This window comes from Pseudoalteromonas sp. T1lg122 (assembly GCF_002964825.1).
GTDB lineage: Bacteria > Pseudomonadota > Gammaproteobacteria > Enterobacterales > Alteromonadaceae > Pseudoalteromonas > Pseudoalteromonas gelatinilytica.
In genome coordinates, this window is the sequence record NZ_PQCG01000031.1 from 238,475 (window position 1) to 296,145 (window position 57,671).

Annotated in this window: 50 protein-coding genes and 2 pseudogenes (2 of these 52 running past the window's edge); 25 read left to right on the top strand and 27 right to left on the bottom strand. The window is 42.2% G+C overall.

The window, feature by feature from the left end:
* Positions 1–2,651: the 3' portion of a response regulator gene (locus C2M33_RS11915; RefSeq protein ID WP_105174521.1), read on the top strand. 778 nt of this gene lie to the left of the window's left edge; the window shows 2,651 of its 3,429 coding nt (coding positions 779–3,429); the start codon falls outside the window, past its left edge; its stop codon occupies positions 2,649–2,651.
* Positions 2,620–3,543 carry a diguanylate cyclase gene (locus tag C2M33_RS11920; RefSeq protein WP_063702044.1) on the top strand — a complete coding sequence of 308 codons (924 nt, stop codon included), beginning with the start codon at positions 2,620–2,622 and terminating at the stop codon, positions 3,541–3,543. Before C2M33_RS11915 ends, C2M33_RS11920 begins: the two co-directional genes overlap by 32 nt.
* A gap of 33 nt (positions 3,544–3,576) precedes the next feature.
* Here the strand turns inward: C2M33_RS11920 and C2M33_RS11925 are convergent, their stop codons facing one another.
* Both C2M33_RS11925 and C2M33_RS11930 read right to left on the bottom strand, forming a co-directional pair.
* The gene (locus C2M33_RS11925) at positions 3,577–3,957 is read right to left on the bottom strand and encodes a DUF3192 domain-containing protein (RefSeq protein WP_105174522.1); all 381 of its coding nucleotides are present in this window, start codon (positions 3,955–3,957) and stop codon (positions 3,577–3,579) included.
* A 163-nt stretch (positions 3,958–4,120) separates the two neighbouring features.
* A complete protein-coding gene (locus C2M33_RS11930; protein WP_105174523.1) occupies positions 4,121–5,065 on the bottom strand; it encodes a D-2-hydroxyacid dehydrogenase in 945 nt (314 codons plus the stop codon).
* A gap of 94 nt (positions 5,066–5,159) precedes the next feature.
* Here C2M33_RS11930 and zntR point away from each other — a divergent pair, with 94 nt between their 5' ends.
* From zntR to C2M33_RS11950, 4 genes are all read left to right on the top strand, one after another.
* Positions 5,160–5,573: a Zn(2+)-responsive transcriptional regulator gene (gene zntR / locus C2M33_RS11935; protein ID WP_082874003.1), complete on the top strand. Its 414-nt coding sequence runs from the start codon at positions 5,160–5,162 to the stop codon at positions 5,571–5,573.
* A complete protein-coding gene (locus C2M33_RS11940; protein ID WP_063702050.1) occupies positions 5,557–6,837 on the top strand; it encodes an SO_0444 family Cu/Zn efflux transporter in 1,281 nt (426 codons plus the stop codon). Before zntR ends, C2M33_RS11940 begins: the two co-directional genes overlap by 17 nt.
* Before the next feature lie 154 nt (positions 6,838–6,991).
* A complete protein-coding gene (locus C2M33_RS11945; RefSeq protein ID WP_063702052.1) occupies positions 6,992–8,122 on the top strand; it encodes a 1-acyl-sn-glycerol-3-phosphate acyltransferase in 1,131 nt (376 codons plus the stop codon).
* Between the two features lie 99 nt (positions 8,123–8,221).
* A complete protein-coding gene (locus C2M33_RS11950; RefSeq protein WP_063702055.1) occupies positions 8,222–8,467 on the top strand; it encodes a DUF1289 domain-containing protein in 246 nt (81 codons plus the stop codon).
* Here the strand turns inward: C2M33_RS11950 and C2M33_RS11955 are convergent.
* Positions 8,464–9,168, bottom strand: coding sequence for a transporter substrate-binding domain-containing protein (locus tag C2M33_RS11955; RefSeq protein ID WP_158685584.1), 705 nt, complete (start codon positions 9,166–9,168; stop codon positions 8,464–8,466). The two genes, C2M33_RS11950 and C2M33_RS11955, sit on opposite strands and share 4 nt — an antisense overlap.
* A gap of 149 nt (positions 9,169–9,317) precedes the next feature.
* On the opposite strand from C2M33_RS11955, the gene C2M33_RS11960 reads away from it, so the two are divergent.
* The 3 genes from C2M33_RS11960 to C2M33_RS11970 are packed head-to-tail and all read left to right on the top strand — an operon-like array spanning position 9,318 to position 14,467.
* Positions 9,318–9,518, top strand: coding sequence for a DUF3283 family protein (locus tag C2M33_RS11960; RefSeq protein WP_054562754.1), 201 nt, complete (start codon positions 9,318–9,320; stop codon positions 9,516–9,518).
* 2 nt (positions 9,519–9,520) lie between these two features.
* A complete protein-coding gene (locus C2M33_RS11965) occupies positions 9,521–9,946 on the top strand; it encodes a GNAT family N-acetyltransferase (RefSeq protein ID WP_105174524.1) in 426 nt (141 codons plus the stop codon).
* A 15-nt stretch (positions 9,947–9,961) separates the two neighbouring features.
* Positions 9,962–14,467, top strand: coding sequence for an EAL domain-containing protein (locus C2M33_RS11970; protein WP_105174525.1), 4,506 nt, complete (start codon positions 9,962–9,964; stop codon positions 14,465–14,467).
* A gap of 22 nt (positions 14,468–14,489) precedes the next feature.
* Here C2M33_RS11970 and C2M33_RS11975 read toward each other — a convergent pair whose 3' ends face one another.
* Both C2M33_RS11975 and C2M33_RS11980 read right to left on the bottom strand, forming a co-directional pair.
* A complete protein-coding gene (locus C2M33_RS11975) occupies positions 14,490–15,437 on the bottom strand; it encodes an ion transporter (RefSeq protein WP_063702064.1) in 948 nt (315 codons plus the stop codon).
* 15 nt (positions 15,438–15,452) lie between these two features.
* Positions 15,453–18,122 (bottom strand): bifunctional acetate--CoA ligase family protein/GNAT family N-acetyltransferase, encoded by a 2,670-nt coding sequence (locus C2M33_RS11980; RefSeq protein ID WP_058586644.1) that lies wholly within the window; start codon positions 18,120–18,122, stop codon positions 15,453–15,455.
* 169 nt (positions 18,123–18,291) lie between these two features.
* Here C2M33_RS11980 and C2M33_RS11985 point away from each other — a divergent pair, with 169 nt between their 5' ends.
* The gene (locus C2M33_RS11985) at positions 18,292–19,008 is read left to right on the top strand and encodes an SIMPL domain-containing protein (RefSeq protein ID WP_063702066.1); all 717 of its coding nucleotides are present in this window, start codon (positions 18,292–18,294) and stop codon (positions 19,006–19,008) included.
* Here the strand turns inward: C2M33_RS11985 and C2M33_RS11990 are convergent.
* The 9 genes and pseudogenes from C2M33_RS11990 to C2M33_RS12030 all read right to left on the bottom strand — a co-directional run bounded on the left by C2M33_RS11990 (position 18,997) and on the right by C2M33_RS12030 (position 27,255).
* Positions 18,997–20,253 (bottom strand): lipopolysaccharide biosynthesis protein, encoded by a 1,257-nt coding sequence (locus C2M33_RS11990; protein ID WP_105174526.1) that lies wholly within the window; start codon positions 20,251–20,253, stop codon positions 18,997–18,999. The two genes, C2M33_RS11985 and C2M33_RS11990, sit on opposite strands and share 12 nt — an antisense overlap.
* Before the next feature lie 4 nt (positions 20,254–20,257).
* Positions 20,258–20,941, bottom strand: coding sequence for a hypothetical protein (locus C2M33_RS11995; protein WP_105174527.1), 684 nt, complete (start codon positions 20,939–20,941; stop codon positions 20,258–20,260).
* A 99-nt stretch (positions 20,942–21,040) separates the two neighbouring features.
* Positions 21,041–22,876 (bottom strand): DUF885 domain-containing protein, encoded by a 1,836-nt coding sequence (locus C2M33_RS12000; protein WP_105174528.1) that lies wholly within the window; start codon positions 22,874–22,876, stop codon positions 21,041–21,043.
* 34 nt (positions 22,877–22,910) lie between these two features.
* A pseudogene (hemW, locus tag C2M33_RS12005) lies at positions 22,911–24,043 on the bottom strand (radical SAM family heme chaperone HemW).
* Positions 24,040–24,639 carry an XTP/dITP diphosphatase gene (locus C2M33_RS12010; protein ID WP_105174529.1) on the bottom strand — a complete coding sequence of 200 codons (600 nt, stop codon included), beginning with the start codon at positions 24,637–24,639 and terminating at the stop codon, positions 24,040–24,042. Before C2M33_RS12010 ends, hemW begins: the two are co-directional and overlap by 4 nt.
* A 7-nt stretch (positions 24,640–24,646) precedes the next feature.
* Entirely contained in the window at positions 24,647–25,087 is a 441-nt protein-coding gene (locus tag C2M33_RS12015; RefSeq protein WP_105174530.1) for a DUF4426 domain-containing protein, read from the bottom strand.
* 58 nt (positions 25,088–25,145) lie between these two features.
* Entirely contained in the window at positions 25,146–25,679 is a 534-nt protein-coding gene (locus C2M33_RS12020) for a YggT family protein (protein WP_063702082.1), read from the bottom strand.
* 23 nt (positions 25,680–25,702) lie between these two features.
* Positions 25,703–26,524: a pyrroline-5-carboxylate reductase gene (proC, locus tag C2M33_RS12025; RefSeq protein ID WP_063702084.1), complete on the bottom strand. Its 822-nt coding sequence runs from the start codon at positions 26,522–26,524 to the stop codon at positions 25,703–25,705.
* 17 nt (positions 26,525–26,541) lie between these two features.
* Complete coding sequence (locus tag C2M33_RS12030) at positions 26,542–27,255, bottom strand: YggS family pyridoxal phosphate-dependent enzyme (RefSeq protein ID WP_063702086.1); 714 nt, start codon at positions 27,253–27,255, stop codon at positions 26,542–26,544.
* 2 nt (positions 27,256–27,257) lie between these two features.
* On the opposite strand from C2M33_RS12030, the gene C2M33_RS12035 reads away from it, so the two are divergent.
* From C2M33_RS12035 to C2M33_RS12045, 3 genes are read left to right on the top strand one after another with little or no spacing between them, the layout of a single operon-like run.
* Positions 27,258–28,298 carry a type IV pilus twitching motility protein PilT gene (locus tag C2M33_RS12035; RefSeq protein ID WP_063702088.1) on the top strand — a complete coding sequence of 347 codons (1,041 nt, stop codon included), beginning with the start codon at positions 27,258–27,260 and terminating at the stop codon, positions 28,296–28,298.
* A gap of 14 nt (positions 28,299–28,312) precedes the next feature.
* Positions 28,313–29,446: a PilT/PilU family type 4a pilus ATPase gene (locus C2M33_RS12040; RefSeq protein ID WP_063702090.1), complete on the top strand. Its 1,134-nt coding sequence runs from the start codon at positions 28,313–28,315 to the stop codon at positions 29,444–29,446.
* Positions 29,447–30,319 (top strand): hypothetical protein, encoded by an 873-nt coding sequence (locus C2M33_RS12045; protein WP_233999183.1) that lies wholly within the window; start codon positions 29,447–29,449, stop codon positions 30,317–30,319. It begins immediately after the preceding gene.
* Here the strand turns inward: C2M33_RS12045 and ruvX are convergent.
* The 6 genes from ruvX to C2M33_RS12075 form a co-directional block, all read right to left on the bottom strand.
* Entirely contained in the window at positions 30,316–30,765 is a 450-nt protein-coding gene (ruvX, locus tag C2M33_RS12050) for a Holliday junction resolvase RuvX (RefSeq protein WP_063702093.1), read from the bottom strand. The genes C2M33_RS12045 and ruvX overlap by 4 nt on opposite strands.
* A gap of 20 nt (positions 30,766–30,785) precedes the next feature.
* Entirely contained in the window at positions 30,786–31,343 is a 558-nt protein-coding gene (locus C2M33_RS12055; RefSeq protein WP_063702096.1) for a YqgE/AlgH family protein, read from the bottom strand.
* A gap of 24 nt (positions 31,344–31,367) precedes the next feature.
* Positions 31,368–32,321, bottom strand: coding sequence for a glutathione synthase (gene gshB / locus C2M33_RS12060; RefSeq protein ID WP_063702098.1), 954 nt, complete (start codon positions 32,319–32,321; stop codon positions 31,368–31,370).
* Between the two features lie 68 nt (positions 32,322–32,389).
* The gene (gene rsmE, locus C2M33_RS12065; protein WP_105174531.1) at positions 32,390–33,124 is read right to left on the bottom strand and encodes a 16S rRNA (uracil(1498)-N(3))-methyltransferase; all 735 of its coding nucleotides are present in this window, start codon (positions 33,122–33,124) and stop codon (positions 32,390–32,392) included.
* A gap of 69 nt (positions 33,125–33,193) precedes the next feature.
* Positions 33,194–33,655 (bottom strand): hypothetical protein, encoded by a 462-nt coding sequence (locus C2M33_RS12070; protein WP_105174532.1) that lies wholly within the window; start codon positions 33,653–33,655, stop codon positions 33,194–33,196.
* Between the two features lie 28 nt (positions 33,656–33,683).
* Positions 33,684–34,577, bottom strand: coding sequence for a DUF350 domain-containing protein (locus tag C2M33_RS12075; protein WP_063702105.1), 894 nt, complete (start codon positions 34,575–34,577; stop codon positions 33,684–33,686).
* A gap of 72 nt (positions 34,578–34,649) precedes the next feature.
* On the opposite strand from C2M33_RS12075, the gene glnE reads away from it, so the two are divergent.
* Entirely contained in the window at positions 34,650–37,436 is a 2,787-nt protein-coding gene (glnE, locus tag C2M33_RS12080) for a bifunctional [glutamate--ammonia ligase]-adenylyl-L-tyrosine phosphorylase/[glutamate--ammonia-ligase] adenylyltransferase (RefSeq protein WP_105174533.1), read from the top strand.
* Between the two features lie 7 nt (positions 37,437–37,443).
* Here the strand turns inward: glnE and C2M33_RS12085 are convergent, their stop codons facing one another.
* The 3 genes from C2M33_RS12085 to tolC all read right to left on the bottom strand — a co-directional run bounded on the left by C2M33_RS12085 (position 37,444) and on the right by tolC (position 40,453).
* The gene (locus tag C2M33_RS12085; protein WP_063702111.1) at positions 37,444–38,019 is read right to left on the bottom strand and encodes a TcpQ domain-containing protein; all 576 of its coding nucleotides are present in this window, start codon (positions 38,017–38,019) and stop codon (positions 37,444–37,446) included.
* Positions 38,020–38,078: 59 nt separating this feature from the next.
* The gene (gene lpxL, locus C2M33_RS12090; RefSeq protein ID WP_063702113.1) at positions 38,079–39,005 is read right to left on the bottom strand and encodes an LpxL/LpxP family Kdo(2)-lipid IV(A) lauroyl/palmitoleoyl acyltransferase; all 927 of its coding nucleotides are present in this window, start codon (positions 39,003–39,005) and stop codon (positions 38,079–38,081) included.
* A 107-nt stretch (positions 39,006–39,112) separates the two neighbouring features.
* Positions 39,113–40,453 carry an outer membrane channel protein TolC gene (tolC, locus tag C2M33_RS12095; RefSeq protein WP_063702115.1) on the bottom strand — a complete coding sequence of 447 codons (1,341 nt, stop codon included), beginning with the start codon at positions 40,451–40,453 and terminating at the stop codon, positions 39,113–39,115.
* 150 nt (positions 40,454–40,603) lie between these two features.
* Here tolC and C2M33_RS12100 point away from each other — a divergent pair, with 150 nt between their 5' ends.
* The 10 genes from C2M33_RS12100 (at position 40,604) to C2M33_RS12145 (ending at position 51,043) form a co-directional block, all read left to right on the top strand.
* Complete coding sequence (locus C2M33_RS12100) at positions 40,604–41,236, top strand: NUDIX domain-containing protein (protein ID WP_063702117.1); 633 nt, start codon at positions 40,604–40,606, stop codon at positions 41,234–41,236.
* Between the two features lie 9 nt (positions 41,237–41,245).
* Positions 41,246–41,704, top strand: coding sequence for a DUF1249 domain-containing protein (locus tag C2M33_RS12105; protein WP_063702119.1), 459 nt, complete (start codon positions 41,246–41,248; stop codon positions 41,702–41,704).
* Positions 41,691–42,473, top strand: a complete 783-nt coding sequence (locus tag C2M33_RS12110) for a metallophosphoesterase (RefSeq protein ID WP_105174534.1) — start codon at positions 41,691–41,693, stop codon at positions 42,471–42,473. The genes C2M33_RS12105 and C2M33_RS12110 overlap by 14 nt, the downstream gene beginning before the upstream one ends.
* Positions 42,458–43,018 carry a YqiA/YcfP family alpha/beta fold hydrolase gene (locus C2M33_RS12115; protein WP_105174535.1) on the top strand — a complete coding sequence of 187 codons (561 nt, stop codon included), beginning with the start codon at positions 42,458–42,460 and terminating at the stop codon, positions 43,016–43,018. Before C2M33_RS12110 ends, C2M33_RS12115 begins: the two co-directional genes overlap by 16 nt.
* A gap of 33 nt (positions 43,019–43,051) precedes the next feature.
* Positions 43,052–44,941 carry a DNA topoisomerase IV subunit B gene (gene parE, locus C2M33_RS12120; protein WP_063702126.1) on the top strand — a complete coding sequence of 630 codons (1,890 nt, stop codon included), beginning with the start codon at positions 43,052–43,054 and terminating at the stop codon, positions 44,939–44,941.
* 52 nt (positions 44,942–44,993) lie between these two features.
* Positions 44,994–46,094, top strand: a complete 1,101-nt coding sequence (locus C2M33_RS12125; RefSeq protein WP_105174536.1) for a PQQ-dependent sugar dehydrogenase — start codon at positions 44,994–44,996, stop codon at positions 46,092–46,094.
* Positions 46,095–46,104: 10 nt separating this feature from the next.
* Positions 46,105–48,402: a DNA topoisomerase IV subunit A gene (gene parC / locus C2M33_RS12130; protein ID WP_063702130.1), complete on the top strand. Its 2,298-nt coding sequence runs from the start codon at positions 46,105–46,107 to the stop codon at positions 48,400–48,402.
* 166 nt (positions 48,403–48,568) lie between these two features.
* Complete coding sequence (locus tag C2M33_RS12135) at positions 48,569–49,255, top strand: 1-acylglycerol-3-phosphate O-acyltransferase (RefSeq protein ID WP_105174537.1); 687 nt, start codon at positions 48,569–48,571, stop codon at positions 49,253–49,255.
* Entirely contained in the window at positions 49,255–49,590 is a 336-nt protein-coding gene (rraB, locus tag C2M33_RS12140) for a ribonuclease E inhibitor RraB (RefSeq protein ID WP_054552644.1), read from the top strand. The genes C2M33_RS12135 and rraB overlap by 1 nt, the downstream gene beginning before the upstream one ends.
* Before the next feature lie 235 nt (positions 49,591–49,825).
* Positions 49,826–51,043 carry an HD-GYP domain-containing protein gene (locus C2M33_RS12145; RefSeq protein WP_105174538.1) on the top strand — a complete coding sequence of 406 codons (1,218 nt, stop codon included), beginning with the start codon at positions 49,826–49,828 and terminating at the stop codon, positions 51,041–51,043.
* Here C2M33_RS12145 and C2M33_RS12150 read toward each other — a convergent pair.
* Positions 51,003–51,326: a hypothetical protein gene (locus C2M33_RS12150; RefSeq protein WP_105174539.1), complete on the bottom strand. Its 324-nt coding sequence runs from the start codon at positions 51,324–51,326 to the stop codon at positions 51,003–51,005. The genes C2M33_RS12145 and C2M33_RS12150 overlap by 41 nt on opposite strands.
* A gap of 336 nt (positions 51,327–51,662) precedes the next feature.
* Here C2M33_RS12150 and C2M33_RS12155 point away from each other — a divergent pair, with 336 nt between their 5' ends.
* Complete coding sequence (locus C2M33_RS12155) at positions 51,663–52,940, top strand: outer membrane protein transport protein (protein WP_105174540.1); 1,278 nt, start codon at positions 51,663–51,665, stop codon at positions 52,938–52,940.
* Positions 52,941–53,106: 166 nt separating this feature from the next.
* Here the strand turns inward: C2M33_RS12155 and C2M33_RS12160 are convergent, their stop codons facing one another.
* The 3 genes and pseudogenes from C2M33_RS12160 to pepA all read right to left on the bottom strand — a co-directional run.
* The gene (locus tag C2M33_RS12160) at positions 53,107–55,962 is read right to left on the bottom strand and encodes a valine--tRNA ligase (protein ID WP_063702138.1); all 2,856 of its coding nucleotides are present in this window, start codon (positions 55,960–55,962) and stop codon (positions 53,107–53,109) included.
* A gap of 23 nt (positions 55,963–55,985) precedes the next feature.
* Positions 55,986–56,431 (bottom strand): annotated as a pseudogene (locus C2M33_RS12165) (DNA polymerase III subunit chi).
* Between the two features lie 126 nt (positions 56,432–56,557).
* Positions 56,558–57,671, bottom strand: partial view of a leucyl aminopeptidase gene (pepA, locus tag C2M33_RS12170; RefSeq protein ID WP_063702143.1) — the 3' portion only. 401 nt of this gene lie beyond the right edge of the window; the window shows 1,114 of its 1,515 coding nt (coding positions 402–1,515); its start codon lies beyond the right edge, outside the window; the stop codon is at positions 56,558–56,560.

Below are 57,671 nucleotides of genomic sequence, written 5' to 3' on the forward strand. Positions count from 1 at the left end.
GCGAACATTGGCCTAATGTCGCTGTAGATATGCGCAAAAATAACCACAGTCATTTAGTGCAAGAAGCAACAAACTTACCTATTTACACTCGTTTCTATGAATCAAAGCAAGCCCTGAGTGAACCTGTAGGCTACGACATTTTTTTAGAATTCGCATTTTTGAGTGTGTTTTTAGTGATGATGTTCAGCGCTGTTTTTTGGTTGAGTCAGCGTATTTTTGTAAAACCAATGACGCACTTAATGAATTATCTTGAGCAGCATGATGAAGGCAAACAAGCGTTAGTTCATTATCGTATTCCAGTTGATTGGCAGCCTTGGTTCAGCCGTGTGAAAAAGGTGTTTAGCCGTAATGAAGAGCTCGTCCAATCTTTACAAGAGGCAAATAAAGCGCTTGATTCGCAAGTACAGGTAAAGTCAAAACAATTACGCCGTAGTATCGATGCGAAAGAGCGTCACTTAGCGTTATTAAATACCATGCTCAATAACGTACCGGATCTCATTTATTTTAAGAATATTGATGGCTCGTTTTTAGGCTGTAATAAGGCGTATGAGCGCTATATTGGTTTACCACAAGAAAAGCTAGTAGGGCAGCAGTTATGTGATATTAGTGATGATAACGGCGAGTTAAATGAGCTTGAAAAACAAGTCCTTAAAGATCGCCAAGCTTATCAAAAAAGATTGACCACCGAAGATAACAGTTATCTGTTTAGTATCGTGCCATTTTACAACGAGCATCAGCAATTTCTTGGCACCATGGCGATTGGTCGTGATATTACCGAGCAGCATAATGCGCTCAATGCATTACAAAGTTCTGAAGCGAAATTACGCAGTGCCATGGAATATGCCGCTAATGGGGTGCTGTTGGTATCGCTTGATGATCAGGTGCTGCAAGCAAACAAAGCAGCACGTAAAATCTTTGCAATTGAAAACGCCAATGATCTTAAATTAATAGACTTATTTGCTGAACAGTCTTATCAGACGTTAAAAAATACCCTGACAGAGCTATTGCATGAGAAGAAAAAAGTTTATCACTTTAGTCTTGAACAACAAGAGCAGCAGCGCTGGCTACAAATTAGTGTGTCATTAGTTTGGAATGCTGAGCAAACACCTGATTACTATGTTGTTCATGTACAGGATGTGACGGATTTAGTAAAAGCAAAAGATGATGCTGAGCGGGCAACATTAGCTAAAAGCCGCTTTATTGCTAACCTCAGTCATGAAATACGCACACCACTTAATGCTGTATTAGGCTTAATTGATGTTATCGCTTTACAAGGTTTAACACAGCCGCAGCGCAACCATGCCGAACAGGCAAAATCAGCGGCCAATAGCTTACTTACTTTACTGAATCGTATGCTCGATTTTGCCCGCGCCGAAAGCTCGCAAGTGCAAATTAATAAAGCCCCTTTTAGTGTGCCTGACTTAATCGACTACTGTGAGGGGATTACCGCTCCTTTATGTGCAAATAAAGATATCGAATTTAAAGTTGAATGCGATAAAAGCATTAGCGATAACTTGATGGGTGATCAGATTTGCTTGCAGCAGGTATTAGCTAATTTACTGACAAACGCAGCCAAATTCACCGAGCAAGGCACAGTAATATTAAACTTAATGTTGGTAGAAGAGTCAGCTGAGCAGCAACTCATTTGTTTTACTGTTAAAGACACGGGCATTGGTATTAGCAAGGCAGATCAAAGCCGCTTATTTGATGCATTTACTCAAGGTGATGAATCATTAACGCGCTCTCATCAGGGGGTGGGTCTAGGCTTAGCGATTGTTAAGTACGAAGTTGCGTTAATGGGAGGCGAAATTAAACTTGAAAGCGAAAAAGGCAAAGGCAGTGAATTTTGCTTTTGCTTACAGCTTGATAAAGCCGCAGAGCCTGTGAAAAAAGAGCTGGTTTCACTGCCTTCAAGTACTGACTTATCAGGGCTTTTAGTACTCGCTGTGGATGATAACCCGCTTAATTTAAGCATTATTAAAAGTATTCTAGAGCAAATTGATGTCACCGTTGTGTGTGCAAAAAATGGTGAAAAAGGCATTGAGCTGGCAAATAGCTTAAGGCCCGATCTCATTTTTATGGATATTCAGATGCCAGAGATGGATGGTTGCCAGGCAACGCGTATTATTCGTCAGTCATTCACCAAAGAGCAAATGCCGATTTACGCACTCACTGCACACAGTGAAAGTGAGGATATTGAGCATTCAATCGCGGCGGGGATGAATAAACACCTAACTAAACCGATTGTTGCTAGTAAGTTGTTTTTAGCAATGAGTGAACTTGATAACACAAAAGAAGTCTTTTTTGATCAAGCTTTTATACTGTCTCAGTTTGCAAACAATACTAAGTTAGTATTAACTATGTTATCAAAGTTTGCGACTATGGCAGTAGAGCAGTTATTACAAATCTCTACATTAAAAACTACCGATGAGTTGGTCCGTGTGGTTCATAATGTAAAAGGGTCAGCCGGAAATCTCGGTTTTAAGCGATTGTCAGCGTGCGCTCAGCAATGTGAAGCTAGGCTTAAGGTAGATGGCGAACTGCCCGAACAATTAAATGATGAGTTGCAATGGCAAATAAAACAGGTCATCGCATTTATCATCGAACAAGGATCTACTGATGTTGAAAAGAGCCAAGGTACTGATTGTTGATGACGATCCGTTAAACCGCTTGGTATTAGAGAAAACATTGCAGCAAGACTATGATGTTTTTTGTGTTGAGAGTGGCGAAAAAGCTCTGACGTTTTTAAAAACGCAGACTGTTGATTTGTTGATCTTGGATATTGTGATGCCAGGCATTGACGGCTACGAAGTGCTTACTAAGTTAAAAGAAAGCGCGGCCACCAGTATGCTGCCCGTAATATTTATTTCTGCCAATACCAGTCACGATGATGAAGCTAAAGGCCTTGAATTAGGCGCGATGGATTACATCACTAAACCATTTAGTGCAGCTATCGTGCGTGCCAGAGTGCGTAACCAGCTGCTGATCAAACAAAAAAATGACTTACTCGAAATGCTCGCCTCAATTGATGGCCTAACCGAGATCCCAAATCGACGTTATCTGGATGAAAATTTAGCACGAGAGTGGCGTCGTTGCCGTCGGGATCAAACCCCGTTATCGGTGTTACTGATGGATGTTGATCACTTTAAACGTTACAACGATTGCTATGGTCACCGAGCTGGTGATGATTGCTTAAAACAAATTGCTCATGCCTTAGTTGGGGCGTGTGAACGAGGCAGTGACTTTGTTGCGCGTTATGGTGGTGAAGAGTTTGCGGCAGTGTTACCCAATACTTCAGTGAAAGAGGCTATCTCGTTTGCAAATAAATTGCGCAATGCCGTGAATGAGTTAAACATTCCACACAAAGCGTCGCTAAATGCTGACCATGTCACAATTAGTATTGGTATTGCGACCACTGAAAATGGTCAGGTTTATGCTGAGCAAACCTTACTAGAGGAGGCTGATTTAGGTCTTTATCAGGCTAAGGATGCAGGGCGAGATCAGATAGTGTCGAGAATGATCGCAGTAAATGAACATGAGTAGGCGATTGCCTACTCACCCATTTTAAATTTCTTATTAGCCATTGCTAAGTGATTTATAAATCGTATCACCCACGCCAATTAACTTATCATTTTTAAATACAAGTGGCGTACACTCGTCTTTAGTCATCTTGCCATCAGAGTGAATGCTATGCGTTGCATAGAATAATACTTGATACACATCATCACCTTGCTTTAATAACTCGGTAAAGTTAGGTGTATTTAGTTTGTTTAATACCGTTTGGTAGCTTGTCTCTAATGCAAGATTAGAAATCACTTCACGATTATTTTTATGTTGTTGCTGCCAGCTAGATGAGCTTCCCGCCCAATGTGTATCGGCTTCGCCGTCAGAAACAGCAATGACACAACCAGTTAAAAATGGTGCAGTTAGCGCGGCAATTAGAAGTGCTTTTTTCATGTTCTTTTATCCCGAAGAAATTGTTTTTTAGTTATTCACTTAATAGCAAACTGCTTGCCAAACTTTTAAATCATAACTAAATCAATTGTTTATGTTGTTTTTAGTCAAAAGGCTAAGTTATAAATTACTAACTACTTAGCTCTATTGACTAATAAATTGCGATTTAGACCAACCTGTTACGCATTTCGCCTTGATTAAATGCTTGGATATTTAACGCAATTTCGTTAACTAAGCGCACGATAGATTCTTGGCTGGCCCATGCAATGTGTGGGGTAAGTAATAAGTTTGCACCTTTGTATTGTGCCAGCGGGTTTTCTTGCTCTGCGGGTTCTTTACTGAGTACATCAACACCGGCTCCGGCAATGACATTATTAGCTAATGCATCAGCTAAATCGGCCTCATTGATGACCCCACCACGAGCAGTATTAATGATAATAGCTGACGGTTTCATCATGCTTAATTCTGCCGCAGCGATTTGGTTGCGTGTTTCATCAGTAAGCGGGCAGTGAACACTAATAATATCAGCAGTGGTCAGGGCATCATTGAAACTAACACGACCTTCACGAGGCGTTTGGCCTTTTCGTTCACTGATGATGACATTGGCACCAAAGGCACGCGCTACATCGGCAACGGCTTTACCCAGCGAGCCATAACCAACAATAGCCAGTGTTTTGCCGGCAATTTCATTAAAGCTGTAATCTAAACGGCAAAACATGGGGCTTTGTTGCCATAAGCCTTGCTGGCAATCATTAATGAATCTGTGAGTATTACCCAGTAAATTAGTGATGAGGGTAAAGGTATGCTGCACTACACTCGGTGTTGAATAACCTGCGACATTGGTCACTGCGATGCCATGCTCTTTTGCTGCACCTAAATCAATGTTGTTAGTCCCTGTCGCTGCAACACATATTAATTTTAAATTAGGTAATTTGCTCATGGCGTGTTGATCAATCACCACTTTATTACTAACAACGACATCGGCATCTTGGCAGCGCTCAACAACCTGTTCTTGGGCGGTTAAGTCGTAACAGGTTAATTTACCTAATTGCGCTAGGGCATCTAACGACGTGTTGGCTAATGTTGCTGCATCAAGGACAGTAATATTCATGTGCTTTCCTTTTTTAATTTATTGCTTGACCTTGGGGTGTACTCCAAGGTTTATAGTGAGCATAATAATTAAACGCTTCACAATGGAGACGGTGATGAAAATAGGTGAGTTTGCACGCCAGTTGGGTGTCTCAACAGATACGCTAAGGTACTACGAAAAGCATGGTTTGTTAACGCCAAGTTCGCGCTCAGACGTGGGATATCGTTTTTATTCTGAGAATGACTATAAACAAATGGCGTTTATTCTCAGAGCAAAGAATGTTGGCTTTAGTCTGGCTGAGATCAAAGAGCTATTGCAAATCAAGTTTCATAAAGATCAGCATTCTTGTCATGAAGTTAAAGAAATGACGTTACAAAAACGCGATCTCGTTGCACAACGAATTGCAGAGCTTACTCGCTTTTATGACTCACTTTCATTATTAGCAGATAAATGTTGTGGCGGCGAAGAGCCTGCTGAAAACTGTTCAATACTAACGACGCTGGAGGATATCGATGGACTTACTCAATAATTTTTGGCATCTATTTTTACTCTCAGCGCCTTGGTTAATGCTGGGCTTATTCATAGCGGGTCTTCTCAATGTGTATTTGCCTGCTAACTTTCTTAATCGGCATTTAGGCAAAGAAGGGTTATGGACCACAGTTAAAGCAGCCTTTATTGGTGCTCCAATGCCCTTGTGTTCATGTGGTGTGATCCCTGCGGCTATTGGTTTAAGAAGGGCGGGGGCGTCAAAAAGTGCCACCACGGCATTTTTAGTTTCAACCCCTGAAACTGGGGTCGATTCGGTTTCGGTATCTTATGTGTTGCTTGGCCCATTTATGGCGGTGATACGTCCTATTGCCGCCGTGTGCAGTGCCATTGTGGCCGGTGTCTTAGTGGGCAAAGACAGTGAACTTCATCAACCGCAAAGTACACAATCAGATCAAGAAACTACTAAAAAAGACTCTTGTTGTAGTAGTAAACAACCTGAGCATAAGACCACAACGAGCTGTTGCAGTAAAGAGGCAACTGCTAAGCCCGCACAAAGTTGTTGTAGTAAGCAAACACCTCAAGAGCTTGAGCCTGTTAAAACAACAAGTTGTTGTAGTAGCAAGGGATCGCAACCAATTCAGGAGCCACAACACAGTTGCGCAACTGAAAAAGCAGCACCTTCGCAGAAAAGCTGTTGTAGCAGTGAGCAGTCAACTAAAGCCGTTGAAAGTCGTTTTAGCAAACTGAAACGTGCGGTGAGCTTTAGTTGTAACAAGCTGCTTGAAGACACCATGATTTGGTTAATGATCGGTTTATTCTTTGCTGCTCTGGTACAAACTTATGTTCCAGAATCTTTTTTAAGCCAGTGGGGTAATGGTATTTTTGCGATGCTGGTGGTTATTTTAATCAGTATTCCTATGTATATCTGTGCGACTGCATCGACACCTATTGCGGCAGGCTTATTACTCAGTGGTGTGTCTCCAGGGGCGGTGCTGGTGTTTATGTTGGCAGGGCCGGCAACCAACATTGCAACGCTTGGTGTGGTTGGAAAAGAGCTTGGCAAGCGTGCGGTATTTGCCTACCTAATTGGGGTGATTGGTACGGCGCTGGCATTTGGCTTTTTAACCGATTATTTAGTGGCGCAATATGGTTTTGTGGTGGCGCCGATGATGGGTGAAGAGCATGAAGTTCTACCACATTGGTTAAGCCTGATAGCAGGTATTGTATTGGCAATTTTAATCCTTAGATTACTGCTAAAAATGGTATTAAAAAAGTCGTCTCAAACTGGTAAGAGCATTGCGTAATTGTTTGTTGTAAAATAATTTTTTTAAATTTACTGGCATTTAACTTGGTTAACTACCGCGTCTCGGTTCGCATTTAAAATTGCCTGAGTTATAATCCGCCAATTATTTTTAACGGCACGCTCTGCGTGCCGTTTTTTAACTTAAGTAGTTTTTAATGAGTGAAAGTGTGGATAAATACGCCGACATAAGACCTTACAATGATGATGAAGTAGCTGATTCAGTAGCGCGTTTGATTGCTGATAATGCCTTTGTAGATGTAATCGCTAAGTATAACCTACCGCGCTTTTTATCGAACTTCCCATTTATTACTCGCCCATTAGTGCGCAGTCAGCTGCGTAAAAAGTGGGGCAACACCGCATCGGTTGAGCAAGTTCAGCATGAAGTGGCTGATTATTTAAATAAACTAATCACCCGTACGACTTCAGAAGTAACGTTTTCGGGCATCGATAAACTAGACCCAAAACAAGCTTACTTATTTATCTCTAATCACCGCGATATCGTGCTTGATCCTGCGTTGGTGAATTGGGGCTTGTTCAAGCACAACATGCCGACAGTTCGCATCGCAATTGGTGATAACTTACTGCAAATTCCTTATATCACTGAGTTAATGCGTTTAAACAAAAGCTTTATTGTAAAGCGCTCAGCGAAAGCTCCGAAAGAGATGTTAAAAGCGTTGTCGCAGCTGTCTGCTTATATCTATGACTCACTTGCTGAAGGCCACTCAATTTGGATAGCGCAAAAAGAAGGCCGAGCAAAAGACGGTTTTGACCAAACAGATCCAGCCTTACTTAAAATGTTGCAGTTACAAGGTCGCAAGCAGAAGAAAGAATTTGCTGAGTACGTTCGCGAGTTAAAAATTGTACCAGTGTCTATTTCTTATCAATACGAGCCTTGCGCGATTGCTAAAGCGAAAGAGCTTTATCACAAACAGCAACATGGTCAGTATGTGAAACAGCAGGGTGAAGACATTGCTAGTATTGTTGAAGGTTTTAGTACAGCAAAAGGGCATGTACATTTAGCGTTTGGTGAGCCAATTGAGTCTGGCTGTGAATCGCCTGAAGAGCTGGCAAAAACCATTGATCAGCAAATTGTTGATTCGTTTTTCTTACACCCAGGTAACTATATAGCGGGTGGTTGTACGCAAGCTGTGATTGATGAAAAAGATGCAGCAGCTTTTAACGAGCGCATCGCGAAAGTGCCAGAGGAGTTAAAACCTTTGGTATTAGCTATGTATGCTAAGCCTTTTCATCGTAAAGCAGAACTTGCCACAAGCGAATCTGAGTAAGCGAAACAGATAGTTTAAGAAGCCACTTTTTAAAGTGGCTTTTTTTATGGTTAATTTTCAGGCTATACTTTTACTATTACTTATTAACCGGCATTTGTGATGCAACAAATTGAAATATTTGAAATTCCAAGCCCTTGCAAAGGGATATGCCAAGTTAATAACCGGGGCTATTGTAAAGGTTGCTACCGTAGTCGTGACGAGCGTTTTTATTGGAATAAGTTTACCAATGCAGAAAAACGTAAAGTCATTAGCTTATGCCAACAGCGTTATAAACGTTACCTTCAGAAAAAACAGCAGGCAGAGCAACAACACACAAACCCTGAGCAAGGTGGCTTTGATTTTTAAAATTTACTGAGGTTGTATTTCGATTTTAAAAATTGCACCGTGCCGTTTTCATCAAGCTTTTTAAGTACTTTGGTCAGTTGCGGTATTATTGCCGCATGACGCTTATGAACAAAATGAAAGCTCTTCATCGGCATTAAAACTTGTTTATGGAAGGCTGTTTGGTCAAAACCAGGGTGCTTAGTCGACAATAAAAAGTCTAACAAGATTGTCCCATCAACACGTTTTTGCGTCAGTAAGTTAAGCTGCGCAGTGACATTTCTAACCTTGATCACATCGCCTTCAAATGGGTGGTTATCGATATAACTCTGAGCCGCCGGGTAGCTTGACTGAATTGCTAACGATTTAAGTTCTTCATATTGACATTGTCGGCAATTTTTCAGTAGCACTAAATTAAAATCAAAAAGTGGGTAGTCCACCTTCAATAAATTAGGATAATCATCTTTAACATCAGCAATACGGCCTAGCTGTCCATCGAGCACTCCTTGGTTTGCGGCAACCAGTGCATTTTGATGATTAAAATCGATTATATGGATTTCATAGCCAATTTCTTTGTATGCCATTTTCATTAAATCAATAACATAGCGAGCTTGTGGTGTATCGGCAGGGCGATTAAAGATCAGTAAATTGGTGCTGGCACTACTTGAGAAGCAAAAAAACAGCAAAAATAAGGCGAATCTGTGACTCAGATATTTTGACAACATGCGTTCCTTGCGTACATAAATTGCTCGTTAATTTACTGATATGTGTTTCCAAAATCAAGTTTATACGCGGGCTTTTAAACTAATAAAAGGGATTAAAGCCTGTTAATTTTGTTATACTTGCTAAATTAAAATTTTATTGCTGAGAAAGTATGAGTTTCAATCTATGTAAATTGCCACGAGAGCAAAAATATCAAATTCAACTGGATTACGAAGCGTCTTTTTGGGCTTACCAAATAAAGCGTGGTAAAAACACCCGTGAAGGTGTTTATACTGCAATAAATAGTCGTCCAATATCTGAGCAAGCGTTCTTAAAGCAGCAGTTTGAGCATTACCTTTCGCTAATGAGCTAACCATGACTGCGTTTAGATTTTGTTTACTTGAGCCAATTAAAACGCCGTTAGTAAATAAATTTTATGATAAACACAAGGCACGCGGTCGAGCGACCAAAGCTGACCAAGTATGGGTTGCCTACAAAGAGACAGAAATAATTGCCGCTTGCCGAGTTCAAAACCAAGCTGGGCTGTTATTTTTATCGACCCTTTATGTGGATGAAATGTGGCGGGGTCAAAAAATTGCTTCACAATTACTTGCTACCCTAACTGCATCACAAAAAGGGACGGTTTTTACCTTCGTGTACCAAAATCTGATTGATTTTTATCTACAAAATGGGTTTAACTATGCATTAACATTACCCAATTCTTTGCAATCGTTGTTTGAGGTATATGCGCATCGAAACGTAGTTGCGATGCACTTTACGCGTGACACAGTGCCAAGTTAGCAATTTGGAACGTCAATGACTAAGTTCTTCTCCAGTATAACGTTATTTTTTATTTTGACCTGTGGCTTGTTTAGCCATCCCGCAATCTCGCAGGTAAAACGTTTATCAACCAGTGAAGGCTTATCGCAAAGTTATGTAAACACCATGCTTATCGATAACAGTGGCTACTTGTGGTTATCAACTGAAGGTGGCCTCAATCGCTACGATGGTTATCAGGTGGTCCATATTAAGGGCCCTAATGGTGAGCTTGAAGATGCCATCATTGACCGTATTTACCAAGATCCACAAGGCTATATTTGGATAGCTTCGCTACAAGCGGGTTTATTCCGTTACGATCCCACTTCCGATACTTATCAGCAATTTATTGCTAAACCAACCACTGAAGAGCAAATTTTTATTGAGTCGGTGTTTAGTATGGTGGCTGTTGATGACAAAACACTGTGGCTAGGGCGTGGCTGGGATTTTGCCAAACTAGACTTAGAAACGAAAAAAATCACCTCTATTTTTGAAATACCTGAACGTGTAAAAAGCAGTGTTATTCGTGAGCTTTTCGCGTACCAAGGTTATATTTTTATGGGTACCAGTAATGGTGCTTATGTCTATGAGCTGGCATCAGGAAAAGTCCGTAAGCTTGATCATCTGCAAAATGAGCCAACTCATATTTATCAAAATTATGTCAAATCATTCGCTATTATCAATGAACAAACATTGCTAGTGGGTGCTGTTAGAGGCCTTTATCAGGTTGATATTAGTAATTTAAAAGCAATGTTTGATACCCCAGACATCGCCTTTAAAAATAAAACACTCATCAGTGAATTAAATATTTGGAAGATTATTCCAGAGGCTAACTCGATTACGCTTGGCACTGACAAAGGGTTATTTGAATATAACCTTGAAACAGGTGAGTTAGCTAAGAATATGCGCTTAAAAGAAAGTGGTTACACACTAGCTGACACCAGCATTATTGATATTGTGAAAGACCGCTCTGGTGGAATGTGGCTGGCAACTAAAAATGATGGGGCGTTTTATCAGTCATACGACAATTACAATTTTATTAATGTGACAGCCAATTCATTAAAAGGCGATGGGCTATCTCATCACTCAATTTGGAGTATTACTGAGTTTCAAAATCGTCTTTGGCTTGCCACCCATAATGGCTTAACAGCGGTTGATTTAGAAAACTACGAAAGTGAAGTGTTTTTGAAAGATTATCAGGTTGACTTAATTACCACTGAGTTTAGTGTTTATCAAGTTATGCCCTACAAAGATAAGTTATGGCTGCATACTAATCGCGGCATTTTAAGCTTTGATCCGAAAACAGGGCAGGCCACGCCTGTCAAAGCGGCAAACCCCGATAATCAGGTTTTAATTAACGATTGGGTGCACGGCATATTGTTGATGCCATCGGGCGATCTTTACTATGTTCATCCTGATTACGGTATGTTTGTTTATAATATTGATAGCCAGAAAGTAACCCGATTAGGCGGTAAATTTGATGAATTTGAGCCGTTTTTAGCCTACGGGTTTTTACCAGCGTTATCTTCAAAGCCTGATGCGCCATTATTTTATAATGCGGGTATTCTTTATCAAGTTGATCCCAAAACTTACGAGCTTTCGACGATTTACAAAGTGCCTGAACAGCATGAAAATGTTGCTGTGAATGTGATGTCTTACATCATAGATAACAATAATGTGTTGTGGTTATCGCTTTCAAACTTTGGCTTAATCGGCTTAGACGCCAGCACCTACGAACATATTTATACCATCGACCTTGAAAAGAATAAGTTAGGTACTTTGTTATACGACATGGTGCTAGATGAAGCGGGTATGATCTGGATGAGTAGCCACAAAGGACTTTGGCGACTAAACCCAGATAATTTACATTTTCAGCAATTTACGGGCTCAGAAGGGTTATTCTCAACCGAGTTTAATAGTGGGGCATTTACTAAGCTTGAGTCGGGGCAAATTGTCTATGGTACGCTAAAAGGCTTTACCTATTTTTACCCTATGGATAACCACTATCAGCAAGCTTTAATTGATCACGTAAATATTACCAACCTTGATTTAATGTCTCGTGATTTACCCGCTGAGCTAAAACAGCCAATCGACAGTGTTGTCCTTGAGCATGATGATATAGGCCTCGAAGTTGCCTTTTCGGCGATGGCATTTAACTATCAAGAACGTATCATTTATGAATACCAACTGGGTGATGGTCAAAAAACCTATACCCGCAATAACAACCGGGTGCTGTTCCCAAAACTCAGTGCAGGAAAATACCACCTTAAGGTATGGGCAAAAGATCCATTAACCGGCGATTTAACGCCGCCCGCTATTTTAAATATCGAAGTGAAATACCCCCCTTGGCGTGCGCCACACTTTATTGTTTTATATGTGATTTTGGTTGCACTGTTTGTTGCTGCTTGGGTGTTTAGACGTAACCGTATGCAACAAATACTGCTAGCTGCCCATAAAGAAAGTAAAGAGAGTGAAGCGCGATTGAAGCTTGCTCTTGAAGGCAGTCATTCAGGGGTTTGGGATTGGTCATCGCAAAGCCCAATTATTTATCAGCCGCGTCTTAAAAATGAGTTAGGCTATGAAACTGACAGCGTTAATTTAGATGACTATTTAGCAAAGATTCACCCACATGATAAACAAACTTTCCGTTTAGAGTGGCTAGAATTTTTATCAACGCAAAAAGGCTACTTCAATTGCACTTACAGACTACGTCATGCTGATGGCAATTGGCGTTGGTATAAAGACTTTGGCAAAGTGGTTGAGTGGCAAGATAGCGCCCCTGAAAAAGTTGCGGGCACTTACACAAATATGACCCGCGAACTGGTATTTGAAGAAAATGCCCGCTTGTTTGGTGCGGCATTTGAACAAACCCGTGACTGGGTGTTTATCTTAGATAAAAACCTGCGTATTCGTGCTACCAATAAGTCATTCCAAGATGCCTTTGGTTTCCCTGCAGAGCCTCGCTCTAGCCGCTCGCTCACACTTGGTATGCCTATCTCTACCCGTATTCATTATCTGCGTATTATGCAAACGTTGAAATCGGGCGAGCATTTCTCTGCCGAAGATGTGGTTGAAGTTGCCAGCGGTGAGAAACGCCAAGTATTAATAAAAATTAGCGCGGTGGCGGGCAGTAATCGCCAGCTTGATAGTTACGTCATTATTGTTACCGATATTAGCGCGCAAAAGCTGGCTGAAAGCGAGCTGCATTTACTGGCCAATTACGACGCTTTGACGGGGCTACCAAATAAAACCTTATTCAATGATCGGGTTATTCATGCCATTGAACAAGCTGATTACCATCAAACAAAAGTCGCCTTATTAAACGTTAATATTAAGCGCTTTAAGCACTTTAATGATTCGCTCGGACGTGAGGAATCAGATGAATTAATTAAGCGTGTTGCTAAGCGTTTAAAGCTCGTATTGCGCCCACAAGATAGCGTGGCTCGTTTCGATGGTGACGAGTTTGTGATCCTTGCTGAAGATTTTAAGCAGCTTGATGAGCTACTGCTGTTATGTGCAAAAGTAATGGATTGTGTCGATACCCATATTGAACTGAGCCAGCAAGCTGTAAAAGTGAACCTTAGCGTTGGTGTTGCTGTTTACCCAGATGATGCAAAGGATACCAAAGCATTGCTGAAAGCCTCTAATGTGGCACTGTATCACGCGAAAAGTCATGTCGAGAGTTGTTATCAATTCTATAAGCAAGAAATGAACTTGCAAGTGCAGCGTACTTTGCATCTTGAATCTCAGCTAAGCAAAGCCTATCAAGAGCACGAGTTTTGTAATTATTATCAGCCAATCGTGAGTGCACAAACAGGTAAAGTTGCAGGACTTGAAGTGTTACTACGTTGGCCTAGTAATGATGAATATAAACCAGAAGACTTTGCAAATGCTGCGGAGAGCTCAGGGCTAATTACCAAAATTATGTTGCAAACCCTTTCAAGGGCATTAATTGAGCTACGCCAGTGGCGTATCACGCATCCTGATTTATATGTTTCTATAAATCTCTCTGCCCTCGATTTTGAAAGCGAGAATCTAGTCGAGAAAATACATCAATCAATAAGCGCAATTAAAGTGCCTGCAAGCGCGTTAGTGTTTGAGATCACCGAATCAGTAATGATGCATGATTCAGATAAAGCGCAGCAAAGTATGGAAAAACTCAAAGCCCTAGGCTGTCGTATTTATATGGATGACTTTGGTACAGGCTATGCGTCACTGACCTATTTGAAACGTTTTCCGGTTGATGTGCTGAAAATAGACAAGAGTTTTGTCAACGACATCGGGGTCGATAAAGGTGATGAAGCGATTATCAACTCAACGCTTACCTTGGCAAAAAGCTTAGGGAAAGAGTGTGTAGCCGAAGGGGTTGAAAACCACACGCAATTGCAATTCTTACGCACTTTAGGTTGTGAATATTTCCAAGGTTATCTGTTTAGCAAACCTGTGGCAGGTGATGAAGTAAAAGCGCTTTTAGATACTCAATGGGATGAGGAATTTTTAGGGTAAAGCCAAAGCTTTACCCTTTTCGTTAATCTTGGCGTTTTCCGCAGTGGCGGCAATATAAGTTACGATTGCGGTTTTTAAGTTCGTTATGAATCGCTTTATTCGCCTCTTGCTGACTTAAACCCAGTTTATACCGTAAGTTTTCTAAGTGTTCTTCTTCAACCGGCGATAAATGCCCATCTTCAACGGCTTCGTGGACTGCATCGGTAAACACTTGTCTGCGTTTACGTAACTGCTCAGAAAAGCTTGAGGCCAACAAACCAGTTGGAATAGCCACCATGCCCATACTAACTAGTGTGATGGCACCACCAAATAAGCGACCAAGGGGAGTCACAGGTACGACATCGCCATAACCAACGGTTGTTAATGTCACCATGGCCCACCACATCGCAGCAGGAATAGAGCCAAATTTATCGGGCTGCACATCGTGTTCAATTAAATAAATACCGCATGAGGCAATGATCAAGACCACAGCCATAATAAAAAATGCCGCAAGCAGTGAGCTGCTTTCTTCTTTAAATGAATTTAATAATAGCTGCATCGCCCTTGAATAGCGGGTCAGCTTAAAGATACGCATTAACCTAAGCACTCGTAAGAAGCGTAAATCAACACTCACAAAGACCATCAGAATGGTGGGTAAAATCGCGATCAGATCAATCAGCGCCAACGGCGAAAAGAAATATCTAATGCGAATTTTTGAGTTTGTTAATGGGCTTTCTTTATGCACGCTTTTATCTACACAAGACCAAAGTCTGAGCACATATTCTAAGGTGAAGATACCGACAGAAATCAGCTCAATCATTAAAAATTCGTGATGATATTGCTTTGCTAAAGGGCCAACCGACTCCAGTACAATTGCCACCACATTGACCATGATCAGCGACATCAAAAATACGTCGAGTGCGCGTCCTATACGTCGATATTTACCGTTACCTTCAAAAACTCGTGCAGTGTAATTTCTTAAACGATGCAAAATAGTGATCCAGTTTTAGTTAAGTTTTAGCACCATATTTATGCTGCCTTCTTCAAAGTCGCGGGTGATCTTAAACCCGAGTTTTCGTGCCAGTTCAATCATGCCGGTGTTTTCTGGCAAGGTGATACCTGCAATTTGTTTAACGCCTTGGTTTTTACAATGCTCAATTGCCGCGTTCATTAATATTGTGCCAAGCCCTAAACCTTGGCAATCAGAGCGCACCACAATTGCAAATTCCGCATCGAGCTTGTCTGGATCCATCAATACACGAGATACCCCTAATGTACAGGCTGAACCATTTTGCTCTTGGCTGACAATAAACGCCATTTCTCGGTCATAATCAATTTGCGTCATTTTCGCGAGCTGATCATGGTTGAATTGCGGTAATTCACCGAAGAAGCGCTTATATCTGTCTTCTTTACTCAATGATTGATCAAACTCTAAGTGTGCTTGCTCATCTTCCGGTTTGATAGGTCTTAGCTGTGCTTGGGTATTGTTTTTAAGGGTTACTTCTTTAACCAATTCAATCGGGTAGGGGCGAATACACAAGCGCTTACGGTTCGCTTTTGCTTTATAACGGCTAAGGCCAATGGTTGCATCAAGTACCAAAAACTGACCGTTGCTGGCTAAAATAGGGTTTAACTCAACACTAGTAATATCAGGTTGGTCGATAACCAGCTGCGAAATGCGGGTGAGTAGGGCACATAAACGGTATTTATCGACTTTTTCTGGTAGTACGCGGTCTTTAAGTACGCCTTTATCGTGCGCCGCAGCAATCAGGTATTTTGCCAAGTTCATATTCAGTGGCGGTAATGCCACTGCAGCTTGAGCGAATTCAAGTCCGGTGCCTGCTTCACCCAGTAAGATCACTGGGCCAAAATTAGGCTCTGTTTTTATAGCGATACGTAGCTCATTAGCACCCGCTCGTGGCGCCATCTTTTGCAGTGAAAAACCTTCTATATGGGCATCAGGGTAGGTGTTTTTGATTCGTAGCAGCATGGCAAAGGCTGTTTGTTCAACTTCTTGCGCATCATTTAAATTAAGGACCACACCACCGACTTCTGATTTTGAAGGAATACTTGGGCTAATTAATTTTAACGCTACCGGAAAACCCAGTTCGATAGCTTGCTCTTTGGCTTCTGTTGGTGTGTAAGCAACCTCAGTTTGAATACAATCAATACCATAATGAGTGAGAATTTGGCTTGCTTCATGGGTTGATAAATAGCTTTGCTCTTCGGCTAAAAACTCATTCACTACAGTGCGTGCTGCGTCTTTATTTATTTTTGCATCATCGGTGTTCGATTCTGGCGTTTGCGTTAAATGTTTTTGGTTACGACGATAACTTACCAAGTGCATAAACGCACCAACCGCACCTTCAGGTGTACGGTAGGTCGGAATGGCATTATTAGCGCAGACCTTACGCGCGGCATACGCGGCATCTTCACCCATAAAGTTCGTCATAACATAAGGGCGTGCCATCTTCGGGATTTTCTCTAAGGTTTCAACAATGATCTCTGCATAATCTTCACTCGGTGCAAGCGCAGAAGGGGTGTGAATGATCAGCAGGTTTTTAACTTCTTTGGCTTGCAGCAAGATTTCTAACGCTTGTTGATAGCGTCTTGGCGCTGAGTCACCAAAAATATCCACCGGATTCGAGGTCATTTCTGATTGCGGAATCACTTTATTAAGCGCAGCTCTGGTCTCGTCGCTAAGCTCTGCCAACTTTCCTGAGCTTTGCAAGAGCGTATCCACAGCCATGACACCTGGGCCGCCGCCATTGGTTAAAATAGTCAGTTGCTCGACTTTAAGTAGTTTGGGGTGCATTGCTAGCGTTTGTGTAGCAGCAAAAAGCTCTCGTAAGTCGTTTACTCTTAACATACCCGCTCGTTGGAATAGCGCATCATAGACCGCATCTGAGCTTTGTTTGCCACCAGTGTGTATTTCTGCAGCAAGGGCTCCGGCACTGGTTTTACCGGTTTTAATAGCAATTACGGGTTTACTAAACGCAGCGGCTCGCGCTGCAGAAATAAAGCTGCGAATATCTTCTATATTATCGATATACAACAAAATAGCCTTGGTTTTTGCATCGCGGCCTAAAAAGTCGAGTAACTCATCAAAGTCGATATCAAGGCAATCACCTACAGACACAAAATATGAAAAGCCAATCTCTTTGTTCTTCGCCCAATCAAGAATCGTTGAGCAAACCGCGGCCGATTGCGACACAAAAGCGAGCTTTCCTGGGCTTGCAACTGTGTGCGAAAAACTAGCATTTAAGCCAATGTGAGGAATCAGCAAGCCCAAGCAATTAGGCCCAAGTAAAGACACATTAGCCTCAGCAGCTGCTTCTTTCAGTGCGTGCTTTTGGTCGGCGTTTAAACCCGCAGCAATCACCACTGCATGTTTACAGCCAAGCTCTCCAAGCTCATTAATGATGTTGATTAAGGTGTTTTTATTAGTACAAATAACCGCAAGATCAGGCACTTTAGGTAGTGCAGCAATGCTCGGGTAGGCTAATACGCCGTGTACAGCGCTGTGATTTAAGCTAACAGGCATGATTGGGCCTTTAAAGCCCCCTTGTAAAAGGTTGCGCATAACCACAAAGCCCGCTCGGTTAGGGGAATTTGAGGCGCCAATGACCGCGACTGATTTAGGGTTAAAAAATTGGCTAATACGTTTAACGCTCATGCTGTTTCCTTCGCTTGCGCTGTTTGTTAAAACTTCAGGGTCTGTTAAGTTTAATACACCCAAACTAGAACCGACACGCTTCTAAAGTATTAAAAGTTATACTCATAAGATAACCTGTTTATAACTACTTTTCGAGTCAAAAACAGTGACCTACATCAAGGAGAAAAGCATGAATAAAGCGCAACCATTTAATATCGTTATTGCAGCGTGTGCATTGGCGGTTGGTTTGCTTGGATTAGGTTTTATTTTGAAAAGTGCAGCCCTTGATGTGAAAGGCATGGAGCGCACTGTTCATGTTAAAGGGTTAGCCGAAATGGAAGTGCCAGCCGACACCGTTATTTGGCCACTGCAGTTTTCTGATGCCGATAACAACCTTGAAAAATTAGTGGGGCGGGTTGAAGAGAAAAGTGATGCAGTCGTTGCCTTTTTAAAGCTGCATGGCTTTAGCGACGAAGAAATTAGTCTGGGTAGTCAGTCAATTATTGATAAACAAGCCCGTGAATATGGCGGCGAGAATCAGCAGTTCCGTTATATTGCTCGCAGCAATGTGATTGTTTATTCGAATGATATTGAAAAAGTACAGCATGCGTTAGGCGAAGTAAGCCAATTAGCCAAGCAAGGTATCGCGATAGTGCAAGATAACTACGAAACGCGTATTCAGTATTTGTTTAATGGCTTAAATGAAATCAAGCCAAATATGATTCAAGAGGCAACCGAAAAAGCCCGTGAAGTAGCAATGAAATTTGCTAAAGATTCACAGTCTAAGCTGGGTAAAATTAAAACCGCCCACCAAGGCCAGTTTTCAATTTCTGATAGAGACTCAAATACACCTCAGCTGAAAAAAGTACGTGTTGTTACCAGTGTCGAATATTATTTATCTGACTAAACCCAATACCACAGATAAAGGCAGCCGCATGCGTGTACACACAATCACCATGCGGCATAGCGCACCAAGCATAAAGCCACCACTAAACGCAACAGCCACGCCCATTAAGCCAAACTGATCTTTTAAAATTATAGCCATCAATACGGTGACACTGGTTGCGCCTAGTAATACGTACAAGTTGATGAGTGGGTTGCCTTTTAATTTGATCATGCTACTCGCTAAAATTCTCGCTGGTAGTAACAATTGCCCGAGTAACAGCAGCATTAAAATCCAAAACCCTTCTTGTAATTGGCTTTCGCCATAGAGGCTGAGTAGTGGTTTTGCGAGCAAGGCGAGTAGCAAGATAGCGGCAAAGTTAAAGCGCCACACTACTTTCATTAACTCGCTCAGTTGCTGTTCGGTATTTTCGTTAGCCATTAAAATGGGTTTTAAATATTGGTTGGCCGCATTGCCTAAAATCGTCAGTAAGCCGGCGATCACTACCGCAGGAAAGAAGATACTCACGCCTTGTGCACCAAACCAGTGATGCACCAATAATACATCGAGTTTTGCTACTAATACGGTGCCTGCGCCACTGGCGAGCATGATCAAGGAGTCTTTACACCATTGCTTAGTTTGGTAGCGGGCAGTCCCTGCGACGATCATTTTTTTGATTAGCCAATATTGATAGCTGACTACACACAAGATACTACAAAACAACAAGATACAAATCTCGACTAACGATAAGTCCCCACGTATCAAATAAACTAAGAAACAAAACCCTGCGGTTAATAATTCAAAGATACATTGCTGTGTTATTAGGCCTATTTTAGGTTTATTTAACGCCACTAAAAAAGCCGATTGGCTTTGCATAATAGCGCCAATCGGCACCAGTAACAGTAAATAAACTACATGCTCTTTGGCACTTTGATGCGGTGAAATAGCCTGAAAGCTAATCACCACCGCAGCGACAAAAATCACCCCGAATAAACACGATGCAGCTAAATATACGTGTTTTAAGCCCCGTAATAACTCATGTTGCTGAGCCTTGTAGAGCGGATAGCTAATACGCATTAAAGACGATGCAAAGCCCATACTCGCAGGTAACAAAAGAATTTCACAAAGTGCGAGTAACGCCGCAAAAGTACCAAACTCATCACTACTTAATAACCTTGCAAGGCACAAGGTGAGCACAATACGGCTACCATGATTAAGAGCGGTAAAACTACTGAGCGATAAAAACGCTTTAACAACATCCTTATTCATCGGGTTATTGATTAAGCGCGTTTAATAACTGTGCCGTTGGCACTTGCAAATAGGCCGCGCAAAGCAGCACTTTGCTGTCGGCATTCGTTGGTTGATTGGTACCATAGAATTGCTTAAGGGTATTTACCAAGGCGCTGACTGCACTAGGGCTGTGACTTTGGTCGACTTCCATCATGGCTAATAACGCAGAGAATTCATGTTTGGCTAGCATTTGAGTCGTGCTGTTTAGTGCTATAAAACAACCAATTGGAGAGAGCTGCTGCTTATTTAATGTTTTTAACGCAACACCTAAGCTTTCGTTGCTTTCAAATAACATTAACGAACGCAAGTAATTAAAGGGAAGTTTATCTGCTTGGCACTGCGTAAATAAATGATGTAGTAGGGTGTTACCTTGGTTGTCGGTAATACAAAAGGCATTTTGAAACTTAAGCCCTGGAGTAAAAAAGCTTAGCTTATCGATATCATCAATCAAGGCAACCGCTTCACTTGGCAGCGGGCTAGCTTCGAGTAAATGCGCTGCAACATTTTGTAAAAACAAGTATTTTACTTCACTACTGCACGCTAATTGATAGATGTGTTGTAATTGTGCCGCTTGCAAAACCCCCGAAACACTTTGGTAATCGGCAATGAGTTCTTTTAATTGGTGATGCTGAAGTCGGCTGTTCAATTGCTCTATAGCGCTTTGCATGAAAATACTCGTTTTTTATTATTTATACATTTATAGCTCAACTACTTGTTTAAATAAATAAAAAAGGCCGCTGAGCGGCCTTTTTCAAGTCTTTATTGTTTAAGCTGCTTGTTTCTTAGCAACCCATTGGTCAACAAACTTCTCAAGTACGTTTAATGGTACAGCACCATTTTTAAGTACGACGTCGTGGAATTCACGAATATCGAATTTATCACCTAGTTTTTCTTTAGCCGCTTCACGAAGCTCTAAAATTTTCAACATACCTACTTTGTATGCCGTTGCTTGTGAAGGCATTACAATGTGACGCTCAACCATTTTAACGCCATCAGAGGTTGCGTTAGGTGTGTTATTTACGTAGTAGTCGATACCTTGTTGACGCGTCCACTTCATAGCGTGGATACCGGTATCTACAACTAAGCGACATGCACGCCACAATTCCATTGAAAGACGACCAAAGTCTGAATAAGGGTCTTCGTATAAGCCCATTTCTTTTGGTACTAGCTCAGAGTATAAACCCCAGCCTTCAACATACGCTGTGTAGCCACCAAACTTACGGAACTTAGGCACGCCTTCAAGTTCTTGCGCGATAGCAATTTGCATGTGGTGACCTGGAATACCTTCGTGGTATGCAAGTGCTTCCATTTGGTATGTTGGCATTGCTTCCATATCGTATAGGTTTGCGTAATAAATACCTGGGCGAGAACCATCTGGCGCAGGTTGTTGGTAGAACGCTTTACCTGCTGCTTTTTCGCGGAATGCTTCTACAGCTTTAACTTTAAGGTCAGCTTTTGGCTTAACAATGAATAACTCATCTAGGCGAGATTTCATGTTATCGATAAGGGCCGTTGCTTCATCAAGGTAACGTTGTTTACCTTCAGCGGTATTCGGGTAGTAGAACTGCTTATCAGTTTTCATGAATTGCATGAATGCTTTAAGGTCACCTTTAAAGCCAACTTTGTCTTTGATTGCACGCATTTCGTCGTGAATACGCGCAACTTCAGCTAACCCGATAGAGTGAATTTCTTTCGCTGTTAAATCAGTTGTTGTGGTACGTGCTAGCGCATTGTTATAGAACGCTTCACCGTCAGGGAATTTCCAAGCACCGTCACGGTCATCTGCGCGTTTTTCTAACTGAGCTAAAAAGTTAATTAGCTTAGTGTAAGAAGGTTTAAGAGCCGCTTTTAGGGCTTTTTCAGCATCGCTGATAAGTGCTGATTTTTCGCTATCTGCAATCTCTAGAGCGTTAACTTTACGTTTAAAGTCAGCAAGTAATGTTGAATCTTCACCATCATTAAACGGTGCGCCGCGTAAGATGTTTTTGCTTGAATCAATAACATGTGGGAATACAAACTTAGGCGCGATGATACCTTCATCTGCACGTACTTCTAAATCAGTGATTAATTGATCAATGACCGCTGGTACACCATTTAAACGCGAGATATACGCTTTTGCATCAGATACATCAGCAATCTGATGTTGGTTGATTAAAAACGCAGGGATCATCGAGTGAACCCCAAACATTTGGTTCACAGGGTAGTTGTAATGACGCCATTTGAAATCAGCAATTTCGTTTTCTAAGTCTTGTTTTTTAAGGTCGTAGCTTACTTTTGTTGCGTCATCTAATAAATCACGATTAATTGCATTCAATGCAACTAAGTCAGCTTTAGTTTGTTCAAAGTCAGCTAAAACGCGCTCTTCGCTACCATCATCCCATTTATCGTAATCTTTTTTGATACCCATGTATGTTTGGTAGACAGGGCTTTTCATTACGTCACGGTTAAAAGTATCTTCGAAGAAAGCATTTGCTTTATCGATTTCACTTTGAACAGGTTGGCTTTGTACGCTTGGCGCAGGCGTTGGTTGCTCTTGCATTTGTTGGCAGCCACCAAGTAATGCAACGCTTACCGCCGCAGCGATGAAGGTCAATTTACGCATTTTAATTCCTTTGTTGTTGTTAGAAATATAATTATTAAACGAATAATTCTAGCAGGTCATTCAAAAAACGATGGCCTTTTTGGCTTACCTGCCAGTTATCTTTGTCATCAATTAGTAAGCCTTTTGTAATTGCTTCGGTCAAGGCTTGTTCCTGACTTTGCAGTGACAAACTTGTAAGCAAAGGTAAATCTGCTTTCGGACAAGGTTCGACTAAGCGAAAGCGATTCATAAAGAATTCAAAGGCTAAATCGTCTTCGGTTACTTGCCATTGTTCGTATAAATAAGGTTTGGCAAGGTCCATATAACCCCGCGGGTGCTTAACTTTCACGGTGCGGGTGATGACTTTATTTTCATCAGTAATTTTACCATGAGCACCACAGCCGATACCGAGATAATCGCCAAATCGCCAATAATTCAAGTTATGACGGCATTGGTAGCCGGGCTTGGCGTAGCCTGAAATCTCGTATTGCTCATAACCTGCTGCGGCTAGTAAAGCTTGACCTTGTTCTTGAATATCCCAAAGGATGTCATCATGAGGTAAAGTCGGTGGCTTTGAAGCAAATTGCGTATTTGGCTCAATCGTTAGCTGATACCAAGAGATATGGGGAGGATTAAGGGCAATGATTTTTTCAAGGTCACCCAAGGCATCTTCAAGAGATTGTCCGGGTAAGCCATGCATTAAATCAAGGTTAAAACTGTTTAGTCCCGCTTGATGCGCTTGCTAGCAGCGTAGCTTGCTTCATCAGCACCATGAATGCGGCCAAGGGCTTTTAGCTTGTCGTTTTGCATGCTTTGCACACCAATCGAAATACGATTAATGCCAGCGGCAACATATTCTTTAAAGCGACCAGTTTCGACGGTGCCTGGGTTTGCCTCTAAGGTAATTTCACAGTCATCGCTTAAGCCAATTAATCTGTCGACTTCGCCAAGTAGGCGAGTATAAGCGTCACCGGTTAATAAGCTCGGGGTACCGCCACCAATAAAGATGCTGTGGATTTTACGCCCTTGTACTAAGTGTAAATCGGCCTTGAGATCATCAATAAGATGCTGAACGTATTCTTTTTCGGGGATCGTGCCTTTTTGGCCATGGCTATTAAAGTCACAGTATGGGCACTTTTGCACGCACCAAGGCACGTGCACATATAAACTTAAAGGCGGTAAACTCACAGGCCGCCTTTTTGCTGCAATTGCGCAAGTAGTTGTTTTAAAGCTTGGCCGCGATGGCTAAGGGCATTTTTTTGCTCTTTAGTTAACTGAGCGCTAGTACATTGCTCAGACGGCACATAAAACACCGGATCATAACCAAAACCACCCTGACCATCTTGGCTGTGGGTGATTTCGCCTTCCCAACTGGCACTACAAATAAGCGGTGTTGGGTCCTCGGCGTGGCGCATTAATACTAACACACACCAAAAACGCGCACTGCGAACAGGGTTATCAGCAAGCTCTTTTAATAACTTATCGATATTATCTTGATCGCTAGCATCCGCTCCGGCAAAGCGTGCAGAGTAGACTCCCGGCGCACCATTTAGGCCGTCTACTTCAAGACCAGAGTCATCGGCAATCGCAGGCATGCCCGTGATCTTTGCTGCATGACGCGCTTTAATAATCGCGTTTTCAACAAATGTGGTGCCTGTTTCTGGCACGTCAGGCACTTGAAAATCGCTTTGTGGAACCACGTTAATATTAAGCGGGCTAAGCATACTTGCCAGCTCTTTTACTTTGCCAGGATTACCCGTGGCTAAAACCAAGGTGTTGTTCATAGGTCTATTAATCTACGTAAAATTTTTGCTGAAATTTCAGCGTCTGTACTTGGCCATTTTGATTAATTTCGATATCAAAACGGTAAATTTCTTCGTTGCTGTAATCGATTTGTGCAAGGTAATAAATTGCATCACCTTCAACAACTTCTTTAAATGTAAGCTGTTTTTTATTGCCAAGCAGGTTACGAGCTGTGCCTGTTAAGCTAGCTGTTTGTGCTGATTTGTCGCTATTTTTTAATACCGAAATATTGATAATCCCTTTATTAGGGCTACGGTCTAAGTCGTAGTTTTTGGCGATATTTGGCTGAATGAAGGTCGATGGAAATGCAATGTAGTGAACTTCCCAAGGGCCAAGTACCTTGTACTGAGCGCCTGCTTGTTCATCTGCTTTGGTATAGCTTGTAAATAAACTTAATAAAATCAAAGAAAAATAAATAAATTGCTTCATGGTATATCTCACTTAACAAAAGAGGCCTTTCGGCCCCTTACTGCTTCACGTTAAACGCTTAGCCAATAAAATCCATTAATAGAATTTGTAAAAACTGTAGACCAATAATCAACACTAAGATTGATAAGTCCAGACCACCGAGTGGCGGAATAACCTTACGAATTGGGCGTAACATTGGCTCAGTTAGCTGGTGGAATACAGCTTCAATTGGGTTGTAGCCTTGGCTTACCCAACTAAGTAAAGCACGAATAATTAATACCCAAAATAATAAGTTTAAACCTTCTTTGATCACTGTCATAAATGCTTGAATGAATACAGGACCCGGCGCCCAAGCATTATAAAACATCAGAAAAATAACACTGAGTTTTGCTACAGCAACTAAATAAGCAAGCACTAATGAAGCAATATCAAAGCCACCCACTCCAGGGATGATTTTACGTAGAGGGTTCACTGCGAACGAAGTGGCTTTCACCACAAACTGGCTCATAGGATTGTAAAAGTCAGCTTTTGCCGCTTGTAACCAAAAGCGTAAAAGGACCACCATTAAAAAGAGATCAAAAATAATCCCAACTAAAAAGTGCATGGCTTGCATAGTTTTACCTTCAAAAAGTAAGCTTAAAGTTCTTTTTCCATCGCTTCAGCGCGAGCAATACAGGCATCCATTGCATCTGCAACAGTACCGACTAAACCTTGTGATTTCAGATGTTCTACCGCTTCGTGAGTTGTACCCCCTTTAGAGGTTACGTTTGCACGTAGCTGAGAAATACTGATGTCTTGTTGCGACAGCGCCATTTCGGCTGCACCCAGTGCGGTTTGTTGTACTAAACGGCGTGCATCTTCATCGCTAAAACCAAGTGCTTTGGCTTTTTCTTCAATAGCTTCCATAAATAAGAAGAAGTAAGCAGGTGATGAGCCTGTTACAGCAATGATATCGTTGATTTGTGACTCTTGCTCAACCCACACAACAATGCCTGTACACTCAAAAACTTGTTGCACAAACTCGTGTTCTTCAGCGGTTTCACCCGCGCCATAAAGGCCAGAAACACCGCGACCGAGTAGTGAAGGGGTATTTGGCATGCAACGTACCATTTTTACATCTTGGCCTAGCATTTCACGTAATCGTTTAACGGTAAGACCGGCAGCCACTGAAATAAATAGTTTGTTGCTAAAATCAACGCCAGAATCTTGGAATGATTGACAAAGCTCGCCCATCATTTGTGGTTTAACAGATAAGACAATCACATCTGCATCGCGAAGTGCCGCGTTGTTATCCGCGGTAGTTTGCACCCCGAAATCAGCAGCAACCTTAGCTAATTTGTCTTGGTTGCGATTGGTTGCAATGATGTTTTTAGCTGCAAAACCGTTCTTTACCATGCCGCCAATGATGGCGTAGCTCATGTTACCCGTGCCTATAAATGCGATTTTTTTGTCTGACATATGTCTGTTATCACCTTTTAATTTCGTTGGCCAAATATATCCGTGCCAATGCGTACCATGGTTGAACCAGCTGCAATCGCCGCTTCAACATCGTTACTCATACCCATCGACAAGGTGTCTACTTGGGGATATTGGGCCTTTAGTTTATCAAAGCAAGCGCTTAATTGCTCAAAATATTGTAATTGTAGCTGGGCATCGTCGGTTTTGGCAGGAATCGCCATCACACCACGCAGGCACAAATTAGGGCATTGATTGACGAATTCGGCCAATGCCATTAGCTCGTCTGGGTGGCAGCCTGACTTCGCCTCTTCTAAACTAATATTAACTTGAATTAATACATTGAGCGGGGCTTTGTCGGCTGGTCGTTGCTCATTAAGACGTTTTGCAATTTTTGTGCGGTCAACACTTTGTACCCAATCGAAATGTGTGGCTACTTGTGCACTTTTATTTGATTGAATAGGGCCAATAAAGTGCCAAATAATGTCTGTGTAATCAGCCAATGCTGTGACCTTTGTGACTGCTTCTTGAACGTATGATTCGCCAAACTGGCGTTGACCATGCGTATAGGCGGCAATCACATCGTCTGCAGGTTTTGTTTTTGAAACAGCCAATAGGCTGATTGATTGCTCATCGCGATGATTATTTTTTGCAGCTTGAGCAATTCTTGCGTAGGCGGATGTAAGTCGTTCTGCTATTGTAACCATATAATTATCAGTTGGTTGTGGAGTCATAAATGGATATTACCGAATTATTGGCCTTTAGTGTGCAACACAAAGCCTCGGATTTACACTTGTCATCGGGCGTATCACCTATGATACGTGTTGATGGTGATGTGCGTCGTATTAATATTCCAGCATTAGAACAAAAAGATGTAAATAGTCTGGTATACGATATTATGAACGATAATCAGCGTAAGGACTACGAACAAAATCTTGAAGTGGATTTTTCATTTGAAGTACCAAACCTTGCGCGTTTCCGTGTTAACGCATTTAACTCAAACCGTGGCCCGGCTGCGGTGTTTCGTACTATCCCAAGCGATGTATTAACACTGGATGATTTAGGTGCCCCAGATATTTTTAAAACCATTGCCGACAACCCACGTGGTTTAGTGTTGGTTACAGGCCCTACGGGGTCGGGTAAATCAACGACCTTAGCGGCGATGGTTGATTATATTAATCAAACTAAACATCACCATATTTTAACTATCGAAGATCCAATCGAATTCGTGCACGATAATAAGCTGAGCCTTATTAACCAACGTGAAGTTCATCGTGACACGCATAGTTTCTCCAATGCACTTCGAAGCGCACTTCGTGAAGACCCGGATGTTATCTTAGTGGGTGAGCTTCGTGACCTTGAAACAATCCGTCTTGCGATGACCGCAGCAGAAACAGGCCACTTGGTGTTTGGTACCTTGCATACCACATCAGCACCAAAAACCATTGACCGTATCATTGACGTATTCCCAGGTGAAGAAAAAGACATGGTACGTTCAATGTTATCTGAATCATTACGCGCTGTAATCTCGCAAACCTTACTTAAAAAAGTAGGTGGTGGGCGAGTTGCAGCACACGAAATTATGATTGGTGTGCCGGCTATCCGAAATCTGATCCGTGAAGATAAAATTGCACAAATGTATTCATCAATTCAAACCGGTGCATCGCATGGTATGCAGACCATGGATCAATGTTTAGCAAACTTAGTTAACTACGGCATTATTACAACCAATGATGCACGAGCTAAAGCGCAAGATAAAACCCAGTTTGGTGGTTAACGGAGCTATTTAAAATGTCTTTACCTTTAAATCATTTTTTACAAGTCATGATCGACAAAAAAGGCTCAGACTTGTTTGTTTCGAGCCAGCTTCCTGTCAGTGCAAAAGTAAACGGCGAACTGTTGCCTTTAAGTGATGAAAAACTCTCTGATGAAGATTCACTCGCTTTAGTTGAGTCTGCAATGAACGATAAACAGCGCAAAGAGTTTCATGACACTAAAGAATGTAACTTTGCGATTGCAACCGATGAAGGCCGTTTCCGTGTTTCAGCCTTTTGGCAACGTGATAGAGCCGGTATGGTTATTCGCCGTATCGTTACGCAAATTCCTGATGTGAATGAACTTGGTTTGCCATCAACATTAACCGATGTGATCATGGCAAAACGTGGTTTAGTGCTGTTTGTGGGTGGTACAGGCACAGGTAAATCTACGTCATTAGCAGCGCTTTTGGGTTATCGTAATCGCAATCAACGTGGTCATATTCTTACCATTGAAGATCCTATCGAGTTTGTCCACGAACATCGTAAAAGTATCATCACTCAACGCGAGGTTGGTTTAGATACAGAAAGCTTTGAATCAGCCCTGAAAAGTTCACTGCGTCAAGCACCTGATGTGATCTTAATTGGTGAGATCCGTTCACAAGAGACCATGGAATACGCACTTAGCTTTGCTGAAACCGGTCACTTGTGTGTGGCAACACTGCATGCGAATAATGCCAACCAAGCCATTGACCGTATCATGCACTTAGTACCTAAAGAAAAGCACGATAAGTTAAAGTACGACCTTGCACTGAACCTTCGCGCCATTGTTGCGCAGCAGTTGGTGCCAACTGCTGATGGGGAAGGGCGTGTCGCTGCTATCGAAATTCTACTAAATTCACCGATGGTGGCAGAGCTCATCAAGCGTGGCGATATCGGCTCTATCAAAGAAACCATGGCTAAATCGAAAGAAATGGGCATGCAAACCTTTGACCAAGCGTTATTTGAGCTTTATAAACAGCGTCGTATTAACTACGCTGATGCGCTGCACCATGCTGACTCGCCAAATGACTTACGCCTAATGATTAAGCTGCAAAACAATGAACAAAGTGGTGCTGGTTTCTTACAAGGTGTGACTATCGATGGCCTTGATGGTAAGAGTGATATATAAATGCTGCTGCGAGTAAATTTAATCGGCTGGTTATTTTTATTATTGAGTACGTTTCACGTATACGGTAATGACAATAAAAGCGTGGTTATTTTTATTCGCGATGATGTTTATGACGATTACAGTCGCTTTTTGAATGGTCGTAAGCCCATTGAAGTTAAAGACTTTAGTGGTGCTTACATTCGCCGCGACGTCGTTGATATGATCATCGCTCAACAAGCGTTGAGTTTAGGTGGTTTTACTAAGCCATTTCGCTACCACAAAGGGAATGTTAATTATCGTAATACCAAGTTGTTAGAGGATGGCCAATTACTATTAAGCTTCGATAGTGTTTGGTCTGTTGATGCAAAGCAGCTTGCAGAGTCAGTATATATCTCAGATCCTGTCATTAGAAATGGTGAGTATTTTGCGGGCATATTTACTTCGCCGAACAACAAAAAAGTGCTTAAAGTAAAACAGCTTGCCGACTTTAAACAATTAACTGCGGTGTCAACACCACGCTGGCAAACCGATTGGCAAACGTTATCGGATCTGCCACTAAAAGAACTGCTCAGAGAAGATGAGTGGCTTGGGCAAGTCCGCACTGTATCGATGCAGTGGGTTGATTTTATGATGATGCCCCTGATGCCGAGTCTCAATAACCGTTATAGTTTAGAAAATATTGAACTGGTTGCAGTGCCAAACCTTGTACTCCAGCTCAATGATAGCCGTCATTTTATTATTTCGAAGAGTCACCCCGATGGCAAAGCGGCTTTTGCTGCAATTCAAAAGGGGCTTTCGCAACTACGTAAAACAGGCGCAATTGAAAAAGCCTACCGAGAGGCAGGCTTTATTCCAGATTTAAACAGCAATACTGTGATTAACAAAGCCCGTTAGTCACCATAAAACTGCTCAAAGAAACTTTCTAAAATGATTACTGCAGACATGTTATCAACGTTACCTTTGCCAAGGTTTCGATAACCACCTTGTTCGAATAAACGAGCTTTGGCATCAGCAGTCGTCAAACGCTCATCTTGTGTTTCAACCGGGATACCAAAGTGATTGTGTAAGCGATTAGCGAATTTTTTGGCTTTGAAAGTGACTTCTTGATTGGTGCCATCCATATTGAGCGGTAAGCCAACCACCATTAAATCTGGTTGCCACTCGTCAACTTGCTTTTTAATCAGCTGCCAATCAGGAATACCATCTTTCGCTTTCACTGCGTGTAAGCTTGAAGCCGTTCCTGTGAGTTCTTGACCAATGGCAATACCAATGCTTTTGGTGCCAAAGTCAAAGCCCATAACGGTGCGTTCACCGAGCGGCTTAAAAGTACGTTTTGTCATAGTCTTAAAAATATATAAAGTTAGGCGTGGCCTGCTTCAGAGCTTAATTGGCTAACATCAAAGCCCAGCATAGAGACTGCTTTTTCCCAGCGTTTTTCAACGGGAGTGTTAAAGATGATCTCAGGGTCTGCTTTAATAATTAACCACGAATTCTCTAACAGCTCTTGCTCTAATTGACCTTGATCCCAACCAGCATAGCCCAGTGTGATAATAAACTGATCTGGTGCCTCATTAGTGGTTAGGCTTGCTAACACATCTTTTGAGGTGGTGATCATGATGTCACTGCTGAGTTTTTGGCTTGACGCATAACCTGGCTTAGGCGAATGCAATACAAACCCACGATCGGTTTTTACAGGTCCGCCAGCATACACAGCAAAGCCCGCTGCTTGCTTGCTTTTGTCGTTATCAATTTCGATTTTATCGAGTAGCTCGCCCACAGTGATGTTGATAGGCTGGTTGATCACCAAGCCCATCGCACCATCTTGATTGTGCTCACAAATATAAGTGACTGCACGTTTAAAAAAAGGGTCTTGCATGCTCGGCATTGCGATTAAGAAATGATTCTCTAATGACTGCATAAGTCGCCCCTTTTACTGTTTAAATTAAGTATGGCTCAGTTTTCTTTCAATGGCATCAAATAAGTGGCCAGTGATTGAAATGTCGTATGCCGCTTCAATTTCTTTTACGCAGGTTGGTGCAGTCACATTGATTTCAGTTAAGCGGTCACCAATGATATCTAGGCCAACAAAAATCAGGCCTTTTTCTTTAAGGGTTGGTGCAACAGCCTCTGCAATTTTACGGTCTGAATCGCTAATTGGGCGTGCTTCACCACGACCACCTGCTGCTAAGTTACCGCGTGTTTCGCCATTTTGTGGGATACGCGCTAGGCAATACGGCATTACTTCACCATCAACCACAAGTACGCGTTTATCGCCTTGTTTGATTTCAGGAATATAGTTTTGTGCCATCGCAAAGCGGCTACCATGCTCGGTTAATGTTTCGCAGATCACACCGATATTTGCGTCGTCTTCTTTAATGCGGAAAATTGATGCTCCACCCATACCATCAAGCGGCTTTAAGATAATATCTTTATGCTCAGCTAAAAATGCACGAATGTCTGCTTGGCTGCGCGTTACCAAAGTATCGGGTGTATGTTCACTAAACCAAGCGGTAAATAGTTTTTCGTTCGCATCACGTAAGCTCTGTGGCTTATTGATTACCAGTGTGCCTGCTTGCTCAGCTCGCTCTAAAATGTAGGTTGCGTAGATATACTCAGTATCGAAAGGCGGATCTTTACGCATTAAAATAACGTCTAAATCAGCTAAAGCAATGGTGGCTTTTTCTTCTAATTCATACCAGTGATTTACATCATCAAATACACGGGCTTTGGCAGCTGTTGCATAGCTTTGACCTTGACGCAGAGACAGGTCATCCATTTCCATGTAGTAAATTTCGTAGCCGCGTTTTTGTGCTTCCATCATCATTGCAAAACCAGTGTCTTTTTTAATATTAAAGCCACTAATTGGATCAGAGATTATGCCTAACTTAATTGCCATGTTTTTGCCTTAGAGTCGTATGCCATACTGTGTTTTGTTACTTTGATATATGGGTGTTTTTACGGTTTTCAATTCGCTAAATCGCCAAACTGCAATTGCAATGCACTCAATACTGTAAGAGCGGCTGTTTCTGTTCGCAGAACACGTGGCCCTAAGCGAATATCAACAAAGTGTTGCTGTTTAGCTATGTCAATTTCTTCATCGGTAAAGCCACCTTCAGGACCGACTAAAAAGCGCACGCCTTCGCTGGGTACTTGAATCGTTTTAATGCTGTGCTCAGCGCGTGGATGCAGAGTAAGCTTAATCGCATCACTTGCTTGCTCTAGCCACTCTTTTATATCGATAGGTGGGTGCACAACAGGCACAAAGTTACGGCCTGATTGCTCTGCAGCTGCAATCGCAATTTTTTGCCATTGTTGGTGTTTTTTCTGTAATCGATCACCGCTTAGTTTGACACCACAGCGCTGACTAAAAATAGGTGTGATTTCAGTGATACCAAGCTCGACTGACTTCTGAATTGTAAAATCCATTTTATCGCCGCGTGATATACCTTGTCCTAAGTGAATTTTTAACGGTGATTCCACATCATGATCAATAAATTCTTGTGGCTCAACCAACACATTTTTTTTGCTTACTTCAATAATTTCACTGAGGTATTCACCTCCTTCACCATTAAAAATGGAAACTTTATCACCGACTTGCATACGCAATACTCGGCCAACATGGCCTGCGGCATCATCATCAAGTGCTACCGGGGTGTTTAAAGAAATCGCTGAAGGTTGGTAAATATGAGGAACTCGCATGGCTGTCACTTATCAATAATTTTAGCAATATGGTAAGTATACAGCGGCTTAGGTGCAATTATTTATTTGTTATTTAAATTCGTCTTTGGCAGTTAAAGCATGAGCGGTGGTTTCAGCAATTTCAGATTGACACGAAAGGTGATTAATATGAGCAGGATCAGGGCAGGGAATAAAACTAAAGCTATGCCCATCTTGTTGTACTAAGTAACGTATTTTGTGTAGCGAATTATAAATGAACTTTTGTGCATCATTCGCCAGTTGATAGTCGGTCTGATTGATCAGCACACCTTGAATATCATGATGTTCGTGTAGATAACTGGCGAGCTCTGAAACGCTAATTTCGTTACTAAAATCGCAATAGCAATAATCTTTAACGAGTTGATCGAACATGAGTTTAACCATGTGGCGGCTATTAGCGCCAGCCACAACTAGAGTCGAATTTTCGGCATTTGCAAAGTAGTGCTGAGCAAATGCGCGGCTAAACTCATCATCTATATCAACTAATAAATAATTATTAACTTTAAAGGGCATAATGCCTCACGATTCAAATACTTCCGTATCAAATTGAAAACATACTTATTAGTAAATAGCCTATTGCACCGAAAACGGCAAACTCAATACAAGCTATACCAATGTTATCTTGGTGATCTACTTCTAAGGATGTGTCTATATTAGGTAGCGAGATATATTTAATAATGTAGCTCAAAACATACAGCAATACCCACATCGCCCCGCAATGAGATACGAGAGTGAATAAATTTTCTACCATCTTACCACTAATAAATGATGCACTGGCAAGACCAGCATAGCCCGCAAGTGCTAGGCCAATAGACTTACCTGCATAGCGAATCCCAATAGAAGTATTTTCGAGATTAAAATTACTTTGCAGTGATGCGCCTTGGTTGGCTTTTGCAAAACGATACTCACGAATTTTACTATCAAGGGCAAACATCCCTTGCAGTACAAAGAAGCTCACCGTGGCGATAAGTAAGCTACTGTAGCCTTGGGTATGACACCAGTTATAAAGACCTAAAGAAATTATGCAGTTCGCGATTAACATACCTGAATCGACCAAAGCGGCACACACATTTTGCTTGAGTATGGCTGCTTCTTCGTTAAAGCGATGCAAAATCCATTTACGGTGAATTAAATGACCGACTTTAATAAAGGTAAACAAAAGTACAATGAGTAAAAGTACTTTGAGTGGATTAGACTGTGCGGCGCTTAAGCTGATTTCATCAAAAATATAGGCGATGGTGGTAATGACCACCAGGATTTCGCTAGCAAAGCTGATCCCCATGGCAAAATTATCATGTTGCGCAAGCTCTTCTTTAAGCGCTTGTTTTGCTTTAATTTGCGTTAGAATACGTAGCAGTACTATGGTGACGCAAATTACAGCGAAACTAATAGCAATCGCGACTAAACTAGTGTTAGATAATGATAAATATGACATGCAGGTCCCTGCTAAATAATTCTTTGATAATCATTCTAGTACGGTTATTGGCAAGTTAAAAGAGAGTATTTAATGAGTAATTTACACGCGCTTCCCGAGTCCCTTTATCAATTGGGGCAAACCCGCTTTGCGAGCTTGTATGAAGGGCAAGCTGAACAACATAAAATTATTAACTTGTTGTCTTTAAGTGACTTTGCGTGGAATTGCTTACAATCTCAACCTGACTTAAAAGACTGGCTACTTGATGACAATGAACTTGCTAATCGGACTGTTGAACTGCCTCTAAACAGTACTGAGATTAACGAGCTGGACGACAGTGCCGCAATGGCAAAGTTGCGCTTGTATCGAGAAAAGTATTGGTTGAAAGTGGCTTACCTTGACCTGTGTTGTGCAAATCCAATTGCCGATAGCATTGCTTATATCTCGGCCCTTGCAAGTCAGCTCATTGATAGTGCTAACCAGTGGGCGTTTGCGCAGGTCGCAAAAGTCAGTGGTATGCCACTTGATAATGAAGGTAATGCAATTGCCATGTTAGTGCTGGGGATGGGTAAACTTGGTGGGGGAGAGCTTAATTACTCATCAGACATTGATTTAATTTTTTCTTATCCTCGCGATGTTGCAACGCAAGGCGGTCGTCGCTCAGTAGAAGCCCAAGTGTTTTATACCAAAGTAGCGCAAAAGCTCATAATGGCGCTTAACCAAACCACAGTGAATGGCCAAGTATTTCGCGTTGATATGCGTTTGCGCCCGTTTGGTGAAAGCGGACCCTTGGTAATGAGTTTTCATGCAATGGAAGATTATTACCAAGAGCAAGGGCGTGAATGGGAACGTTATGCGATGCTCAAAGGGCGCTTAATTGGCACTGAAAACCCTTACTGGAAGGAGTTTTATGAATTGCTACGCCCGTTTGTTTACCGACGTTATATTGATTTTTCGGTGATTGAATCGCTACGTAAGATGAAGCAAATGATCGCCCAAGAGGTACGCCGAAAACGCCTCACAAACAATATTAAATTAGGGGCAGGTGGCATTCGAGAAGTAGAGTTTGTGGTGCAAGCGCTACAAATGGTTCGAGGCGGCCGTGAAGCTAACTTGCAAACTCAGTCACTGCTAATTGCTTTAAAAGAGCTGGTTAATAATCAAGTGATGTCGAGTAAAGAGGCCGATTTATTAACACAGAACTATTTAGACCTTCGTAAAATAGAGCAATACTTACAAATTTTTGCAGATAAACAAACGCAAACCCTACCTGATGATGAGTTAAACCAACAACGCTTATGTTATTTGCTTAACAAAGATGACTTTAAACAGTGTTTAACAAGTATTGAGCAGACCATGGCGCAAGTGCATGGTGAATTCGAGCAAGTGATTGGCTTTGAAAGTGAAACGGCGGATCCGTGTGAAAGTGAGTACATTAGCGCTTGGGAAATGACTGATGTGAGCCTGATGTGTGAACCTAACCTTGATTGGCAAGTGGCGCTTGAAGACTTTAAAGCGCGTCTAACAAAAGCGAAAATTGGCAGCCGCGGTCGTGATATCCTCGATAAATTAATGCCACTTTTACTTAAACAGTTAACCGTGGCGAAAGCGAGCAGTGATGCCTTTACGATGATTTGCCAAGTGTTAAATAAAATCATCTCACGTACCGCCTACCTAGAGCTGTTATATGAAAATCCTGGGGCATTAAATCAGCTGGTTGCACTTTGTTGTCATAGTAAATGGATTGGCGAGCATATCTCTCGTTATCCAATTTTACTTGATGAGCTGATTGATCCGCAGGTACTTTATAAACCGACACCTTTATCCGCTTACAAAGATGAAATCAGGCAGTATTTTTTGCGTATTGAACATGGCGATTTAGAGCTGCAAATGGAAGCACTTCGTCAGTTTAAACAAACGCATCAGTTACGCATTGCCGCAGCCGATGCAACCGGTGTGTTGAGTGTGATGAAGGTAAGCGATCACCTCACTGCACTTGCTGAGGCTATTGTAGAGCAAGCGGTCAATATTGCATGGCATGCGTGTGTTGAGCGCTTTGGCCAACCTGCCAATACGACAGAGCAAGAAAAGGGCTTTGCGGTGATTGCTTACGGGAAAACGGGTGGCTTTGAAGTTGGTTATGATTCAGATCTTGATCTGGTATTTGTGCATAACCATGATGGCAGCAGTTATACCGATGGTGATAAGTCGATTGATTCTAGGCAGTTTTATTTAAAACTTGCGCAGCGTTTAATGCACTTATTCAATACCCGCACTGCGTCAGGCATTTTGTATGAGCTTGATACTCGCTTGCGTCCTGAAGGGGCGTCGGGCTTATTGGCTATTAATTTAGAAAGTTACTACCACTATCAGCAAACTCAAGCATGGACCTGGGAGCATCAAGCCTTGGTTCGCTCGCGCATGATTTACGGACAAGACTCGTTGAGTGAGCGCTTTGCTCAAATTCGCAAAGACGTTTTATGCCAAGCTCGCGATAACGAAAAGTTGAAAACCGATGTCGTTGAAATGCGAGAAAAAATGCGTGCACACCTTGCTAAAGGTGATGATGAGCTGTTTGATTTAAAACAAGATAGAGGTGGTATCACAGATATTGAATTTATCACTCAATATTTGGTGTTGAACAATGCAGTGCAGTACCCTGAGCTAACGACATGGTCTGATAATGTGCGCATTTTAGCTGATGCTGCCCGTTTAGGCTGTATTACTGTGCAAATGCAGCAAGAGTTAGTGGCTGCGTATATTGCCTATCGTTCACGTTATCACGTAATGAGTTTGAATCAGCAGGGACGTTGTGCGCCACGTGCTGAGTTAACTCAGCACATCGACTTAGTAAGTCTGGCGTGGCAAGAGGTGTTTTAGATATTAGCTAGCTTTTTAAGCGACGGCAGTTTTCGCGCACATAAGCAGAGGGCAGCTCGGTGATAACCGCTGCTCTTTGCTTAAAGCAAAAATAGGTGTAAACCTCATTTTCGAAATCATCGTTGATGGCGCGACCAACTTGGTAAAGTGTTGAAACAAAGTTACTATCAACGCGAAAATGATCTTTTACAACATAGTCTTTGCTTAAATACCAGTACAACACGATGTCTTCGTGACGGGCATAGTCAGACAGTACATCTTTTAAAGTATTGCCATTTTCAAAGCGGCGAGGTTGGATGTCACCAGTCCAGTTTGGTGATGAAGGCTCGACGACTTTTTCGCGTTCAAAAAGCGCGACATCTAAGCTGGTTTCAGGCGTAGGCAATTTTAGAACGTATTTATCGCGCTCATTATTTTTGTCATTCACTTGGTTACGTAGCGCTGCATAAAAGCGCGATAAACCTTGTGCTGCAGCATTTTTGGTATCTTTCATGTCCAATACAGGACCACTACCAAATAAAAAGTAAATAGCAGCAGCAATCAAAATAAAAGCTAATGATAAATGCTTAACCCAAAACCACATTTCTAATACTCTTGTTGTTAATTAGCTTAATAAAACCATATAAACAGCAAAATGTCACTCTACTTGTAATAAGAAGGTGCGTTCTTGTCAGGGCGAGTTTTAAAGCGGCGGTGAAGCCACATATATTGCTCAGGTGCTAAATCGATGGCTTGTTCCATACGCTGATTTACGTGAGTAACGTCTGCAAGGTCATCGCCACTTGGGAAGTTTTCAAGAGCAGGTAATACTTCTAGGTGGTAGCGACCATCCTTATCACGACGACTTGTTAAGCTTACCGTTTCACAGTTACGGCTACTTGAAAATAACAGCGTTCCCGTTGTTGTGGCTGCTTCTTTTACCGCATAAAAAGGGGCAAACTCACAGCGGTTACGGCCGTAATCTTGATCTGGCAGGTAGTAACAAACCTTTTTATTTTTAAGTGCTTGCAATAAGCCTTTGACATCTTTTTTGCCAATTAAATATTCGTTTGAACGAAGGCGACCGTTAGTCGTGAAATATTCCATCAAAGGGTTATTATGAGGACGATAAAAGCCAATGCCTTGGTGTTTTACACCCATAATACGGCTCGCCATTTCTAAGTGTAAAAAGTGTGGCACAAGTAACAGCACGCCTTTACCTGATTGCTGAGCTTTTTCAAAGTGCTCCAAGCCTTTAACTGAACCAAATACTTTATTGATACGCCAATTTGGCCACCACCAAGCCATGCCGGTTTCCATCATTGCAATACCGGTATTTTCCATGTTTTTGCGGACTAATTCGCGTTGTTCATGTTCAGGCATATCAGGAAAACATAAGCGAATGTTGACCTCTGCAATATGACGGCGGCGCTTCATAAAGCGATGGACTAAACGGCCCAGCAGTTTTCCAAGTGCAAGTTGTAATTTATGTGGTAACCAAGAGATAAGGTATAAAAAGAACACGCCAATCCAAGTTAACCAGTAACGAGGGCCTAAAAAAGACGCTTTAAAAGGAGATGAACTAACCACAAAAAAATCTCTAAAAATAAAAAAGCTAGTTTAACTGTATGTCCTTAAAAATACAAAAAAGCCAGCACGAGGCTGGCTTTCGAGTAAGGACTATATAGAAGAAATACTTAGATTTCTTTTAAACCTTGGTTAATTGCAACAAGGTCTTCGCTAGTAAGCGTACCAGCAGCTTGTTTCAAGCGTAATGTTGAAACAACATAACGGTAGCGAACGTTTGCTAAGTTACTTTTTGCATTGTAAAGGTTTTGCGTGCTGATCAATACGTCTACGATAGTACGTGTACCAACTTCAAAGCCAGCTTCAGTTGCTTTAAGTGCACTTTCAGCAGAAACAACAGCTTGTTGCAGCGCTTTATAAGTCGCGATGTCAGATACCACTTGGTTATACGATGTGATCACTGAGCGAGTTACTGCACGTAAGCTTGCTTCTAAATCTTCACTTGCCGCAACATAGTATGCGCGAGCTTGATCAGTCGCTGCTGTAGTCGCGCCACCTGAGTAGATAGGTAGGCTGAAGTTAACACCAATACTCGCACTGTCTTCACGTGGCTGATGTGAGTTGCTGTTTAGATCAGTAAGGCTGTCACCGTATGAAGCGCTTAACGTTAACTTCGGATAGTGGCCAGCTTTTGCTAAGTCGATTTGATCTTTAGCAATATCAACCGTTACTTTTGAAACTTGCAGGTTTAAGTTGTTGTCTTTTGCAATTTCAATGTAGTCAGTTGACTGTTTGTTAGGTGCAACCGTTGAAAACGTATCTGTATTCAACATGTCTAGTTTTGCGTGGTATTTGCCTGTGATTTCACGAAGTTGCTCACGGGCTGTTTCAACGCTGTTCTTAGCAACGATTTCTTGTGCTACTGAGTTATCGTACTGCGCTTGCGCTTCATGTACGTCAGTGATTGCAGTTAAACCTACCGCATAACGCTCTTTAGTTTGTTGTAATTGACGCTCGATAGCGCGTTTTTCAGCTTGAACAAACTCAAGGTTATCGATTGCACTGAGTACGTTGAAGTAACCATCAGCAACACGAACAATTAGGTCTTGGCGAGCATAATCATATTGTGCATTTGCTTGTAATGCTTGTTTATCTGCAATACCCAGTGAATTCCATGCACCTAAATCAAACAGTGTTTGATTTAAGCTAATACCACGGCTGAATTCATCAGGGTCATAGTCATAACCGGTATAACCCGTTGCATCAGTACCGTCATAAAGATCTGATTTGGTTGATTGGTAACCAAGGCTTAAACCAATTTGTGGTAATAGTGCACTTAACGCGCGATCGCTCTCAAAGGCTTGCGCATCTGCTTGGGCTTTTGCTTTAAGTACGGTAGGATCGTTTGCTGTCGCAATCTCGTAAACTTGTAGTAAGTCTTCAGCGTAACTTGCTGTTGCAGTCAGTGCGCTTGAAAACCCAATCAGCGCAGCGAGTAGTGTTTTTTTCATTGTTCGTTCAGTCCTTAGACAATTTTGTACTGTGACCATGGTACTCTTTTTTAATGAATAACCAAAAAAAAATTACGTAAATCTGCATGTCCAAGTGTAACAGAATATAATTGGCCGTAACATTTACTTAAAACGTGAAGGAAATAGTGAATGAAAATATCAGCAATCTCACAATTTAGCCATGATGACATAGAGTTAAAGCCAATTGAGCGTGTTTATGATGGTTTCTTTAAAATTAACACCTATCGCTTTCATCATGCGTTGTTTGCAGGTGGTAAATCGGTTGAAGTTAAACGCGAAATTTTAGAGCGCGGCCATGCTGTTGCTGTACTTCCTTATGACCCTGCGACTGACCAAGTTTTGTTAATCGAACAAATTAGAATCGGGGCGCTCGCATCAAAGCAGTCACCTTGGTTACTTGAGTGTATTGCTGGTATGGCAGATGGCAGCACTGATTACGAAGAGGTTGCTAAGCGCGAAGCATTTGAAGAAGCGGGTATTGAGCTTGATGAGCTGGAATTTATGATGTCATATCTTTCAAGCCCCGGCGGCACCACTGAGCGTTTGTATTTATATTTAGCACGTACTGACTTAGCAGGGTATCAAGGCGGTATTTTTGGCTTAGATAATGAAGATGAAGATATCAAAACCCATGTAATGTCATACGATGAAGCTATGCTGCGCTTAGAACAGGGTGAAATAGACAATGCAGCGACAGTTATCTCATTACAGTGGTTAGCACTGAATAAGCAACGTATACTGTCTGATTGGAAAAACTCATAGGGGATTATTTTGTCGTACGTCAGTGCCCAGCAGCGTTATATTCAAAGCTTACCTAAGTACTTAACTTTGTGTGAGCATAATTACGTGCGTGCGCTTAAGCTCTTACCTCATGAACGCCGCGTCGGTCAGGAGCGTAAAGTGCAATTAGGTCACAGTACTTTTACGGTTAAAGTTGACGATACAGCAAAATACACCACAGATATTTCTATCAGCCAAGAGACGGGTAATTTACCTTCGGTTAAGCCATTGTATTTAACTGTGCGCATGTATCATGATGCGAAAGTCGCTGAAATTGTGCATCATGATTTTCATCAGCGCATCAAGCCTTCCTATGCTTACCCTAATCCGAATATGCATCAAAAAGATGAAAAATATCAGCTTAACGCCTTTTTATATGACTGGCTGGTGGCCTGTGTTGAAAACGGCCGTGCAGTTTTAAATTGGGATGTAAATAATGGCTTGGTTTAGTTACGCCTACCATTTTGATAAAACAGCATTGAAAGTTGCCCATATCACTGACAGCCATTTATCAAAAGACACAAGGGGCGAATACTTTAGCGTGAATACGGCGGCGTATTTTGCGCGTTGCTTACAGGCTATTGCCAAGTTAGATGTGGATTGTCTGGTGTTTGGTGGTGACTTAACACAAGATCACAGCAGCGAGTCATATCAACTTTTTGCTAAGTTAATTGATGACTCAGCGCTCAGTTGTCCGGTGTTTTGGCTACCAGGCAATCATGATGAACTCGCGGAATATGAAAAGCTTACGAGTCCGCAAATTTTAAGTAATAAATGTATTACTTTTTTAGGTGGGCAGTTGCTGTTGGCAAACTCAAAAGGCCCGACACCAGCAGGTTGGGTAACACACACGCATTTAGATGAATTAAACCAAGCAATAGGGCAGGTACCTAGCGTGGTGTTTTGTCATCATAATCCGCTACCCATTCAAGCCTACTTAGATAAACATATGCTAGAAAATGGCCCGCAGTTTTTAAATATGTGCGTCAATACTGAGCATTGTGTTGGCGTGTTCCATGGTCATGTGCATCATGAGTACAGGCAAACCTACCGTGACCTTAGTGTGTATGCGACACCGGCCAGCTCAATCCAATTTACCAAACACACGATGGCGTGGCAGCAAGACGATTTAGGCCCCGCATTTAGAGTTATCAACTTAACAATTGATGAGCAACAAAACTTACGCTTAAGCACGGATGTAGTATGGCTAAACGAGTAATTTATATTCATGGCTTTAATAGCTCAGAGAAGTCTTATAAAGCCGTTCGTTTTGGTGAGCATATGGCACAATTTGATGTTGATTATCAGGTGCCAAGATTAACTCATGAACCATTACATGCAATTTTACAATTAGAACAACTGCTAAATGATGATACTGTATTACTAGGAAGTTCATTAGGCGGTTTTTATGCGACTTATTTGTCGCAACGTTATTCGATACCTGCGGTGGTAATAAACCCTGCGGTTCGGCCATTTGAGTTACTCGATAACTATTTAGGGCCAAATTATAACCCGTATCAAGATAGTCATTACGAACTTGATACTCGTCACATGGATGCATTGCGCAGTTTATATTTGCCGCAATTAGACACTCCTTCATTGCTTTATTTGTTACAGCAAACGGGCGATGAAGTACTGCCTTTTCAACAGGCGGTTAACTATTATTCTCAGTGTAAGCAACACGTTGAATTTGGAGGCGATCATAGTTTTATCGGCTTCGAACAAACCTTTGCAAGTATTGTAGATTTTCTTAAAATCACGTAAAACATAGCTAAGCGCATAAAAGATATAAAAACTATGAGTCAGCAAAATTATAACGCCGAAGCAATTGAAGTCTTAAACGGGTTAGAACCCGTAAAACGCCGCCCAGGTATGTACACCGACACGGTTCGTCCTAACCACTTAGGTCAAGAGGTTATCGATAACAGTGTCGATGAAGCAATGGCAGGTCATGCAACAAAAATAGATGTCATTCTTCATGAAGATAATTCCCTTGAAGTTATCGATGACGGCCGTGGTATGCCGATTGATATTCACCCAGAAGAAGGTATTCCGGGTGTGGAACTTATTTTTACCAAGCTGCACGCCGGTGGTAAATTCTCAAATAAAAACTATCAATTCTCGGGTGGCTTACACGGGGTAGGTATTTCGGTTGTAAATGCGCTATCGACTCGTGTTGAAGTTACTGTGCGCCGTGATGCACAGCAATTTCGCATGGCCTTTGAGAACGGCGATAAGGTTGAAGACTTAAACGTCATTGGCTCTGTGGGCAAACGTAACACAGGTACAACTGTGCGCTTTTGGCCTGATGCCAGCTATTTCGACTCTGCTAATTTTTCGATTACTAAGCTTAATCATTTATTAAAAGCCAAAGCGGTATTATGCCCAGGCCTGCGTATCAAGTTTACTAACAAGCAAACCAAAGAAAGCCAAGAATGGTATTACGAAACTGGCTTAAAAGACTATTTAACAGAAGCGGTTAAAGGTTTTGAAATACTCCCAAAAGAACCATTCATTGGTGAGTTTTCAAGCTCAACAGAGGGCGCTGACTGGGCTGTAGTATGGTTACCTGAAGGCGGTGAGTCCATTGCAGAAAGCTATGTAAACTTAATCCCTACTGCACAAGGTGGTACACACGTTAATGGTTTACGCCAAGGTTTACTTGAAGCAATGCGTGAATTCTGTGAATTCAGAAACCTGCTACCGCGTGGTGTAAAGCTAACACCTGATGATATTTGGGAACGCTGTAGCTATGTGTTGTCGGTAAAAATGCAAGATCCGCAGTTTGCAGGCCAAACAAAAGAGAAATTATCATCTCGTTCTTGCGCGGCGTTTGTATCTGGTGTGGTGAAAGACTCATTTAGCTTATGGTTAAACGAGCACACTGAGACTGCTGAATTATTAGCTGAGCTATGTATCTCAAATGCACAGCGCCGCTTACGTGCTGCCAAAAAAGTTGTCCGTAAGCGCATTACCTCAGGCCCTGCGTTACCTGGTAAATTAACTGACTGTAGCGCTCAAGATAATGACCGCACTGAACTGTTTTTAGTAGAGGGTGACTCTGCGGGTGGTTCAGCAAAACAAGCACGCGATCGTGAATTCCAAGCAATCATGCCGCTGCGCGGTAAGATTTTAAATACGTGGGAAGTTGAGTCAGGGCAGATTTTAGCATCGCAAGAGGTGCATGATATTTCAGTGGCTCTAGGCATTGACCCAGACTCGAGTGATTTATCTGGCCTACGCTACAACAAGATTTGTATTTTGGCCGATGCTGACTCGGATGGATTACACATTGCTACCTTGTTATGCGCACTGTTCGTTCGCCATTTCCCTGCGCTTGTAAAAGAAGGTCACGTCTATGTGGCGATGCCACCGCTATTTCGTATCGACATCGGAAAAGAGGTGTATTACGCCCTCGATGAAGATGAAAAGAACGGTATTTTAGCGCGCATTGAAGCAGAGAAAAAACGCGGCAAAGTGAACGTGCAACGCTTCAAAGGGTTAGGTGAAATGAACCCATTACAACTGCGCGAAACGACCATGGACCCTAATACGCGTCGTTTAGTACAGCTTACTTTGGATGAAGAAGAGCAAACTATGGAGATGATGGACATGCTACTTGCGAAAAAGCGTTCATCAGACCGTCGCCAATGGTTAGAAGATCACGGTAACCGCGCAGAAGTTTAATAAAGGGTGTAGCAACCTAATTGCTAGCAACGAATTAAAGGGCAAGACAAAAATGAAAAAATTACTGACCTCCTTACTATCGCTGAGCTTGTTATCAGCGCCAGTAATGGCAAAAGATATTCTTGATAAGCTGACAGTCGCTGATGGCTTTTCTATCAGCTTATTCGCTGATGATGTCGAAAATGCACGCCAAATTGCGGTATCAAAAAAAGGCATTGTTTACGCAGGTTCACGTAAAGCAGGTAACGTGTATGCATTAATTGACCACAACAGTGATGGTGTAGCAGATAAAAAGATTGTGATTGCCACAGGTCTTGAAATGCCATCTGGTTTAGCTGTTAAAGATGGTGATTTATATGTGGCTGAAGTGTCACGTATTATTCGTTTTAAAGACATTGATAAAAATCTAAAAGATCCTAAATTCGAGGTGGTATACGATAAGTTTCCAACAGATCGTCACCACGGCTGGAAGTTCATTAGCTTTGCACCAACTGGTGAGTTAATTGTGCCAGTGGGTGTGCCATGTAACATTTGCGCTGAAGACGACAAATACGGTCGTATCTTTTCTTTAAATGTTGATACCAAAGAAATTAAAACGATCGCCAAAGGTGTACGTAACTCAGTTGGTTTTGACTATCACCCTACAACAAATGCATTTTGGTTCAGCGATAACGGCCGTGACATGATGGGTGATGACATCCCACCTTGCGAAATTAACCGTGTTGGTGAAGGCGAAGAGGGCGCGCATTATGGTTTCCCTTATGTTCACGCCGGTGCGATTTTAGATCCTGAATTTGGCGCAGGCAAAAGCATTGCTGACTATAAATCGCCTGCCCTTGCATTAGGTGCCCATGTTGCACCACTGGGTATCCATTTCTATAACGGCAAGCAGTTCCCTGCTCAGTACAAAGAGCAATTATTTGTTGCCGAGCATGGCTCTTGGAACCGTAGTAAAAAGTCAGGTTATAAAGTAATGCTAGCGAATGTTGATCAAGGTCGTATTACTAAATACACCCCATTCATCACTGGTTTCATGCAAAACGAAGAAACATTTGGTCGCCCAGTTGCATTTGCAGAGCTTGCAGATGGCAGCTTATTGATCTCAGACGACTTTGCTAACGTGATCTATCGTGTTAGTGCTAAGAAAAAATAGGTAAGCGTTAATGAGTGATACAGATACCTTGCTGATGCAAGGCATAGAACAACAAACAATGGGGCGTTTTACCGAAGACGCCTACTTAAACTACTCAATGTACGTCATCATGGATCGCGCCTTACCTCATGTAGGTGACGGTCTAAAACCTGTACAGCGTCGTATCATTTATGCAATGAGCGAACTGGGGTTATCGGCGCAAGCAAAATATAAAAAATCAGCGCGTACCGTGGGTGATGTACTGGGTAAATACCACCCCCATGGTGATAGTGCCTGTTACGAAGCAATGGTGTTAATGGCGCAGCCGTTTTCTTACCGCTACCCGCTGGTGGACGGTCAAGGTAACTGGGGTGCTGCGGATGATCCTAAGTCATTTGCTGCGATGCGTTATACCGAAGCGCGTTTATCTAAGTTCTCTGAAGTTTTATTAAAAGAGCTTGGCCAAGGTACAGTTGATTGGACCTCAAACTTTGATGGCACACTTGATGAGCCTATGGTGTTACCTGCGCGTTTACCACACATCTTACTCAATGGTGTGACCGGTATTGCGGTAGGTATGGCGACCGATATTCCGCCGCATAATGTGCGTGAAGTTGCCAGTGCCTGTTGCTTACTTCTTGATAAACCAAAAGCTGAAATCGAAGAGTTGCTTGAGTTAGTGCATGCGCCTGACTACCCAACAGAAGCCGAGATCATAACACCGAAAGACGATATTCGTAAGATTTATCAGACCGGACGTGGCTCTATTAAGATGCGTGCAATTTACACTGAAGAGCAAGGTGACATAGTGATCACTGCGCTGCCTCATCAGTGTTCAGGTGCAAAAGTACTTGAGCAAATTGCAGCGCAAATGAATGCTAAAAAGCTGCCAATGGTTGCTGATTTACGTGACGAATCAGATCACGAAAACCCAACTCGTATCGTGATTGTTCCGCGTTCTAACCGTATCAAGGCTGAGCCATTAATGGCGCACCTATTTGCAACGACAGACTTAGAAAAGAACTACCGGGTAAACTTAAACATGCTTGGCCTCGATGGTCGTCCGCAAGTTAAAGACTTACGTAGTATCTTAACTGAGTGGTTAACGTTCCGCCGTGAAACAGTTCGCCGTCGTTTACAATACCGCTTAGATAAAGTGTTAGCACGCTTGCATATTTTAGAAGGTTTATTAACTGCTTTCTTAAATATTGACGAAGTCATTGAAATTATTCGTACTGAAGATAAACCGAAGCCTGTATTAATGGAGCGCTTTGGTATTACCGATATTCAAGCCGAAGCGATTTTAGAATTAAAACTACGTCATTTAGCGAAACTTGAAGAATTCAAGATTAAAGGTGAGCAAGATGAGCTTGCCCTTGAACGTGATAAGTTAGAGCAAATTTTGGGTTCTGAGCGTCGTATGTCGACGTTGATGAAAAAAGAAATCCAAGAAGCGGCTGAAATGTACGGTGATGATCGTCGCTCACCTGTTGTTGAACGTTTAGAAGCAAAAGCACTAAGCGAAAAAGATCTTATTCCTTCTGAGTCAGTGACCGTTGTGTTATCTGAAAAGGGCTGGGCACGTGTCGGTAAAGGTCATGATTTAGATGTTGAAGGGCTGAGTTATAAGTCAGGCGACAGTTATAAAGCCTCTGCGCGAGGTAAGAGTAATCAGCCTGCGGTGTTCTTAGACTCAAGTGGTCGCGCTTTTGCTACTGATGCCCACAGTTTACCTTCAGCACGTAGTCAAGGCGAACCAATGACAGGGCGCTTTAACTTAAGCGCTGGTGCTAACTTTGAGCATGTCGTGATGGCTGAAGACAACCAAGTGTTGTTAATGGCTTCAGATGCAGGTTATGGCTTTATAAGCGATTTTAAAGATCTGGTGAGTAAGAACAAAAACGGTAAAGCGCTGGTCAGTGTTCCTAAAGGGGGTGAGTTACTCGCGCCAATTAGAGTGACTGATGTAGCAACTGACTACTGTATGGCAATCTCTAACGAAGGCCGAATGTTGCTATTCCCACTGCGCGACTTACCTAAGCTAAGTAAAGGTAAAGGCAATAAGATTATTTCTATCCCAAGTGCGAAAGTGCAAGCCCGTGAAGAGTTTGTAAAAGTACTGGCTGTGGTGCCTGAGGGCAGTAGCGTAACTCTGCATGCAGGGAAACGAAAACTGACACTCAAACCGTCTGATCTTGAGCATTATCATGGTGAACGCGGTAGACGAGGTAATAAGTTACCACGTGGTCTGCAGCGAGTTGATGAAGCTGTTGTTGAAGTGATCCAGACTGATGATAGTGATGAGTCGCCAAGCGAAGTAACAGAGTAAAAACCAGAGGCCTGCAATTGCAGGCCTTTTTATTAGCAAAACTCACAAATACATTTAAGCGTACACATGTGCGCTTAAAGCTATTGCAATAGCATTTTTCACGTTATAATGCGCGCTGATTAGTACGAGGAGAATTCGTTTGTTAGCTATTTTTCGCATAATTTTCATGGCGTTATTCATTGTTTTCAGCTGTGTTTTTGGGCTGCTTTTATGCATCGTTAAGCCGTTTCATACCAATAATGTGCATATTATTTCGGGTTGGTTTTGCAAGGTAGCTAAAATTTTAGGTGTCAAGTTAGAGCTTAAATATCACGAGACTCCTAAAAACATTGGCCCTGCCGTCTATGTAGCAAATCATCAAAATAACTATGACTTATTCACTTTGCCTGCCATGGTGCCAGAAAACTGTGTAAGCCTTGGTAAAAAAAGCCTTAAATGGATCCCATTTTTTGGTCAACTATATTGGTTATCGGGAAATATCTTAATTGACCGTGCTAACCGCTCAAAAGCGGCTGGCACAATTTCTAAATCGGCTGAGAAAATAAAACAAAAAGGTCTATCGGTTTGGATGTTTCCTGAGGGCACGCGAAGCTATGGCCGTGGTTTATTACCCTTCAAAACAGGTGCTTTTCACACTGCAATGAGTGCAGATGTGCCAGTCGTGCCAGTTTGTATGAGTACAACACACAAAACTATTAAGCTAAATCGCTGGGATAATGGTACAATTTACCTCGAAATGTTAGCGCCGATTTATCTTGATAAAGACGTATCTGCTCGTGACCATGCTTCACATGTTCATCAGATTATGGCTGCTAAAATAACTGAATTAGATGCTCAAGTGAGAAACAAATAATGGAAAATTGGCGCGAAATTACTGAAGACATCGTTACTTCATTACTTGAAGATGGCTCAGATCCTGAAGTACTTTATGAAGTGGAACACCACTTTGTTAGCGAAAATTTTGAAAAGCTAGAGCAAGCAGCTTTAGCCGCTTTTAAACTAGGTTACGATGTTGAAGAACCTGCTGAACTTGAGCTTGAAGACGGCGAGAAAGTGTGGAGTTTTGACGTGGTTGTTGAGTGTGAACTTGACGTAGAAGCCATTATGGAAGATGTAGACAAGCTAGAAGCACTTGCTCAGCAAACAGATGTTGAATACGACGGCTGGGGCACTTACTTTCAGGAATAAAGTTAGCGAGTTGCTAGGGAAGGAAGTTAGCAAGTTTCAAGAGTAAAGTTAGCGAGTTTCTTGACTCGTTAGCTAAGCGATTCTAACTTTACTCTTTCTAACTTTCCCCTTTCTAACTTTCCCCTTTCTAACTCCATAGCTCATACCTATTTCGTATTCGCTACCCAATCTATAGACATTTGTAATCAATTAGCGATAATAAAAAACTCGATGTTTTTATGCGCTAAGCTCACATATGCTTATTACCTTACCCATTGCCGAACTTGTACCAGGGATGTTTGTTGACAGTGTCAGTAAGCAACAAGAGCATGTAAATAGTATTAAGATCAAAACACGTGGTTTAGTGCGTGATAAAACGATTATTCAGCGCCTGATCTCTGAAGGGGTTGAAGAGCTACTCATCGACTTTACTCAAAGCGATGTTGCACTCCCTAAAAAATACCAGCCAAAACCCGAACCAGCTAAACCGAAAGTTGAACAAAAGCCTGCAGCTAATGAAGAGCCGCAAGGGGTCACGGTTCAACAAGAGTTTTTAAAAGCCAGTGTGCATTACGAACAGCATAGCCGAAAACTACAAGGCTTCTATTCAGACATTACATCAGGTTTAAAGATAAATATGTCGGTGCTCGATGATATCGCTGTTGATATAGTGGGCTCGGTATTTCGTAACCATAACGCATTAACTATTTTAACTCGCCTCAAAGATAAGCATATCTACAATTGGCGTCATATGATTAACACCGCTATTTTGGTGAGTGTGTTTGCTAAGTACTTAGGTTACAACGAAAAAACAATTAAAGAACTGGCAATGGGTGCCTTGATGCACGATATTGGCCAGGCGAAAATGCCACAAGGTGTATTGTCTAAACCAAGCGCTTTAAACGACAACGAAATGCAAGTTGTTAAACAGCATGTGGCGCAGAGTTTGGGCTTAGTGAAAGGTGAAAAGGGCATTACGCCGTTAATGCTCGATATGATTGTGAATCACCATGAGCGTTTAGATGGTACAGGCTACCCACGTGGTATTGCGGCTGAAAAGTTGAGCCGTGCAGCACGTATCATGGCAATCGTTGATGTGTATGATGCCATGACGGCAGATAGACCCCATCAAATGGGTGAAGAGCCAATCTCAGCGCTGCGTTATTTGCTCGCTAATAAACAGATGTTCGATTCTGAATTAGTGCAACGCTTTATTAAGTGCCTAGGTGTGCACCCGGTTGGAACTATTGTGAAATTAAACAATGAGCGTTTGGCATTAGTGATGGAAGGCAACCATGAAAACCCAATCAAGCCGAAAATAAAGATCTTCTATAATGCCAAGCATAAGCATCATATTACTGCCAAAGACGTCGATTTAAGCGCAGAAAAAGAGCTAAAAATTATTGCCAGTATTAAGCCTCTTGATTATCAACTTAATTTGGCTCGTTTGTTAAAAGAGCATCTGCTTGTTTAGACTTAATGCAGCGTTTTTTGGCGCTGCGCTTTGCTGATATAAATGCACCACTAAAGCAACTCGTCATTAATACCAACCACAATAACGTGCCTTTTTCGACATGCAACGCCACGCAACATAATAACAGCGACAACACCGCACTTAGCATAGCGCCTAACCAATAATGATTCACTGGATTATCGCAATCACCCGCTTTAGTACAGGCACAGTAGTTTGCTTTACAAAAATAATGAACACTCACACCGCATAACATCAGTGCCGCAATAATCAATGCGATTTCCATACTCACACTCAACAGAAAAACCTTTATTTTTAGTCTAAAGGGACAATAAATAGATGTCAATGCAAATGATAATTACTACCGTTTGTTGGTTTTGTAATCAGAGATCTGATGAGTTTTAATAAGTTGTTATCTTGTTGTTAAAATGCGGTTTTTTTACCTATTTCTAACGAAAAATTACAGTTTTTTGATCTTAATTAAGGTAATGTTCGAAAGTTTGTAATCATTAGAATAAAACATCTAATACCAACATACAGCGCTAATCTTTTATGCTTAACTAATAGGTTGCCCTCATTGTTGGATTAGTTTTCGCACAAGTTTGCAAGAGGACACAGATTTATGAAGTTCACTAAAACACTAATTGCAGCATCACTTGCTGTTGTTTCTGCTGACAGCTTTGCTGCAGCTTTCCAATTAGCAGAGCAAAACGTATCAGGTTTAGGTCGTGCATACGCTGGTGAAGCAGCCGTTGCTGATGACGCGTCTGTTGTTGCTCGTAACCCTGCACTTATGTCTTTATTCAAAGACAAGCAAATCTCTGTAGCAGGTATTGCTGTCATTCCAGATGTAAGCTTAAAAGGTGAAAGTGCTGCATACGGCTTAGATGAAAGCTCTATCGATGACGATAGCATTGCGCCATCTGCATTTATTCCTGCAGGTTACTTCACTATGCCTTTAAACGACAAAGTGTCTTTAGGCTTTGGTGCTTTTTCAAACTTTGGTCTTTCAACAGAGTTTAAAGATGACTACGCGGCAGGCTCTATCGCGGGTGAAACTGAAATCGTAACAGTTAACATGAATGCAAGCGCTTCATACAAAATCAACGAACAGTTCAGCCTAGGTCTTGGCTTAAACTATGTTTATGCTGATGCGAAAGTTGTTCGTAATGCAGGTGCAAACCCTCTAGGTTTACCAGCTAACACGCAAATTGCTCACCTTGAAGGTGACGATTACGGCTTTGGTTGGAACATTGGTGCGATGTATCAGTTAGACGAAAACAACCGTTTTGGTTTTAACTACCGCAGCGAAACAGATATCGACTTTGAAGGCGAGTATTCAAACCAACTTCCAGCTGCTTTTGGCGGTCTAGCGGGTACTAAAGTACCAGGTGAGTTAAAATTAACCTTACCAGCAATTGCAGAATTCTCTGGTTCACACCAAATCGATAAGAAGCTAGGCGTACACTACAGCATCTTATGGACTGGTTGGGACAGCTTCCAAAAATTAGAAGCCTACGTACCAGGTGTTGAATCTCCAGTATTCTCTAAAGAAGAGAACTTCTCTGATTCAATGCGTTACTCTATCGGTACTGACTATCAGTACAGCGATGCACTTTTACTTCGTGCAGGTATTGCATACGATGAATCGCCAGCAGACCAATCGCACCTTTCAATCTCTATCCCTGATACAGATCGTTTCTGGTTCTCGTTTGGTGGTAACTACGCATTCAGCGAAAACTCAAATGTTGACTTAGGTGTAAGTATCCTTCGAGGTAAAACACAAAACTTCTCTGAAAAAGACAGCCTAGCTGCTTCTTTAGGCCAAGATGTTTCATGGGAATTTGAATCAAAAGGTCACGCAGTTCTAGTTGGTGCTCAGTACAACTACAAATTTTAATACCAATTCGTTTAATCCCTCAAAATGATTAAGTATTATTGCGGGTTGGTATAATTGTGACGCGACGTAAAGTCGCTGTTACAGAGCATTAAAAAGCCGCACTATAACAATGTTATAGTGCGGCTTTTTTGTAAGCGCTATAAAACTTATAGCGCTATATATGCTGTTATAGACTTTCGATTTTCGCTTTTTGCGCTAACAGTTTGTCTTTCGCATCGGTAAATTCAGCCAGTTTAGCATGCTCTTTAGCAAGTACAGCTTCTGGTGCGTTATTTACGAACTTCTCGTTAGCTAACTTGTTTTGAACCTGTGCTAAGCCTTTTTCTGCTTTCTCAAGCTGCTTCGCGATACGAGCTAATTCAGCTTCAACATCTATTAGGCCAGCCATTGGGATCATGATCTCAAGGTTACCAACATACGATGTTGCACACGCTGGTGCATCGTCTTTATTATCAAGAAGGGTGAACTCTTCAAGCTTAGCAAGCGACGCTAAGAATGCTTCGTTATCCGTTAAGCGGCGCTTGTCTTCGTCAGACGCATTAGCAAGCAATACAGATAATGGTTTGCTTGGGCTGATATCCATTTCACCACGAATGTTACGAATAGCAAGAATGAATTGTTTAACCCATTCTAGGTCGTCCATCGCTTGGCTATCAACATTAGCTTCATTGTATACAGGGAAACCTTGAACCATGATGCTAGTGCCCGCAGTTTCGATACCTGCAAGTGGCGCAACACGTTGCCAAATCGTTTCTGTGATGTATGGCATTAACGGGTGCATTAAGCGAAGTAGACTTTCTAATACCGTGATTAAGGTGTGACGAGTACCACGTTGCTGTGCTTCGTTACCTTTAAACAATACTGGTTTAGTCAGTTCTAGGTACCAGTCACAGAATTGGTTCCAAGTGAACTCATAAATGGTGTTAGCTGCTAGGTCAAAACGGTAGTTTTCTAGATGCTCAGTATAGGTTTTAACAGTTGCTTCAAATTGGCCTAAAATCCAACGATCAGCGAGTGAGTACTGTTTTTCAGCATCTGTCGCGAAGCCACAATCTTGCTCTTCTGTGTTCATTAATACGTAACGGCTCGCATTCCATAGTTTGTTACAGAAGTTACGGTAGCCTTCAAGGCGGTTCATATCCCAGTTGATATCACGACCCGTAGAAGCCATTGCTGCAAGGGTGAAACGCAGTGCGTCTGTACCGTGTGCTTCAATCCCGTTTTCGAATGTTTTACGGGTGTTCTTCTCAATCTTCTTCGCTAGTTGTGGCTGCATCATGTTACCAGTGCGCTTTTCAACTAGGCTTTCAAGGTCGATACCGTCAATCATGTCGATAGGATCAAGTACGTTACCTTTCGATTTAGACATCTTATCGCCGTTTTCATCACGGATAAGGCCAGTGACATAAACGGTTTTAAATGGTACTTGTGGCTTGCCGTCTTCATCTTTGATGAAGTGCATGGTCATCATGATCATACGAGCAACCCAGAAGAAGATGATGTCGAAACCTGTTACCAATACGTCAGAAGGGTGGAAGGTTTTTAAATCGTCGGTGTTTGCAGGCCAGCCTTGCGTTGAGAAAGTCCAAAGCGCAGACGAGAACCACGTATCTAAAACGTCTTCGTCTTGCTTAAGTGCAACATCATCAGCAAGGTTGTTATCGCGGCGTACTTCAGCTTCGTCACGACCAACGTATACGTTACCTTCGTTGTCGTACCAAGCAGGGATGCGGTGACCCCACCAAAGCTGACGTGAAATACACCAGTCTTGTACGTCGTTCATCCACGAGAAGTACATGTTCTCGTATTGTTGAGGTACGAACTTAATGTCGCCATTTTTAACGGCTTCTTTTGCAGGCTCTGCAAGCGGTGCTACGCGAACGTACCACTGATCAGTAAGAAGAGGCTCAATCACTACGCCAGAACGGTCACCGTAAGGGACTGTTAAGCTGTGATCTTCAATTTTTTCTAATAGGCCAAGTTCTTCAAATTCGCTCACAATCGCTTTACGTGCATCAAAGCGGTCAAGGCCGTGTAGGCGCTCAGGGATTGGCGCATCTAATTCAAGCTCTTTACCGTCGAATGTGTAGCTTTCGCCTTCGCTTAATACCGCAGCATCTTTGTTGAAGATGTTGATCATAGGAAGCTGGTGACGTTTACCTACTTCGTTATCGTTAAAGTCGTGGGCAGGCGTGATTTTCACACAACCTGTGCCTTTTTCCATGTCTGCATGCTCGTCGGCAACAATTGGAATACGACGGTTTACGATAGGCAGTAAAATGTCTTTACCGATCAGGTCTTGGTAACGCTCATCATCAGGGTTAACCGCAACACCTGTATCACCTAGCATTGTTTCAGGACGTGTTGTGGCAACAACGATATAGTCTTTGCCGTCTTGTGTTTTTACGCCATCAGCAAGTGGGTAACGCAAGTTCCACATGTGACCTTGTTTGTCTTTGTTTTCAACTTCAAGATCAGAAATAGCCGTGTGAAGTTTAGGGTCCCAGTTAACTAGACGCTTACCACGGTAAATTAAATCTTCTTTGTGAAGACGTACGAATACTTCTTTAACCGCTTCAGAAAGACCTTCGTCCATAGTGAAACGCTCACGGTCCCAATCCACAGAAGCACCTAAACGACGTAATTGTTTAGTGATCGTGCCGCCAGAGTGGTTTTTCCACTCCCAGATTTTTTCGATAAATGCTTCACGGCCAAGGTCGTGACGTGTTTTACCTTCTTCAGCAGCAAGCTTACGCTCAACAAGCATTTGTGTTGCGATACCCGCGTGGTCAGTACCTACTTGCCATAATGTGTTGTTGCCTTGCATACGCTTTAAACGCGTTAGCGTATCCATAATGGTATCTTGGAACGCGTGGCCCATGTGTAAGCTACCCGTGACGTTTGGTGGCGGGATCATAATTGAGTATGCGTCACCTTGACCAGACGGTTTAAAGTAGCCATTTTCTTCCCAGCCTTGGTATAAAGACTGTTCAATATCTTGCGGATTATAGGTTTTATCCATTACACAGAACCTTAAATAAATGCTTAAATGTCAATTTCTTGCGTTGCAATATGGGCGCCCAGTTGGCGAAGCTTTTTAAACCGCTCACGGGCGGCTTGCTTAGCATTTGGCTCAACGGGTACGAAATCATAAACCTGCTGAAAACGGCGGATAAAATCCGGAAGTTGTTCAGCTAAGTTGATTAATATTTTTCTGTTGCCGACAGGCGGAGTCATACCAATTTCAACCGGTGCGCCACCTTTAGGGCCTTCACCTTGTAAGTTGTGAGGTACAAAACTATCTGGTTCAAATGACCAAATGATGTCGTCGATTGTGTGGGCCGTGTCGGTGTTATCGGCGTAAATAAATACGCGATGACCTAGACGATACTGATCCGCAGCAATTTTAGCTGCCAGTCGAAAACTGCTCCAGCCGATTGGTGGGCATTATCATCTTGTTTTAGAACGTAAAATTGTGCGTTCATGCTCATTGTGACAAACGTCCCCACAGATACACAGATCAAAGCAGGGATTTTGACATAGAACGCGACTTGCTTCAATTAATAAGGCGCCATTTGGCGCCTTATTTAGGGTTAGTTTTAAGCTTGCAATAAGGCTTAATCGTGACTTGCTTCGCTTACACCCGCGCGGTTCAGTAAATACTGAGTCAACATAGGAACCGGACGACCCGTTGCACCTTTGTTTTTACCGCCACTGCGCCATGCTGTACCTGCGATATCTAAATGCGCCCAGTTATATTTTTTGGTGAATTTAGATAAGAAGCATGCCGCTGTAATAGTACCTGCAGCACGACCACCTAAGTTGGTGAAATCTGCGAATGGGCTTTCAAGTTGCTCTTGATAGTCATCCCACAGTGGTAGTTGCCAAGCACGGTCGCCACTTTGCTCAGACGCTTTTAGTAGGTCATGGGCAAGCGGGTTGTGGTTTGAAAGTAAACCAGTGGCATGCGAACCCAGCGCGATAATACATGCGCCAGTCAGTGTTGCTACGTCGACAACAGTATCTGGTTCAAAGCGCTCAACATAAGTGAGTGCGTCACACAGTACTAAACGGCCTTCAGCATCGGTGTTTAACACTTCAACTGTTTGCCCCGACATGGTGGTTAAAATATCACCAGGGCGATAAGCGTTTGAGCCAGGCATGTTTTCACATCCCGCTAAAACACCGACAACGTTAATCGGTAATTGCATTTGCACTAAAGCGCGCATCGTACCAATAACACCCGCTGCACCACCCATGTCGTATTTCATTTCATCCATGGCTTCGCCAGGCTTGATTGAAATACCACCTGAGTCAAAGGTTAAGCCTTTACCCACTAACACGATTGGCGCTTGGTCTTTGTCGCCACCTTGATAGTTGATCACCGACATAACCGATTCATTCGCGCTACCACGGCCAACTGCTAGGTATGAATTCATGCCCAGCTCAGCCATTTTTTCTTCGCCAATAATCTCAACGCTAACGTTCTCAAAGTTTTCAGCAAGCTCTTGTGCTTGTTCACCTAAATATGCCGGGTTACAGATATTTGGCGGCATGTTGGCAACGTCTTTACATAATTTGCTACCCGCAGCGATTGCTAAGCCATGCTCAATTGCGCTTTCGCCAATGGTTAACTCGCGGCGCGTAGGTACGTTGAAAACAATTTTACGTAGTGGACGGCGAGGGTCGCTCTTTTTGCTTTTCAGTTGGTTGAAGGTGTACAAGCAATCT

Bases quoted from the DNA above. Each gene is read 5' to 3' on its own strand.
- glnE (WP_105174533.1), top strand. From the start codon at position 34,650: ATGAGTAATTTACACGCGCTTCCCGAGTCCCTTTATCAATTGGGGCAA.
- gshB (WP_063702098.1), bottom strand. From the start codon at position 32,321: ATGGCAATTAAGTTAGGCATAATCTCTGATCCAATTAGTGGCTTTAAT.
- C2M33_RS12125 (WP_105174536.1), top strand. From the start codon at position 44,994: ATGAAAAAATTACTGACCTCCTTACTATCGCTGAGCTTGTTATCAGCG.
- C2M33_RS12000 (WP_105174528.1), bottom strand. From the start codon at position 22,876: ATGCGTAAATTGACCTTCATCGCTGCGGCGGTAAGCGTTGCATTACTT.
- C2M33_RS12160 (WP_063702138.1), bottom strand. From the start codon at position 55,962: ATGGATAAAACCTATAATCCGCAAGATATTGAACAGTCTTTATACCAA.
- C2M33_RS11995 (WP_105174527.1), bottom strand. From the start codon at position 20,941: ATGCAAAGCGCTATAGAGCAATTGAACAGCCGACTTCAGCATCACCAA.
- C2M33_RS11940 (WP_063702050.1), top strand. From the start codon at position 5,557: ATGGACTTACTCAATAATTTTTGGCATCTATTTTTACTCTCAGCGCCT.
- C2M33_RS12070 (WP_105174532.1), bottom strand. From the start codon at position 33,655: ATGCCCTTTAAAGTTAATAATTATTTATTAGTTGATATAGATGATGAG.
- C2M33_RS11925 (WP_105174522.1), bottom strand. From the start codon at position 3,957: ATGAAAAAAGCACTTCTAATTGCCGCGCTAACTGCACCATTTTTAACT.
- C2M33_RS11955 (WP_158685584.1), bottom strand. From the start codon at position 9,168: ATGTTGTCAAAATATCTGAGTCACAGATTCGCCTTATTTTTGCTGTTT.
- C2M33_RS12015 (WP_105174530.1), bottom strand. From the start codon at position 25,087: ATGAAGCAATTTATTTATTTTTCTTTGATTTTATTAAGTTTATTTACA.
- C2M33_RS12135 (WP_105174537.1), top strand. From the start codon at position 48,569: ATGGCGTTATTCATTGTTTTCAGCTGTGTTTTTGGGCTGCTTTTATGC.
- C2M33_RS12085 (WP_063702111.1), bottom strand. From the start codon at position 38,019: ATGTGGTTTTGGGTTAAGCATTTATCATTAGCTTTTATTTTGATTGCT.
- C2M33_RS12155 (WP_105174540.1), top strand. From the start codon at position 51,663: ATGAAGTTCACTAAAACACTAATTGCAGCATCACTTGCTGTTGTTTCT.
- C2M33_RS12145 (WP_105174538.1), top strand. From the start codon at position 49,826: ATGCTTATTACCTTACCCATTGCCGAACTTGTACCAGGGATGTTTGTT.
- parE (WP_063702126.1), top strand. From the start codon at position 43,052: ATGAGTCAGCAAAATTATAACGCCGAAGCAATTGAAGTCTTAAACGGG.
- C2M33_RS11985 (WP_063702066.1), top strand. From the start codon at position 18,292: ATGAATAAAGCGCAACCATTTAATATCGTTATTGCAGCGTGTGCATTG.
- C2M33_RS11970 (WP_105174525.1), top strand. From the start codon at position 9,962: ATGACTAAGTTCTTCTCCAGTATAACGTTATTTTTTATTTTGACCTGT.
- C2M33_RS11950 (WP_063702055.1), top strand. From the start codon at position 8,222: ATGCAACAAATTGAAATATTTGAAATTCCAAGCCCTTGCAAAGGGATA.
- zntR (WP_082874003.1), top strand. From the start codon at position 5,160: ATGAAAATAGGTGAGTTTGCACGCCAGTTGGGTGTCTCAACAGATACG.
- ruvX (WP_063702093.1), bottom strand. From the start codon at position 30,765: ATGACAAAACGTACTTTTAAGCCGCTCGGTGAACGCACCGTTATGGGC.
- C2M33_RS12055 (WP_063702096.1), bottom strand. From the start codon at position 31,343: ATGCAGTCATTAGAGAATCATTTCTTAATCGCAATGCCGAGCATGCAA.
- C2M33_RS12115 (WP_105174535.1), top strand. From the start codon at position 42,458: ATGGCTAAACGAGTAATTTATATTCATGGCTTTAATAGCTCAGAGAAG.
- C2M33_RS12150 (WP_105174539.1), bottom strand. From the start codon at position 51,326: ATGGAAATCGCATTGATTATTGCGGCACTGATGTTATGCGGTGTGAGT.
- C2M33_RS11960 (WP_054562754.1), top strand. From the start codon at position 9,318: ATGAGTTTCAATCTATGTAAATTGCCACGAGAGCAAAAATATCAAATT.
- proC (WP_063702084.1), bottom strand. From the start codon at position 26,524: ATGTCAGACAAAAAAATCGCATTTATAGGCACGGGTAACATGAGCTAC.
- C2M33_RS11990 (WP_105174526.1), bottom strand. From the start codon at position 20,253: ATGAATAAGGATGTTGTTAAAGCGTTTTTATCGCTCAGTAGTTTTACC.
- C2M33_RS12045 (WP_233999183.1), top strand. From the start codon at position 29,447: ATGCTGCTGCGAGTAAATTTAATCGGCTGGTTATTTTTATTATTGAGT.
- C2M33_RS11980 (WP_058586644.1), bottom strand. From the start codon at position 18,122: ATGAGCGTTAAACGTATTAGCCAATTTTTTAACCCTAAATCAGTCGCG.
- C2M33_RS12035 (WP_063702088.1), top strand. From the start codon at position 27,258: ATGGATATTACCGAATTATTGGCCTTTAGTGTGCAACACAAAGCCTCG.
- C2M33_RS12110 (WP_105174534.1), top strand. From the start codon at position 41,691: ATGGCTTGGTTTAGTTACGCCTACCATTTTGATAAAACAGCATTGAAA.
- C2M33_RS11920 (WP_063702044.1), top strand. From the start codon at position 2,620: ATGTTGAAAAGAGCCAAGGTACTGATTGTTGATGACGATCCGTTAAAC.
- C2M33_RS12010 (WP_105174529.1), bottom strand. From the start codon at position 24,639: ATGAACAACACCTTGGTTTTAGCCACGGGTAATCCTGGCAAAGTAAAA.
- C2M33_RS11965 (WP_105174524.1), top strand. From the start codon at position 9,521: ATGACTGCGTTTAGATTTTGTTTACTTGAGCCAATTAAAACGCCGTTA.
- C2M33_RS11930 (WP_105174523.1), bottom strand. From the start codon at position 5,065: ATGAATATTACTGTCCTTGATGCAGCAACATTAGCCAACACGTCGTTA.
- C2M33_RS12040 (WP_063702090.1), top strand. From the start codon at position 28,313: ATGTCTTTACCTTTAAATCATTTTTTACAAGTCATGATCGACAAAAAA.
- C2M33_RS11945 (WP_063702052.1), top strand. From the start codon at position 6,992: ATGAGTGAAAGTGTGGATAAATACGCCGACATAAGACCTTACAATGAT.
- parC (WP_063702130.1), top strand. From the start codon at position 46,105: ATGAGTGATACAGATACCTTGCTGATGCAAGGCATAGAACAACAAACA.
- rraB (WP_054552644.1), top strand. From the start codon at position 49,255: ATGGAAAATTGGCGCGAAATTACTGAAGACATCGTTACTTCATTACTT.
- rsmE (WP_105174531.1), bottom strand. From the start codon at position 33,124: ATGCGAGTTCCTCATATTTACCAACCTTCAGCGATTTCTTTAAACACC.
- tolC (WP_063702115.1), bottom strand. From the start codon at position 40,453: ATGAAAAAAACACTACTCGCTGCGCTGATTGGGTTTTCAAGCGCACTG.
- C2M33_RS12100 (WP_063702117.1), top strand. From the start codon at position 40,604: ATGAAAATATCAGCAATCTCACAATTTAGCCATGATGACATAGAGTTA.
- C2M33_RS12020 (WP_063702082.1), bottom strand. From the start codon at position 25,679: ATGCAAGCCATGCACTTTTTAGTTGGGATTATTTTTGATCTCTTTTTA.
- C2M33_RS12030 (WP_063702086.1), bottom strand. From the start codon at position 27,255: ATGACTCCACAACCAACTGATAATTATATGGTTACAATAGCAGAACGA.
- C2M33_RS12075 (WP_063702105.1), bottom strand. From the start codon at position 34,577: ATGTCATATTTATCATTATCTAACACTAGTTTAGTCGCGATTGCTATT.